The sequence below is a fragment of the Micromonospora sp. ATLC16 genome (genome assembly GCF_057196645.1).
In genome coordinates this window covers 112,758-159,272 of record NZ_JBXUOW010000003.1, presented here as the reverse complement: position 1 = coordinate 159,272, position 46,515 = coordinate 112,758, and the positions used below count along the sequence as shown (strand labels likewise).

At 70.5% G+C, this 46,515-nt stretch carries 35 protein-coding genes and 1 pseudogene (1 of these 36 cut by a window edge); 19 read left to right on the top strand and 17 right to left on the bottom strand.

The features are described 5' to 3' along the window. The 4 genes and pseudogenes from AC2CHE_RS02785 to AC2CHE_RS02770 all read right to left on the bottom strand — a co-directional run. A pseudogene (locus AC2CHE_RS02785) lies at window positions 1–480 on the bottom strand (CDP-glycerol glycerophosphotransferase family protein); the annotation flags it as partial. A gap of 36 nt (window positions 481–516) precedes the next feature. Beyond that, window positions 517–2,022 carry an SDR family NAD(P)-dependent oxidoreductase gene (locus tag AC2CHE_RS02780; protein WP_484503288.1) on the bottom strand — a complete coding sequence of 502 codons (1,506 nt, stop codon included), beginning with the start codon at window positions 2,020–2,022 and terminating at the stop codon, window positions 517–519. A gap of 171 nt (window positions 2,023–2,193) precedes the next feature. Next, window positions 2,194–2,994, bottom strand: a complete 801-nt coding sequence (locus AC2CHE_RS02775; RefSeq protein ID WP_484503287.1) for an ABC transporter ATP-binding protein — start codon at window positions 2,992–2,994, stop codon at window positions 2,194–2,196. Between the two features lie 7 nt (window positions 2,995–3,001). Further along, on the bottom strand, window positions 3,002–3,898 hold the full coding sequence (locus AC2CHE_RS02770; protein ID WP_484503286.1) for an ABC transporter permease: 897 nt from the start codon (window positions 3,896–3,898) through the stop codon (window positions 3,002–3,004). 180 nt (window positions 3,899–4,078) lie between these two features. On the opposite strand from AC2CHE_RS02770, the gene AC2CHE_RS02765 reads away from it, so the two are divergent. The 9 genes from AC2CHE_RS02765 to AC2CHE_RS02725 all read left to right on the top strand — a co-directional run bounded on the left by AC2CHE_RS02765 (window position 4,079) and on the right by AC2CHE_RS02725 (window position 14,032). Beyond that, window positions 4,079–4,705 carry a TetR/AcrR family transcriptional regulator gene (locus tag AC2CHE_RS02765; RefSeq protein ID WP_484503285.1) on the top strand — a complete coding sequence of 209 codons (627 nt, stop codon included), beginning with the start codon at window positions 4,079–4,081 and terminating at the stop codon, window positions 4,703–4,705. 281 nt (window positions 4,706–4,986) lie between these two features. After that, the gene (locus tag AC2CHE_RS02760) at window positions 4,987–7,248 is read left to right on the top strand and encodes a DUF6077 domain-containing protein (protein ID WP_484503284.1); all 2,262 of its coding nucleotides are present in this window, start codon (window positions 4,987–4,989) and stop codon (window positions 7,246–7,248) included. 119 nt (window positions 7,249–7,367) lie between these two features. Then, the gene (locus AC2CHE_RS02755; protein ID WP_484503283.1) at window positions 7,368–9,122 is read left to right on the top strand and encodes a CDP-glycerol glycerophosphotransferase family protein; all 1,755 of its coding nucleotides are present in this window, start codon (window positions 7,368–7,370) and stop codon (window positions 9,120–9,122) included. 88 nt (window positions 9,123–9,210) lie between these two features. Then, window positions 9,211–9,558 (top strand): hypothetical protein, encoded by a 348-nt coding sequence (locus AC2CHE_RS02750; protein ID WP_484503282.1) that lies wholly within the window; start codon window positions 9,211–9,213, stop codon window positions 9,556–9,558. A gap of 174 nt (window positions 9,559–9,732) precedes the next feature. Further along, window positions 9,733–10,389 (top strand): response regulator transcription factor, encoded by a 657-nt coding sequence (locus AC2CHE_RS02745; RefSeq protein ID WP_484503281.1) that lies wholly within the window; start codon window positions 9,733–9,735, stop codon window positions 10,387–10,389. A gap of 9 nt (window positions 10,390–10,398) precedes the next feature. After that, the gene (locus tag AC2CHE_RS02740; protein WP_484503280.1) at window positions 10,399–11,853 is read left to right on the top strand and encodes a sensor histidine kinase; all 1,455 of its coding nucleotides are present in this window, start codon (window positions 10,399–10,401) and stop codon (window positions 11,851–11,853) included. A 92-nt stretch (window positions 11,854–11,945) separates the two neighbouring features. Next, on the top strand, window positions 11,946–12,917 hold the full coding sequence (locus AC2CHE_RS02735; protein WP_484503279.1) for an ABC transporter ATP-binding protein: 972 nt from the start codon (window positions 11,946–11,948) through the stop codon (window positions 12,915–12,917). Beyond that, the gene (locus AC2CHE_RS02730) at window positions 12,914–13,765 is read left to right on the top strand and encodes an ABC transporter permease (protein WP_484503278.1); all 852 of its coding nucleotides are present in this window, start codon (window positions 12,914–12,916) and stop codon (window positions 13,763–13,765) included. Before AC2CHE_RS02735 ends, AC2CHE_RS02730 begins: the two co-directional genes overlap by 4 nt. 15 nt (window positions 13,766–13,780) lie before the next feature. Beyond that, the gene (locus tag AC2CHE_RS02725; RefSeq protein ID WP_210935337.1) at window positions 13,781–14,032 is read left to right on the top strand and encodes a helix-turn-helix transcriptional regulator; all 252 of its coding nucleotides are present in this window, start codon (window positions 13,781–13,783) and stop codon (window positions 14,030–14,032) included. 9 nt (window positions 14,033–14,041) lie between these two features. Here the strand turns inward: AC2CHE_RS02725 and AC2CHE_RS02720 are convergent, their stop codons facing one another. From AC2CHE_RS02720 to AC2CHE_RS02705, 4 genes are all read right to left on the bottom strand, one after another. Further along, window positions 14,042–15,004: a TAXI family TRAP transporter solute-binding subunit gene (locus AC2CHE_RS02720; RefSeq protein ID WP_484503277.1), complete on the bottom strand. Its 963-nt coding sequence runs from the start codon at window positions 15,002–15,004 to the stop codon at window positions 14,042–14,044. 84 nt (window positions 15,005–15,088) lie between these two features. After that, complete coding sequence (locus AC2CHE_RS02715) at window positions 15,089–15,808, bottom strand: hypothetical protein (RefSeq protein WP_484503276.1); 720 nt, start codon at window positions 15,806–15,808, stop codon at window positions 15,089–15,091. 98 nt (window positions 15,809–15,906) lie between these two features. Continuing rightward, window positions 15,907–16,701 carry a peroxide stress protein YaaA gene (gene yaaA / locus AC2CHE_RS02710; RefSeq protein WP_484503275.1) on the bottom strand — a complete coding sequence of 265 codons (795 nt, stop codon included), beginning with the start codon at window positions 16,699–16,701 and terminating at the stop codon, window positions 15,907–15,909. An 8-nt stretch (window positions 16,702–16,709) separates the two neighbouring features. Next, entirely contained in the window at window positions 16,710–18,335 is a 1,626-nt protein-coding gene (locus AC2CHE_RS02705; RefSeq protein ID WP_484503274.1) for an ArnT family glycosyltransferase, read from the bottom strand. A gap of 114 nt (window positions 18,336–18,449) precedes the next feature. Between AC2CHE_RS02705 and AC2CHE_RS02700 the strand changes: the two genes are divergently transcribed. Then, window positions 18,450–19,490 carry an App1 family protein phosphatidate phosphatase gene (locus tag AC2CHE_RS02700; protein WP_484503273.1) on the top strand — a complete coding sequence of 347 codons (1,041 nt, stop codon included), beginning with the start codon at window positions 18,450–18,452 and terminating at the stop codon, window positions 19,488–19,490. Between the two features lie 53 nt (window positions 19,491–19,543). Here the strand turns inward: AC2CHE_RS02700 and AC2CHE_RS02695 are convergent, their stop codons facing one another. Further along, window positions 19,544–20,824, bottom strand: coding sequence for a hypothetical protein (locus tag AC2CHE_RS02695; protein ID WP_484503272.1), 1,281 nt, complete (start codon window positions 20,822–20,824; stop codon window positions 19,544–19,546). 402 nt (window positions 20,825–21,226) lie between these two features. Here AC2CHE_RS02695 and AC2CHE_RS02690 point away from each other — a divergent pair, with 402 nt between their 5' ends. From AC2CHE_RS02690 to AC2CHE_RS02675, 4 genes are read left to right on the top strand one after another with little or no spacing between them, the layout of a single operon-like run. Continuing rightward, a complete protein-coding gene (locus AC2CHE_RS02690; RefSeq protein WP_484503271.1) occupies window positions 21,227–22,264 on the top strand; it encodes a polysaccharide biosynthesis protein in 1,038 nt (345 codons plus the stop codon). Continuing rightward, a complete protein-coding gene (locus AC2CHE_RS02685; RefSeq protein ID WP_484503270.1) occupies window positions 22,261–23,394 on the top strand; it encodes a polysaccharide biosynthesis C-terminal domain-containing protein in 1,134 nt (377 codons plus the stop codon). The genes AC2CHE_RS02690 and AC2CHE_RS02685 overlap by 4 nt, the downstream gene beginning before the upstream one ends. Beyond that, window positions 23,391–24,521 (top strand): non-hydrolyzing UDP-N-acetylglucosamine 2-epimerase, encoded by a 1,131-nt coding sequence (gene wecB / locus AC2CHE_RS02680; RefSeq protein ID WP_484503294.1) that lies wholly within the window; start codon window positions 23,391–23,393, stop codon window positions 24,519–24,521. The genes AC2CHE_RS02685 and wecB overlap by 4 nt, the downstream gene beginning before the upstream one ends. Before the next feature lie 19 nt (window positions 24,522–24,540). Beyond that, the gene (locus AC2CHE_RS02675; RefSeq protein WP_484503269.1) at window positions 24,541–25,515 is read left to right on the top strand and encodes an LCP family protein; all 975 of its coding nucleotides are present in this window, start codon (window positions 24,541–24,543) and stop codon (window positions 25,513–25,515) included. Window positions 25,516–25,570: 55 nt separating this feature from the next. Here the strand turns inward: AC2CHE_RS02675 and AC2CHE_RS02670 are convergent, their stop codons facing one another. From AC2CHE_RS02670 to glgA, 6 genes are all read right to left on the bottom strand, one after another. Beyond that, entirely contained in the window at window positions 25,571–26,764 is a 1,194-nt protein-coding gene (locus AC2CHE_RS02670) for a glycosyltransferase family 4 protein (protein ID WP_484503268.1), read from the bottom strand. Then, window positions 26,761–28,131 (bottom strand): glycosyltransferase, encoded by a 1,371-nt coding sequence (locus AC2CHE_RS02665; protein ID WP_484503267.1) that lies wholly within the window; start codon window positions 28,129–28,131, stop codon window positions 26,761–26,763. The genes AC2CHE_RS02670 and AC2CHE_RS02665 overlap by 4 nt, the downstream gene beginning before the upstream one ends. Next, entirely contained in the window at window positions 28,128–29,417 is a 1,290-nt protein-coding gene (locus AC2CHE_RS02660) for a lipopolysaccharide biosynthesis protein (RefSeq protein WP_484503266.1), read from the bottom strand. Before AC2CHE_RS02660 ends, AC2CHE_RS02665 begins: the two co-directional genes overlap by 4 nt. Before the next feature lie 412 nt (window positions 29,418–29,829). After that, window positions 29,830–31,932, bottom strand: a complete 2,103-nt coding sequence (glgB, locus tag AC2CHE_RS02655) for a 1,4-alpha-glucan branching protein GlgB (RefSeq protein ID WP_484503265.1) — start codon at window positions 31,930–31,932, stop codon at window positions 29,830–29,832. Beyond that, window positions 31,920–34,055, bottom strand: coding sequence for an alpha-1,4-glucan--maltose-1-phosphate maltosyltransferase (locus tag AC2CHE_RS02650; RefSeq protein WP_484503264.1), 2,136 nt, complete (start codon window positions 34,053–34,055; stop codon window positions 31,920–31,922). Before AC2CHE_RS02650 ends, glgB begins: the two co-directional genes overlap by 13 nt. A 242-nt stretch (window positions 34,056–34,297) precedes the next feature. Then, entirely contained in the window at window positions 34,298–35,515 is a 1,218-nt protein-coding gene (glgA, locus tag AC2CHE_RS02645) for a glycogen synthase (RefSeq protein ID WP_484503263.1), read from the bottom strand. Between the two features lie 96 nt (window positions 35,516–35,611). On the opposite strand from glgA, the gene glgC reads away from it, so the two are divergent. After that, window positions 35,612–36,844: a glucose-1-phosphate adenylyltransferase gene (glgC, locus tag AC2CHE_RS02640; RefSeq protein ID WP_484503262.1), complete on the top strand. Its 1,233-nt coding sequence runs from the start codon at window positions 35,612–35,614 to the stop codon at window positions 36,842–36,844. A gap of 109 nt (window positions 36,845–36,953) precedes the next feature. Further along, complete coding sequence (gene pgm, locus AC2CHE_RS02635) at window positions 36,954–38,600, top strand: phosphoglucomutase (alpha-D-glucose-1,6-bisphosphate-dependent) (protein WP_484503261.1); 1,647 nt, start codon at window positions 36,954–36,956, stop codon at window positions 38,598–38,600. 44 nt (window positions 38,601–38,644) lie between these two features. Here pgm and AC2CHE_RS02630 read toward each other — a convergent pair whose 3' ends face one another. Together AC2CHE_RS02630 and AC2CHE_RS02625 are read right to left on the bottom strand one after the other, a co-directional pair. Next, window positions 38,645–39,574, bottom strand: a complete 930-nt coding sequence (locus AC2CHE_RS02630) for an NAD(+)/NADH kinase (protein ID WP_484503260.1) — start codon at window positions 39,572–39,574, stop codon at window positions 38,645–38,647. 94 nt (window positions 39,575–39,668) lie between these two features. Beyond that, window positions 39,669–42,773, bottom strand: a complete 3,105-nt coding sequence (locus AC2CHE_RS02625; protein WP_484503259.1) for a M14 family metallopeptidase — start codon at window positions 42,771–42,773, stop codon at window positions 39,669–39,671. A 215-nt stretch (window positions 42,774–42,988) separates the two neighbouring features. Between AC2CHE_RS02625 and AC2CHE_RS02620 the strand changes: the two genes are divergently transcribed. The 3 genes from AC2CHE_RS02620 to AC2CHE_RS02610 all read left to right on the top strand — a co-directional run. Next, window positions 42,989–44,272: a glycosyltransferase family 4 protein gene (locus AC2CHE_RS02620; RefSeq protein ID WP_484503258.1), complete on the top strand. Its 1,284-nt coding sequence runs from the start codon at window positions 42,989–42,991 to the stop codon at window positions 44,270–44,272. A gap of 125 nt (window positions 44,273–44,397) precedes the next feature. After that, window positions 44,398–45,564, top strand: coding sequence for a hypothetical protein (locus AC2CHE_RS02615; protein WP_484503257.1), 1,167 nt, complete (start codon window positions 44,398–44,400; stop codon window positions 45,562–45,564). A gap of 47 nt (window positions 45,565–45,611) precedes the next feature. Continuing rightward, on the top strand, window positions 45,612–46,515 hold the 5' portion of the coding sequence (locus AC2CHE_RS02610) for an MATE family efflux transporter (RefSeq protein ID WP_484503256.1). It continues 341 nt past the right edge of the window; 904 of the gene's 1,245 nt are visible here — the first part of the coding sequence; its start codon is at window positions 45,612–45,614; its stop codon lies off the right edge, out of view.

The window sequence follows — 46,515 nt, the reverse complement described above, 5'->3', positions numbered from 1 at the left end:
GCCCACCAGCAGCGTCGCCGCCAGGGCCACGCCCGCGGGCAGCCCCGCCAGCGCGGCCAGGGCCAGCAGACCGAGCAGTACGGCCACCGCGTCGCCGAGCACCGCCGCGACCTGCGGCGCCCCGGCGCGTACCGGAAGATTGGCGGCGCGGATCTCCAGGTTCCCGGCCTGGCGCAGCGGACCGGTGAGCAGTACCAGGCCCAGCAGGACCAGGGCCGTCGCGGCCAGGGCCGGGTCGAAACCGGCGTCGAGTCGGCGGGCGTAGCCGACCAGCACCCCGGCCGCGATCAGCGCGGTCTCCGCGACGTTGTCGGCGCCGGGTCGCACCCGGCGCTCCCAGACCGTGGCGGCGAGCGCCACCACGGCCAGGCAGAGCCCCCAGGCGGTCGCTCCGGTGAGGGTGACCACCAGGAACGCCAGGACCGCCCCACCGGTGGCCAGGCCCCGTGCGGTCAGCTTCCTGACCAGCTCACCACGCATCTCGGTGTCGCTTCCGCGGTCGTGTGGTCGGACAGGTCAGCCGACGGCGGCGGCGCTGGCCGCCCGGTCGGTCTGGGCGGGTACGGCGACAGCGACCGGCGCCTCACCCGGCGGCCGGCGGACGTCGATCACCTGGCCGGTGAGCTCCGAGATCAGCACGTCCAGCGACGACTGGGCGACGGTCTCGGCGGCGAGCAGCGTGTGCTCCGGTTCCGCGCCGAACGCCTTCGTCCGCATCGGGGTGGCGGTCCGCTCCGGGTTGATGACGTTGACCCGTACGCCGAACTCCGCCCACTCGTCCGAGAGCGCCTGGGTCAGGTTGACCAGGGCGGCCTTGGTGGCCGAGTAGAGCGCGTAGTCGGCCCGACCTCGGGTGTACGAGCTGGAGGTGTAGAGCAACAGCTGGCCCTTGGTCTGCTGGAGGTAGGGCAGGGCCTGCCGGGCGACGGTGACCGGGCCGACGAAGTTGACCTGGAGCACCCGGTCGATGGTCTCCTGGTCCATCTCGGCCAGCGCGCCCTTCTCCAGGATCCCGGCGGTGACCACGACGTGGTCGATCCGCCCGGTGGCCTCGAAGGCGGTCCGCAGCGCGGACTCGACGTCCTCGGGGCGCTCCACGTGGGTACCGGTGCTGGAACGGCTGAACGGGAAGACCTGTGCGCCGTAGCGGCGGGCCAGCTCGGCCAGGTCGTGACCGATGCCGTAGCTGCCGCCGAAGATGACGATCGTGCGGCCGGAGACCTCCTCGCTGTACGCGCGGTGGTCGGTCAGCCGCGGCACCTTGGCGGCGGCCAGCTGGAACAGCTTGTCGGCCAGGTGCACGTCGACCGGGTGGGTGACCTTGATGTTCTCGTCGGAGCCGTCGATCACCTTGATCGGGGTCTCCGGTAGGTAGCGCAGCACCACTCCGCAGTCGTCGGTGGCGGCGAAGTTGGGGTCGCCCGCGGCCCGGCGGTACGCCTCCCGAATGGTGCCGGAGCGGAACGCCTGCGGGGTCTGACCCCGGCGCAGCGTGGCGCGCACGGGGATGTCGGTGATGCACTCGTTCTCGTCGACCTGGATGATCGTGTCGGCCGACGGGATGGCCACGTCCACGGCCGAGTAGGTCCACAGCGCGTTCACACACTCCCGGACGATCCGGCCGCTGAGCAGCGGGCGCACCGCGTCGTGGAAGAGGATGTTGCAGTCGCCCTCACCGACCGCGTCCAGCGCGACGCGGGTGGTGGCGTTGCGGGTGTCGCCACCCTCGATGACCTTGGTGACCTTGCGGAAGCCCGCCTTGTCGACGATCTTCTGCGCCTCGGCGACGTGCCCGGTGGCCATCAGCACGATGATCTCGTCGATCTCGGGCGCGGCGTCGAAGACGGCCAGCGTGTGCTCGATGATCGGCTTACCGGCGATCTTGAGTAGCTGCTTGGGAATGCCCAGACCCAGCCGGATGCCGGTGCCGCCGGCCAGCACGACCGCCACCGTCCGTGAGGGTCGCCACGGAGTCCGGTCCTCCGACGTGGTACCCGGATCGGTGGTTTGGTCCTGCGTCATTGCCGGTCCTCGCTCTCGGGGGTGCATGACTGTGGTGGGTAGGTGAACGGAAGATTCCGCCGACGCGGCGACGGAGTGAACCATAACGCGCGGGCCGCGTCGTCCCAACGGGACAACGCGGCCCAAGATCCTGGGCACGCTCGGCGACATCGCCGCTCGTTCACCCAGACTCTACTTGCCGTTCGTAAATGCCTCGTAAGCCGCCAGCACCTCGCGAGTCGGGCCGTCCATCCGGATCTCGCCGGATTCCAGCCAGATGGTTCGTTCGCAGGTGTCCCGTACGGAGGAGAGCTGGTGGCTGACCAGGAACACCGTGCCGGCGCTCTCCCGCAGCTCCCGTACCCGCTGCTCGCTGCGCTTGCGGAACGCCTTGTCCCCGGTGGCGAGGGCCTCGTCGATCAGCAGCACGTCGTGCTGCTTCGCGGCGGCGATGGAGAAGCGCAGCCGGGCCGACATGCCGGAGGAGTAGGTGCGCATCGGCAGCGAGGCGAAGTCGCCCCGCTGGTTGATCCCGGAGAACTCGATGATATCCGGGAGCTTGCGTCGTACGTCGGCCGGTGACATGCCCATGGCCAGGCAGCCGAGCGTGACGTTGCGTTCGCCCGGCAGGTCGTTGAGCAGGGCGGCGTTCACGCCCAGCAGCGAGGGCTGCCCCTGGGTGTACACGGCCCCCCGCTCCACCGGCAGCAGTCCGGCGATGGCCCGCAGCAGGGTCGACTTGCCGGAGCCGTTGGTGCCGATCAGCCCGATGGCCTCGCCCTGGTACGCGGTGAACGAGACCCCGCGGATCGCGTGCACCTCGCGGACGTTGGGCGCGGACCTGCGGGTGACCATCCGCTTGAGGGCGGCGACCGCGCTGAGGTTGTTGGTGCTGCCCCCGTGGACCCGGTAGACGACGTGCGCGTCGTCCACCACCACGGTGGGGATCCGTTCCTGGATCCGGGGGAGGGTCACCGTCACATCATTGGACATTTCAAGGTTAACCACGGCCGTACTCCTGTTCGCCACGCCAGAAGTAGAGGTATCCGCCGAAGCCTGCGACGAGCGCCCAGCCGAGCGCGATCAGCCAGGTCAGGAGCAGCGAGTCGGTGAGCAGGTGGGTGTTCTCCAGCAGGGAGATCCGGGCCAGCTCGATGTAGACCAGCATGGGGTTGAACTGCACGACGGTGGTGGCCCAGCTCGGCAGGTTCTCGGCGAACAGGGTGACGCTGTAGAGCACTCCGGAGCCGTACATCCAGGCCCGTAGGACGAAGGGCATGACCTGTTTCAGATCGGTTGCCTTCGCGCCCAGCCGGGCCATCACCATGGTGAGCCCGGCGGTGAAGACCGTCTGCACCAGCAACGCCGGCACCAGCATCAGCCAACTCAGGGTGATCGGCTCACCGGTGGCGACCACGATGCCGATCAGCACCACCATCGAGCCGAGCATCTGCTGGAGCTGGGTGGCGGTGATGGCCAGCGGCAGGGACGCCCGGGGGAAGTGCAGGGCGCGGATCAGGCCGAGGTTGCCGCTGATCGCCTGGGTGCCGTGCATCAGGCTGGTCTGGGTGAAGTTGAAGATGAACAACCCGGTGGTCAGGTAGGCGATGAAGTTGTCCATGCCCCGGGTCTGTTCGAGCACCAGACCGAAGATCAGGAAGTAGACCGCCGCGTTGGTCAGTGGGGTGAGCACCTGCCACAGTTGCCCGAGGCGGGCGTTGCTGAAGGAGGCGGTCAGCTTGGCGTGGGAGTACGCGGAGATGAAGTGCCGGTAGCGCCACAGTTGGCCGCTGTAACGACCGAACGAGGGCCGCTCGCCGGCCACCCGTAGCCCGTGTCGGGCGGCCAGCTGGGCTGGGGTGAGGCCGGAGTCGGGGTCGGCCAGCAGGTTGGCCATGGGGATGGGGACTCCGATCTGTCGGGCCGGCGTTACGTCTCGCGGTGAGTGAATCTAGCGTGGGCCAGTGCGGGAGCGCCGCCTCCGGTCGCTGGCTGGACAGTAGTCCGAAATGCGTCGGGACGCAACCGTAGCGTCGTTGCGCTACGCTGGCCCGGTGACAGTCGAGAAGAGTCCCAGGTGACGGCCGAGAAGAGGCGCGTGCCGGCCGGTGCGGCGGTGCTCCGGGGTGAGATCACCTCGGCCATCCGTCGGGCCCTCATGCAGGAACTCGCCGCGGTCGGCTACGGCCGGCTCTCCATCGAGGCGGTGGCCCGCCGGGCGGGGGTCAGCAAGACCGCGATCTACCGCCGCTGGAACTCGAAGCTCGACCTGGTGCTGGACGTGGTCTCGGCCGTCGCGAGCCGGAAGCTGCCGATGCTGGACACCGGCACCCTCGACGGTGACGTCCGGCTGCTGCTGCTGGTGGTGAGCGGGGCGCTGGGCCACCCGGTGGCGTCGCAGATCATCCCCGACCTACTCGCCGAGGCGGCGCGCAACCCGCAGATCGCCGGGACGCTGCAGAGCGCGTTGAAGGACTACCAGGACCGGATCGGCAAGATCGTTATCGGGCGGGCGGTGGAGCGTGGTGAGCTGCCCAGCGGCGCCGACCCGCGGACCGCGGCCGACCTGATCGTCGGGCCGATCTACTGGCGGATGGCCATTGCCCGGTCGCCGCTGGACCCAGCCGAACTGGACCGGATGGCGCGGGCCGCCGTGGCCGCCCTGCGGGTGGCCTGTGCCGTGCCGGAGGACGATCGGGTCTGAGGATCTCGGGCGTTCCCGTTGGGGCGACGTCGGCACCAACAACCGCTACGTGCATCAGGCCATCTACGCCAGCACTGAGGAATAGGTCGACCTGTTCTCAGATCCCGTCGGGTGTGCACGGTCTGGCGGAACTCGGCGCAGCATACCGGGCCGTGTGATGACCGGTTCCGCGCCCGACTCCGATTACGCTGCTTGCTGATCCGTCACCGTGATCGGCCGAGCACACACCGCGAACCTGCCGAGCCGGACCCGCCCGCACGACGACAAGGACGCCCGTGTCGATGACCGACCAGGCTGCCGCACCCTCGGCGGCGATCGACGAACCGACCGCTCCCGCGCCCGGCCGGTCGTGGCTCGCCGTGGGCCGGGTCGGGGCGGTCATCGCCGGGCTGCCCGCAGCACTTACCGACGGCGCCGTCCTGGTGTTCGCGCTCTGGACGGTGCTGTACCACGCCGCGCTCCCGCTCGGCCTCGCCCCGTCGTGGACGTTCCGGGTCTGGTTGGCGACCAGCCTGGCGCTGGTCCTGCTCATCGCGCTGACCCGATGGCGTCGCCGACGCGGCACGCCGGACACCACGCGCGGCACGCCGGCCGCAGCAGGCGGCTCATCGGGCACCGCGGGCAGTCCGGCGGACACCGAAGGCAGTGAGCCTGACACGGCGGGCGGTACGCCGGACAGCGCAGACGGTGACCCGGATGCGGTGGGCGCGGGTCCGGCATCCGACGCCGACCCGGCGGCGGGACGCGCCGACCCGGCGGCGGTCGTCCGGCGCAGCTGGACGGCACTGGTCCTGGCCTTCGGCACCGTCGCGGCGATCACCGCCGGGCTGGCCGGTACGCCGGCCGGCGCAGACCTGTCCTGGTGGGTGCCGGCCTCGGCCGGGATCGTGGCGGCCACGGGTCTGGTGCTGCTGATCCGGCGGACCTGGCGGACCTGGCGGGACACCCCGGCGATCCGGCCGCCGGCACCGACCGGCTGGCAGTCGGCGTACGCGATGCTGATCGCCGGTGGTGCCGCCGCCGCCTCGCTCATCCTGGCCCGCAACACCCCGGACGACATCTATTACGTCGGTCGGTCGGTGTGGGTCGCGGAACGTGACAACGTCCCGCTCAACGACTTCCTGTTCAGCGAGAACGTGCTGCCGGCGATGGTGTCCCAACCACCGATCGCCAGCATCGAGGTGCTGGCCGGCGCGCTCGCCCGGTTCCTCGGCATCTCCGCCGCCTCGGCGACCTGGTACCTGCTGCTGCCGATCATGGCGGTGCTCGCCGTGCTGGCGCTCTGGCGGCTGGTGCAGCGCTGGGCGCCCCGGCGTCCGGTGCTCGCCTTCACCGTCGCCATCGCCTTCCTCGCGCTGGTCTGCGGCCCGGACGCCGCCCTGGGCAACTTCCACCTGCCCCGGCTCTACCAGGGCAAGGGCATGTTCGTCTCCGCGGTCGTGCCGCTGATGTGGCTCTATCTCACCCGCTGGTTCGACGACCGGTCCCGGCTGGGGTTGCTGCTGATCGCCGCGCTGTCGATCACCGCGACCGGGCTCACCACCTCGGCGGCGATCGTCCTGCCGCTGCTGGTGGGTGGGGCGGCGCTGATGATGTTGCTGGTGGGCCGGTGGAGGTCGGCGCTCGCCGTCGGTGCGGTCGCGCTGACCTATCCGATCGGGGCGGTGGTGATCAGCCAGCTGATCCTCGGTTCGGCCAACGAGGCCGCCGCCGACGTCAACTTCTACGACGCCGCGCACACCTACCGTCGGACGTTCGAGGTCGGCATCGTCGGCGTGATCGGCGGACTCGCGTTGTGGTGCGGCCCGCTGCTGGCCCGCCGCCGCAGCCCGGCGCTGCTGGCGGCCGGCGGCACGGTCACCCTGAGCGTGCTGCTGGTGCCCGGGGTGCTGGAGTGGCTCAGCGCGCTCACCGGCATCTCCGTGGTGCTGTGGCGGGTGTCGTGGCTGCTGGCCCTGCCGGCGCTGATCGGTCTGCTGTGCACCGTCTGGTTGCCGACCCGGCTGCCTGCCGTGCGGGCGCTGGCCGGTGTGGTGCTGGCCGCCGCGATGGTGGCCTCGTTCGCCGGCTACGCGGTGCCGATGTGGGACGAGCGCAGCGGGGTGCTGGTGCACGACGAGCCGACCTGGAAGATCCGCCCGAAACAGCTGGCCATCGGAAGGTTCATCGTGGGCCTCGACCGACCCGACGGCCTGGTGCTGGCCCCGGAGAGCATCATGCGGACCATTCCGCTGCTCACCACCGAGGCGCGGGTGGTCCTGCCGCGTGACTTCTTCCTGATCGAGTACGACATCGACTCGCAGTTCTCCCAGGACCGGTTGTTGCTGACCCGGTTCGCCAACGGCGGCCCGGCCGCCCAGCGGCCCTCCGCCGAGGAGGTGGGCGCCGCGTTGGAGCGGCTGGACGTGGGCACGATCTGCGTCTACAGCCAGAATCGGTATGCCCGGCAGACCGGTGAAGGGTTCGGCTACACCACGTTCGCCAGGCGGAAGGCCGATCCGCCGGTGCATCCGAACGCCGTCACCTGCCTGCGTCGCGGGTAGCCACCCGGGCGTCGCCGCGTCGATGTCTCGCGTTAAGGTCGCAGCTGCGCTGACGCCCGGACGTGGCGTTCGGTGCCGCCGGGCTGCCGGCCGTCGATCGCGGTAGGGAGAGCCAGCCCTTGTTGAGCAAGTTGACTGTGCGCGTCGGTGTGGCGGCGCGCGGGGCCCTGCTGGTGGGGGCGTACCTGCTCCTGCTCGTCGGCGGCGCGTTCGGCCAGGTCGCCGGGTTCGTGGTCGCCGCCCTGGCAGCGGTGCTCGGCGAGGTCGCCGTGCAGCGGTGGTCACCGGCCACCGCGACCCTGATGGAGAAGGCCGGCCTCGGCCTGGGCTACCGGCAGCTGGCCCGCGACGTGTCGGTCGTGCTGCTGGTCGTCGCCCAGGTGGCGCCGGCCGGCGGCGCACTGACCCTGCTGCTCCTGCTGCCCGCCCTGGTGTGGGTGATCGCCGTGTTCGCTGGAGCGTTCGAGCGCATCATCGACCGGCGCAGCCCCGGTGGTTCGATGGTCCGCAACATCGATCTGGGCCGGCTCGGCGGGCCGCCGCTGCCCCGGTGGGCCGTCGCCCTCGGCGGGGACCGGCTGCCCTGGGTGAACGTGTTGCTCGTGCCGGCGGCGGTGGCCGCGGCGCTGGCTGACACGGTGACGCCCGTCCACCTGGCCGGCGTGATCGCCGTCGGGCTGGCCGCGGTGGTCGGCGCGACGGTCGCGTCGATCTGGCTGCGGGGACGGGGCGCCGGGCACGGCGCCCGGCTGTCGGCGGTGCAGCGGTGGCTCGACAGCCACCGCCCGGAGGTCGCGCTCTACTTCGCCGGACCGGGTAAGGACGTCTACCAGGCGAACATGTGGCTCGCTCCGGTCGAGGCGCTCGACCGGCCGACGGTGGTCTTCCTGCGTAACCGGGAAGCCCTGGCGGAGCTGGCCGACACCCGACTGCCGGTGGTCTGCGTCCCGCCCGGTGCGGATTTCATGAATCTCGGCAAGACCAGCGTCCGGGTGGCGCTGTATCCCGCCAACGCCGGGGAGAACATCCACATGCTGCGGGAGCCCGGGACGAAGCACGTCTTCGTCGGGCACGGCGACAGCGACAAGGCCGCCAGCGTCAACCCGTTCTGCAAGGTCTACGACGAGGTGTGGGTCGCCGGCCCGGCCGGCCGGGAACGCCTCGCGCGCGCAGGGACCGGCGTACGTGACGGGAACGTGGTGGAGATCGGTCGGCCGCAACTGGCCGGGCTGCCTACCGCCGGTGGGGGGCCGGTCGAACGCCCCTTCACCGTGCTCTACGCGCCCACCTGGGAGGGTTGGCTCGCCGACGACCCCTTCCACACCTCGGTGCTGCTGATGGGGGAGCGGATCGTCGGCGGGCTGCTGGCCGTCCGGCCGGGGGTCCGACTGATCTACAAGCCGCACCCGCTGACCGGGAGCCGGTCGGGGCGGGTCCGGGCGGCACACGAGCGGATCGTGCAACGCATCCGGGCGGCCGGTGGCGAGGTCGATGCGAGCACCCTGGACGGACCGGAGCACCGGGTCGTCACCGGGCGGGTGCCCGCGCTCTTCGACTGTTTCGACCAGACCGATCTGCTGATCAGCGATGTGTCCAGCGTGGTGTCCGACTTCGTGCAGACCCGACGGGCTTACGTGGTGACCAATCCCGCCGGGCTGCCCGAGGACGAGTTCCGGCGCATCTTCCCGACCGCCAGGGCGGCGTACCTGCTGGCCGCCGAATGCGGGGAGTTGGGAAAGATCGTGGCGGTTACCCGGGCGGGCGACGACCCGATGACCGAGGCCCGCCGGGAGCTGAGGACCTACCTGCTCGGCCCGGGCGACGCCAACCCGATGGACCGGTTCGCCGAGGAGGTCGGCCGGCTCTGCCGCTGACGCCCGCGAGGTGCCGGCGCAGGTTCCTGCCCCGCGCCGTTGCGCCCGGGTTTGTCCGGTACCGGCCCGGTCCGCCACCCCGGCGGGCATGCTCGAAGGGCAGGCCGCCGGCGAGGGGATGGGCATGGAGAGCTACCACGAGGACTGGACCGACAGCCAGCGCGCGCTCTACGACGAGTGCTACCGCGCCGGTGCCGACTGGGCCGAGGACCCCGACACGCCCTCGGAGGACGTGCAGCACATGATCAATCTGGCCGAGGCAGACGACGACACCCTCGCCGACGCCGAGATCGACTTTCCGCCGCTGATCGACGCGGTCACCGAGGCCACCGGAGAGGTCGTCGCCACCGTGCCGGCAAGCCACGAGGACCCCGGATTCAAGGGGTTCGTGGACGGGGTGCGCGACGGCACCTCCGACGAGACCTTCGGCCTCTGACCGGCTGAGCCGCCCGAGGCTCCGGGCCTGTGCACCCGGCCGCTCGTCTGCGACCATTTGGTGCGGTGTCCTGAAACGCTCACCGGATCGTCGTCGCCTGGACCTCGCCGCGACACCGCCAACGTTCCTGGACACCGCACTGGTGCGGGCTAGCAGACCGAACGGGGAGGCCGGGTGCGCATCCTGCTGGTCGAGGACGACCGACGGGTGGCCGGGGCACTGTCGTCGGCGCTGACCCGACGTGGGTACGAGGTGGAGCATGCCGCCACCGTCGCCGCCGCGCTCTCCGCCGCCCCCTGTGACCTGGTGCTGCTCGATCTCACCCTGCCCGACGGCGACGGCACCGACCTGTGCCGGCAGTTGCGGCGGCGCAGCAGCCAGCTCGGCATCATCGCGGTGACCGCGCGCGGTGAGGAGCGCGACCGGGTGCTCGGCCTGCGGCTCGGCGCGGACGACTACGTCGTCAAGCCCTTCTCGATGGTGGAACTCCAGGCCCGCATCGAGGCGGTGCTGCGGCGGGCCTCGCACGCGGTGCCGGAACGCAACCTGATCGAGGTCGGGCCGGTCTACATCGATGTGGCGGCCCGCACTGTCGCGGTGGCCGGGCGGCCGGTGTCGCTGACCCGCAAGGAGTTCGACGTCCTGCTCTCGCTGGCCCGGCAACCCGGCGTCGCGGTGCCCCGCGACCGGATCCTGCTGGACGCCTGGGGCACCACCTTCACCGATCGGCACACCGTCGAGGTGCACGTCGGTTCGTTGCGTGGCAAGCTCGGTGACCCGCGCCTGGTGGAGACCGTGCGGGGAGTCGGTTACCGGCTCCGGGGCGAGTGAGGAGCCCAGGTGCGACGGCGGCTGGTGATCAGCTATCTGCTGCTGATGGTGCTGGTGGTGGTGGCGCTGGGTACGCCGCTGGCGGTGACGCTGACCACCCGGGAGACCGACCGGGTACGGGCCGACCGGCTCGCCGACGCCACCCGCTTCGCGTCGCTGGCCGGGCCGGCGTTACGCGACGGCACGCCCGGTCCACTCGATCACGAGCTGAGCAGCTACGACGAGCTGTACGGCATCGGCGCCGCGGTGGTGGACCGGGACCGGCGGGAGGTGGTGGCCTCGACGAGCTGGCGACCGGCCCCGGGCACCCGGGAGGCGTTGGATGTCGCGCTCTCCGGGCAGCAGGCGAGTGGACCCGAATCGGTGTGGCCGTGGGTCGACGGGCCGATCGTGGTCGCGGTGCCGATCAACGACGGCGGCGAGGTTCTCGGCGCGGTGGTCACCGCCACCCCGGCCGACGGGGTCCGGCGTACCGTCGCCACCTGGTGGACGCTTGTCGCCGCGCTGGGTCTGCTCGCCGTGCTGGCCTGCGTGCTCACCGCGTTCGGGCTGGCCGGCTGGGTGCTGCGTCCGGTCACCGAGCTGGACGCGGTCACCCACGAGATCGCCGAGGGTGATCGTGGTGCCCGCGTGCAGCACCGGCTGGGGCCGCCGGAACTGCGCCGGTTGGCGAGGAGCTTCAACCACATGGCGGACGTCGTCTCCGACGTGATGGACCGGCAGCGTGCGTTCGTCGCGCACGCCAGCCACCAGCTCCGTAACCCGTTGACCGCGCTGCGGCTGCGGGTGGAGGAGCTGGGGCCGAGCGTCATCGACGAGCGGGGCCGCGCCGAGCACCGGCTGGCCTTGGAGGAGACCGACCGGCTCGCTCTGCTCCTGGACGCGTTGCTCACCCTTGCCCGCGCGGAACGCCGGGAGAACCAGCGGGTCACCGTCGATGCGACGGCCGCGGCCGGGTCCCGGGTCGCGGCCTGGGAGCCGTTGGCCCGCCACCGGTCGGTCACCCTGCGGCTGGCGGCCGACCCCGGTCCGGTGTATGCCAGTACCGTGCCGACCGCCATCGACCAGGCCCTCGATGCCCTGATCGACAACGCGGTGAAGTTCAGCGGTGCGGGCGGCGAGGTGACGGTGACCGTCGCGGCCCGCGACGGCGGGACGACCCTCGAGGTACGCGACACCGGCCCGGGGATGACCCGCAGCCAACTCGGCCGGGCCACCGAACGGTTCTGGCGGGCCCCGGAGGTGCAGAACGTCGACGGCGCCGGGCTCGGCCTGACCATCGCCGCCGTGCTGGTCGACGCCTCCGACGGCCGGCTCACCATGCACCCGAACGCACCGCGCGGCCTGGTCGCCGGGTTGTGGTTCCCGCAGCCGGCGGAGCCGGCCGAACCCACCGGCCCGGACCCCGAGGCCGATCCACCGGCACCCACCGATCCGGCGTCGTCCGCACCCGCGGTGGCCTGAGCAGGGCGGTACGACGGGGCAGCCGAGTATTGCTCCGAGCCGTAGTATGAGTGCTATCTTCTGGTGCACAAATCATACGGAGGTGGTGGTCCATGGTGGTAAGCGCCGGGGCGGAGACCCCGACCAGTACCGCGTCGCCGGCCGACCGGGGCCTCACCCTGGACGTGCACGACCTGCGCATGCGGTACGGCTCGACCGACGTGCTCACCGGGGTGTCGTTCAGCGCGCGACGCGGCGAGGTGCTGGCTCTGTTGGGCCCGAACGGCGCCGGCAAGACGACCACCATCGAGATCCTGGAAGGCTTCCGGATGCGGTCCGGCGGCCGGGTCGTCGTGCTGGGGACCGACCCGGCGCGCGGCGACGAGCGGTGGCGGTCCCGACTCGGCGTGGTGCTCCAGTCCTGGCGCGACCACAGCCGGTGGCGGGTGCGGGAGCTGCTGGCTCACCTCGGCTCCTACTACGCGCCCTACTCGACCGAGCGGACCAGCCGGCCGTGGGACATCGACGAGCTGATCCAGGTGGTCGGGCTGACCGAGCACGCGCACAAGAAGGTCGGTCAGCTCTCCGGTGGCCAACGTCGCCGGGTGGACGTGGCGATCGGCATCGTCGGCCGGCCGGAGGTGCTCTTCCTCGACGAGCCGACCGCCGGATTCGACCCGGCCGCCCGCCGCGAGTTCCACGACCTGGTGCACCGGCTCACCGACATCGACGACACCACCATCCTGCTCACCACCCACGACCTGGACGAGGCGGAGAAACTGGCCGACCGGATTCTCATCCTGGCCGGTGGTCGCATCATCGCCAGCGGGTCCGCCGACGAGCTGTCCCGCCGCATCTCCGCCGACGCCGAGGTGCGCTGGAGCCAGGGCGGGGCACGATTCGTGCACTCCACCGCCGACGCGACCGGCTTCGTGCGGGAGTTGTTCGCCCAGCACTGCGAGGACATCGCCGACCTTGAGGTGCGCCGGGCCAGCCTGGAGGACACCTACATGACACTGGTACGCGATCACGAGTCCGGCCGCGCCGACGGCGCGAACCGCGCGTTCGAGGAGGTGGCTCGATGAGCCCGCTGGTCGTGGCCGCCCGGGCCGGTCTGTCCCGGGGCCGGATCGAGCTGCGGCAGAGCTTCACCAACGCGGAGACCCTCTGGGGGTACCTCTTCCCGACGGTCATCCTGCTGGTGGTGATGTTCTTCCTGCGGGGCGCCAAGGTGCCGGGCACCGAGTTCTCGCTCGGCGCGCAGACGCTGCCCAGCACCCTCGGCATGACCGTGGCGTTCGGCGGGCTGGTCAACGTGGCGTCGATCCTCACCTTGGAACGCGAGGACGGCACCCTGCTGCGGGCCAAGGCCACCCCGAACGGCATGTTCGGCTACCTCATCAGCAAGATCACTCTGGTGGCGGGGATGACGCTGGTCAGCGTCACCCTCCTGCTCGTACCGGGTCTTCTCCTCTTCGACGCCCTGGCGCTCGACAGCGTGGCGGCCTGGCTGACCCTGGCCTGGGTGATGCTGGTCGGCATGGTGGCGACGATGCCGGTCGGTGCGGTCTTCGGCTCGCTGCTGTCCAACCCCCGCAACATGGGGCTGATCTTTCTGCCGATGATGGGACTCATCGCGACGTCGGGCATTTTCTACCCGATCACCGCGATGCCCGGCTGGTTGCAGGCGGTCGCGCAGGTCTTCCCCATCTACTGGCTCGGTCTCGGCATGCGGTCGGCGCTGCTGCCCGAGGCCATGGCCGCCGTCGAGCTCGGCGAGTCGTGGCGGCACCTGGAGACGCTGCTGGTGCTCGGCGGCTGGGCGGTCGCCGGGCTGGTGCTGGCGCCGGTGGTGCTGCGCCGGATGGCCCGCCGCGAGTCCGGGTCCAGCGTGGCGGCCCGCCGCGAGAAGGCCATGCAGCGGGTGACCTGAGGATGGGCCGTCGAGATGAGTGAGCACGTCCACAACCGCATCGCGATGCTCCGGGCCGAGCGGGGCATCTCCCGCCGTCAGCTGGCCGAGGCGTTGGGCGTCCACTACCAGACCATCGGCTACCTGGAACGCGGCGAGTTCAGCCCGAGCCTGCACCTGGCGCTGCGCATCGCCCGGCACTTCGAGGTGCCGGTGGAGGTGGTCTTCTCCACCGAACCGTTCCCCCGCCTGGGCGACCCCACGCCCCCCGCCGCGCGGTCCGCCTGACCCGCCCGGTCACGGTTTGCTGGCCCGGTAGTAGTCGACGGCGCCGGGGTGCAGAGGCAACGGTGAGGTGGCGATGGCCGAGCGGGGGCTCATCCGGCCGGCCGCCGGGTGCGCCTCGGCCAGCTCGGAGCGGCGTTCCATCAGCAGCCGGGTCACCTCGCGCACCAGCGACTCCGGCAGGTTGGCCCGCACCACCAGGTAGTTCGGGTTGGCCACCGTGGTCACCGGGTCCACGCCGTACACCGAGCGCGGGATGTCCCGCGGCACGTACACCTCGGGGTTACCCCGGCGTAGCCGTGCGGTCCACTCGCCGAGGTCGACGATGCGGGTGGGAGTGTCCTGGGCGAACTGGGCGACCGCGCGTACCGGCAGCCCGCCGGAGAAGAAGAAAGCATCGATCCGGCCGGCGCGCAGCGCGTCCACCGAATCGTCCAGGCCGAGCCGTTCCTGCCGCACCTGGGTGCCGTCGAGGCCGGCGGCGGTGAGCAGCCGGTCCACTGTGATCTTGGTCCCGGAGCCGGCTGCGCCCACCGAGACCCGCCGGCCGTGCAGGTCGGTCAGGGTCCGCACCGGGCTGTCGGCGGTGGTGACCAGATGCAGCAGGTCGTCGTAGACCCGGGCGACCGCCACCACCGGCGGATCCGGACCCGGGTCTGCCTGCAACACGTCGGCCTGGGTGAAACCGAGTTCGGCCGCACCGGCGTTGAGCAGTTGCACGTTCTCCGCGGAGGCCGCGGTGACCAACACCTCCGCCCGCACCTGCGGCAGTTCCCGGTTGAGGATGGCCGCCAGCGACGAGCCGAAAGCGTGGTAGACGGCGGTGGGACTGCCGGTGGCGATCCGGATGACCACCGGCTCACCCGGATCGTCGCGGCAACCGCCGGGGCCGGGCAGGGTCAGCAGCACGGTCAGCGCCACCGCCACGCGGGCGCCGCGCCACCGGGCTCGGGCGGGGGGCCGGGTACGGGTCACGGGCAGCACTGTGCGCCGCCGGACCCCGATGGCGCAACCCCGGGGGCGGGCGCAGCGTGGTGCGGCCGTGGGACGACCACCGGGTCAGGACACCGGCCGCTGCACCGCCTCCTCCGCCGCATACCGCAGGATCCGGTCCCGATCCCGACCGTGCGCCACACTGACCAGGAAGCAGCCGGTGCTCGGACGCAGCAGCGCCGGCACGTCCAGCAGGGCGGCGCCGCGTACCAGCACCGCGCCGAGTTCCCGGTCGGTGATCCGCACCCCGAGGATGTGCCGCCGGACATGCCGGCCGCCGGCCAGCAGCGCGGCCCGCCAGGCGGCGGCGGCCAACCGGGTGCGCCACAACCGCCGCGCCGTCGAGGCGCCCGGCACCGGTCCACCGAGCAGTTCCCGCCGGCCCCGCCGCCAGCCGTTCTCCACGATCGCCGCGTACGTAGGCCGGTGCTCCCGCCCGACGTGCAGCCGGTGCAGCTCGTACCGCCGGCGCAGCCCACCGACCGTCACCTCGTGCCGGACCGGGATGTCGAGGCGGTCGAGCAACTGCCGGGTCCGCCGCGCCGCCTCCTCCCGGTTGAACTCGATCGTGCTCGGTCGAACGGGCTGCTGTCCGGGGTGCCGGTGCCCGGGGGTAGCCGGTGGCGGCATGCAGCGCAGCAGGCAAGCCGTCTCGAAGGCGTCGGCCAACGTCGTCCAGTCCAGCGGGGGCGGCGCCGACGGGGACCGAGGCGACGGCGGCGTGGTGGACCCCGGCAGGGCCGATGACGGACGGGACCGGTCGAGCAGGATCGGTTCGGCAACCACCGGAGGGCCTCCTCGTCGCGTCGAGTCCTCTTACGGTGACCCGGGACAACGACCGGTGGTACCGATCCGGCCCAGCCTTGAGGAAATCTTGCGCCTGGTTACAGCTCCGAAACGATCACGTCGACCTGACGCGGCCGGCCGGGCGCGGTGGCCTGCTCGCACACCGTGTACTTCAGCTCCCGCAGCGTCGTCAGCAGCGCGGCCACGGAACGCGGCCGGGCACCGGCGAGCAGCAGGTCCCGGACCATCCGCCCCTTGGTGGCCTTGTTGAAGTGGCTGACCACCGAGCGCACCGGCACCCCGTCGACCTCCCGTTCGTGCAGCACCCGCACGGTGAGGGTGCGCTCGGCCAGCCCGCCGCGCGGGGTCCAGGCCGCCGCGTACGCCCCGGAACGCAGGTCCAGCACCGGGCCGCGACCGGCCGCCCTGGTCAGCGCGGCACCCAGGTCCTGCCGCCACAGCGCCGGCAGCGCACCGACGCCGGGAAGTCGGGCCCCGATCGGGCAGCGGTACGGCGGAATCCGGTCGGTCAGCCGCACCGCGCCCCACAGACCGGAACCGATCAGCACCTGCCGTCCGGCGGCCCGCTGCGCCGTCGCCGGCAGGCCGGCCAGGTCGAGGGCCTCGTAGAGCACGCCGGTGTAGATCCGGCTGGCGGGCGCGGTGGCGGCCTGCCACAGCCGGGCGTTGCGCCGCAACTCGCCGTGTTGCCCGGCGCCGAGGCCGAGCGCGGTCAGCGCCGCCGCCGGCGGCCCGGCGCTGAGGGCGATCAGGGCGGACAGCACCTCCTCCCGCCGTGGGTTCAGCTCCGGCAGGGAGAGGCGGTCCAGGTCCAGTCGGCGGCCCGAGCCGGCCTCGGCCTTGCCCTCCGAGGGCGGCAGCAGGATGAGCATGGGTGACTCTAACGCCACGGCCGCAGCGGCTCCGGCGGGTGGTACACCCGGAAGCCACCGACCTCGGCGAGCAGCGCCGCGCCGGCCCGGTCGCCGAGCAGTTCCCGCAGCCGCCGATCCGCCGGGGCGTCGGCCGCCAGCACGTACCCGGGCCGCTGCGCCCGCGCCAACCGCCACCAGTACGCCGGGTAGCGGTTCTGCCCCGGGTGCAGCCTGCCGTCGACCACCCCGCAGACCACCTCCTCGGCGGTGTTGAAGATCAGCCGGTTGCAGGTCCAGTACTCGCCGTACACCTCGTGCAGCCCAGCCGCGCGGACCGTGTCGGCCAGCTCCCGGGCCTGTCGTTCCTCGGTGCGCCCCGGAGCCGCGCCGGTGGTGGCGAAGAGCACGGTCACCACCAGCGAACCGGCGGCGAGGGCAGCCAGCACGGCGGTGGCTGCCACACCCGCCACCCGGCGCGGCACGCCGGCGGTGCCCCGTCGGGCGGCGACCGCCGCCACCCACAGCGGCCAGAGCACCGCCGGCAGCGACAGTTGCAGCACCGACAGGTAGCGGGCGTTGCCCAGCGGATCCGTGGCCGCCAGCGGACTGCGCACGTACGCCAGCAGGGTCAGCGCCGCGCCCACGAGCAGCGCGAGGTGCACGACCGGGCCGACCCGCTCGCCGCGCCCGGCCCCCCGCCGGTACGCGAGCCCGGCGAGCGTCGCCGCCGCCACCAGCAGCAGCGGGTAGAGCAGGCCGAACCACGCCTGCCACCGGGCGCAACCGTCGACCGGGCAGAGCCCGGCGGCCAGCGGCACGCCCTCCAGCAGCCCCCCGCCGAGCCGCTGCGGCCACGGCGGCACCGGCCCGTCCTCGCCGCTGATGCCACGCAGCACCGACAGGGAGTCCTGCCCGGGTGGGGCCACCAGGTTGTCCCGGATCATCGGGGCGAGCCCGACGGCGAAGCCGACGACCAGCAGCAGCCCCGCCCAGCCGAACAGCTCCCGGCGCAGGGTCCACGCCAATGCCAGCGCGGCCACCGCCAGGTACGGCACGATCAACCAGTCCGACCAGAGCGCCACCCCGGCGAGCAGCCCGACGCCGCCCACGGCCAGCGCCCGGCGCCGCACCGCGCCTCGGGCCAGCGCCACCACGACCAGCAGCATCGCCAGCACCGCCACCTTGACCTCCGGCCGCCCGCCGACCGCGGTCACCTGGTCCCGGACGACCCGCTCGGAGCCCAGCGCGAGCAACCCGACGACCACGGTGGCGAACCACGGCGAGCCGATCCGCCGGGTCAGCCGGTGGATCAGCCAGAGGAACAGCGCGTAGAGCGCGAGCACCGGCAACCGCAGCACCGGCCAGCTCGGCCCGGTCACCGCGAGCAGCGGTGCGGCCAGGTACGACTCCAGGGTGCCCATGTACCGCTGGCCGTACAGGAAGATCGGCTGCTCGCGGCCCTGCGCGATGTGCAGCGCGGCCAGCCCGAAGGTTGCCTCGTCGCTGTTGGAGACGGGCACGGTGGTCAGCACCAGGACCAGCCGGTAACCGACCCCGACCAGCCCGAGCAGCAGGGCGACCAGCGCCGGCCGGTCGAGGTGTGGCCGCAACCGCCTGCGCTGTCGCCCTGGTTCCGCCGCTGCTCGTGGCACGACCTCGCCCCCGTCGCCGTTCCGACCGGAGTGTGTCACGGCGGCGACGCCGGGCGTGGCGGTTCGGCTCAGCTTGCGTGGCCGAGGTGGCCGGTCTGTGGCAGGGTTGCTTGCGTGCCACCCACTCCCGCAGGCCAGCTGGCCAGACCGAACCTGCACCGGGCCGCGCGGATCGAGGACGCCGTGCACGCCCTGGTGGAACGCCGGCTGCGGCGGACCGGCTGGCGGACCAACATCATCGCGTACACCGGTTACGGCGGGCCCGGTTGGGTGCGGGTGATGTGCCGGGTGTTGTTGGGGCGGCCGGACACCCGTCAACCCGGCCGGCTGGAGAAGGTCCGGGGCTGGCGCAGCTTCACCACCCTGCCGGCCAAGCACGTCACGGTGACCATCGAGACCGGCGGGGTGGTGCACGAGGCGCGGGCCGACCGCAGCGGGTTCATCGACACGGTGCTCGACGCGACCCTGCCACCCGGCTGGGGTTCGGTGCGGCTGAGCATGCCCGACGCGGAGCCGGTCGAGGCGCCGGTGCGCATCCTCGACCCGGAGGTGCGGTTCGGCATCATCTCCGACATCGACGACACGGTCATGGTGACCGCGCTGCCCCGGCCGCTGCTCGCCGCGTGGAACACGTTCGTTCTCGACGAGCACGCCCGCGCGGCGGTGCCCGGCATGGCAGTGCTCTACGAACGGCTGGTCACCGCCCATCCCGGTGCCCCGGTGTTCTACCTGTCCACCGGCGCGTGGAACGTCGCCCCGACGCTGACCCGGTTCCTGTCCCGGCATCTCTACCCGGCCGGGCCGCTGCTGCTGACCGACTGGGGGCCGACCCAGGACCGCTGGTTCCGCAGCGGCCGGGATCACAAGCGCGCCACCCTGGCCCGGCTGGCCAAGGAGTTCCCCGACGTACGCTGGCTGCTCGTCGGCGACGACGGCCAGCACGACCAGGAGATCTACCGCGAGTTCGCCGTCGCCCACCCGGACAACGTCGCCGGGGTGGCGATCCGCCGACTGTCACCCGCCCAGGCGATGCTCGCCGGTAGCCTGCCCGTTCCGCAGGAGAACCCGACCGAGGGGCCGGTGGGGCAGAAGTGGCTCTCTGCCCCCGACGGCGCCGGCCTGTGGACCCTGCTGCGCGGCGCAGGCCTGGTCTGAGTCGATCCTCGCCCTGCTGGCCGGGCCGCCGTGGAGACGTCGCAGCCCGGGATCTACAGCTGGGAGCGTGCCTCGGACAACGCGCGATGGGGTGCGGGACGAATCGGGTGGACCGGTGACCGTCGTCGAGGTCGGCACAGGTAGAGCGCCAACAGAGTGATCATTCCGATGACGGACTCCGGGGACATGCCGAGTTGGTTGTTGGCCGGCAGATAGGCGATGAGAATGGAGAGCTGAGCGAAGATCAGTAGTGGCAGCACGTGTCGGGCGAGGGCGGCCTCCAGCCACACCCGTGCGAAGAACCAGCCGACCAGGCCCATGAACAGGGCCGCCCCAGGAAAGGTGAGATCGGAGGCGAGCCAGGGGTAGATCGTCGCCCAGTACAACTCGGCGGGCCAGGCGGTCGCGTCCTGCGTGCGTTGCGGATAGTTGGGATGGGCGGATGGGTCCGCGCCGAACTGCTGCTCGGCGAGGACGGCTGCGGCTGGTGCGCTGCCCAGGCCGTGCGACCAGGCGAACGGCACCTGTAGGTTGTGCGCCAGCCCGAGGTAGCCGTGGGTCGGGTAGACCAGCATCGCGGCGATGCCGTTGGCCACGTGGGGGCCGGTCACGTTCGCCACGGCCGGGTTCGCCTTGACCAGGTCACTGGTGCCGAAGGCGGTACTCCGTGCCGCCTGACTGAAGACCATGTAGCCCGTGAAGGTGATGGCGATCATCGCAGCGACCGCGAGCACTTTTCCTCGTCGGGTACGCGTACGACGACGGGCTGTTGCCGCGACGACGAGTAGCCCCGCCCCTAGCATGACCGCGACGTCGCCGAGGCCCTTGAGCGTGCCGATGAAAAGGTAGTACGTCGCGTGGAAGGCGAGGCCCAGCAGGCCGACCGCCCGTAGCGGCCAGGACAGGCGTTGCCAGTACACCACCAGAAGCGGTGCCAGCATGGTGCCACAGACCCCGAGTAGCGCAGCCAGTGTCAGGACCCCGCTGCTCTGGCCGATGCCCTGCTCGTAGGTGTCCAGCTTGTGTAGGTAGGCAGTGGCCGGATCACGCACATTGGACCAGACGCTTGTCGAACCCGTCGCCCCCAGCGTGGCCATGGCGACGGTGCTCACGACGATGTAGTAGCCGGCTCCGACGACAAGTAGTTTTCGGGCCATGGTGAACTCGGTCGGCGTGCCGGAGAGGAATCTGTCTGGCGGGCGGCGCCAGACCTGTAGGGCGTATCCGAGAGCGAACAAACCCGTGGCACTGAACACGAAGACACAAAGCTGAATTCCGTTCGGCACCTGTTGGCTCAGCTCGCTGAGCCAGAAGAACGCGAATGTGCCGAGCATCCAACACAGGGCCAGGAACAGGGGAAGCCAGATCCGCAGTTGGTCGGGCTGCTTCCGCGGGCCGGACTTTGATGGATCGGTGTGCCGGGCAGGGCCGGTCCTACCGTCACGGTATAGTCGTCGGACCCCGTCGCGTTTCGCAGCTACAGATGCCACCTACAGCGCCTTCCGGGTCGGCCTCGCCCCGCTACACGGATCGTGCACGGTCGGTCGCGGCAGGCCGCCGCCGCGCGGGACCGGATAAGGACCTCTGCTGCGGTGCGACGCTACCAAGCCAGAGCGTAATCCACCTGTAAGTGCCTTTTTTGGCTGATTGTGCCTTTGGGGCCTCTACATCCGGTAAATCTCCTTTAGGAGGAGCGCCTCCGCTCTGGCGGTAGTGACGGCTGTAAGGGGATCTTGATGACACCATTTGAGCCCGACGCGACGGTTCTCGTCACCGGTGGCACCGGTTCGTTCGGCCAGACGATGGTCCGTCGACTGCTCGACAGGGACGTCGCCGAGGTGCGGGTTCTCAGCCGTGACGAGGCCAAGCAGGACGCGATGCGCCACGCGCTCGCGGATGATCGCGTGCGCTACCACCTCGGTGACGTCCGGGATTTCGAGACTGTCCTACGTGCCACTCGCGACATCGACCACATTTTCCACGCCGCCGCTCTCAAGCATGTTCCGGCCTGCGAGTTCTTCCCTATCGAGGCGGTGCGGACCAACGTGTCCGGCAGCGCCAACGTGGTGGAGGCGGCCGAGCGTAACGGGGTGCGCTCCGTCGTCCTGCTGAGCACCGACAAGGCGGTCCAGCCGGTCAACACCATGGGGATGACCAAGGCCATCATGGAGAAGTTGGCCCAGGCACACGCCCGCAATCATCCCGCCAGCGACACGACCGTCTCGTGTGTCCGCTACGGCAACGTCATGTACTCACGTGGCTCGGTCATTCCACTGTTCGTGAAGCAGATCCGGGCCGGACGGGCGCCAACCGTCACCGATCCCAACATGACACGCTTCCTCATGTCGCTGGCGGACTCGGTGCGACTGGTCGAACACGCGTTCACGCACGCCCACCCCGGCGATGTCTTCATCCACAGGGCCAGCGCCTGCCGGGTGGGGGACTTGGCCACCGCCATGTGCCAGCTCTTCGACGTCCCGGAGAAGCTCGACGTGGTCGGCATCCGTCTCGGCGAGAAGCTGCACGAGTGCCTGGCCAGCGCGGAAGAGGTGGCGCGGGCTGACGACTTCGGTGACTTCCTGCGGGTGCCGATGGAGGGCCGCAACCTGCACTCCTTGCCGCGCAGTCTCGCCATCGCGGGAACCGCCGTGGTTCAGGAACTCAATTCGGCGAACGCACCACGCCTGGACGTGCCGAGGATCAGGGACGTGCTGCTCAACCTCCCGGAGATTCGAGCAGAACGGGCCCTGCGCGAGCCGGTGCTGGTGTCATGAAGGTCGCGCTGACCGGTGCCAGCGGATTTCTCGGCTGGCATGTCCGGGTACTGCTCCGGGCGGTGGGCTGGCCCGCACCGACAGTACTGACCCAAGCGGAGTTGGCTGTCCCGGCGGTCGCCGCCAACCGGATCGCCGGCGCGGATCTGCTCCTGCATCTCGCGGGTGTCAATCGGGGTAGTCCGGCCGACGTGGTCGCCGGCAACGTGAACTCGGCGCGGTCCTTGGCCGATGCCCTGCGGCGGTGTCCCGCCCCGCCGAAACGGGTGGTGTTCGCCAATTCGGTGCAAGCCGGCAACACGACACCGTACGGCGAGAGCAAGGCGGTAGCGGCCACGACACTCGCCGCTGCCTCGGGCATCGGCTACGACTTCGACGACGTCCCGTTGCCGAACCTCTACGGAGAACACGGTCGGCCCTTCTACAACTCGGTGGTGGCGACCTTCTGCCGGATTCTCGCCGACGGCGGCCGGCCGGAGGTGAGCGGAGACCATGGACTGGCACTGGTGCATGTGCAGGATGCCGCGGCCCGGCTCATCGGTCTGCCGCCCGGGCACACCTGGGACTCGACCATGCCGGCGCTACGGATCGACGTGCCACGCCTCGCTGAATGGTTGACGGATCTGGCAAACATCTACCGCTCCGGGGAGTTCCCGGCGCTGCCCGACCGGCACGCCGTGCGGATGTTCAACACGTACCGATCGCACTGCTTCCCCGCTGACATGCCGCTACCGTTGACCGGCCGCAGCGACAACCGGGGGAGCCTGACGGAGGTCGTCAGGGCCCGAGGTGGTGGTGGGCAGACCTTTGTGTCGACGACCCGGCCCGGAGTCAGTCGCGGGAACCACTTCCACCTGGCGAAGGTCGAACGCTTCGCGGTTGTTCGCGGCACCGCCGAGATCCGGCTGCGCCGGGTCGGGTGCCGAGATGTCGTCAGCTTCCCGGTCAGCGGAGAGTTCCCGGTGGTGGTGGACATGCCGACCATATGGGTCCACGAGATCGTCAACACCGGTGACGATGATCTGCTCACGCTGTTCTGGACCAACGAGTTGTTCGACCCGGCGCGCCCGGACACCTACCCGGAGTCGGTGTGCAAGCCGCCGGCACAGACGAGGGGGGCGTGGGGATGACCCGGGTCATGACCGTGGTGGGCACCCGCCCCGAGATCATCCGTCTTTCCCGCGTGATCGACCGGCTCGACCGCACGGTCGATCACGTTCTGGTCCACACCGGGCAGAACTGGGACCGGGCGCTGTCCGAGGTCTTCTTCGCCGAGTTGCGGCTGCGCCAACCCGATCGGTTCCTGCGGGTCGACACGTCCTCCCTGGCCAGGGTCTTCGCCGGGGTGCTCACGGGTGTCGAGCAGGCGATAGATGAGTTGCGGCCGGACGCGTTACTCGTCCTCGGTGACACCAACAGTTGCATCGCCGCGCTGATGGCACGGCGGATGCAGGTGCCCGTTTACCACATGGAGGCCGGTAACCGCTGCTTCGATCTGAACGTTCCCGAGGAGACCAACCGTCGCCTGGTCGATCACGTCGCCGACTTCAACTTGGTCTACACCGAACACGCCCGGCGTAATCTCCTTGCCGAAGGACTGCATCCGCGCCGCATCCTGCTCACGGGCTCGCCCATGCGTGAGGTGCTCGATCACTGTGCCGAGGACATCCAGCGTTCACGCATCCTGGACCAGCTCGACCTGGCGCCGGATGGGTACTTCGTGGTCAGCGCGCATCGGGAGGAAAATGTCGACCATCCGGCGCGACTGACGAGGTTGCTCGACTGCCTGCGTGCGGTCCGAGACGAGTGGCGACTACCAGTGCTGGTCTCCACCCATCCGCGGACCCGCAAGCGGCTGGAGGCGCTCGCGGCGGACCCGACTGGCCTGGACGGGATCGAGTTCCACGAACCCTTCGGTCTCCTCGACTACGTGCAGTTGCAACGGAACGCCCGCTGCACCTTGTCGGACAGCGGCACGATCAGCGAAGAGAGCGCCATCCTCGGCTTCGCGGCCGTCACACTGCGCGAGTCGATCGAGCGCCCGGAGGCGTTGGACGCCGGCGGGATGATCATGACTGGCCTGGAGCCGTGGGGTGTGATCGAGGCAATCGGGGCGACGCTCGACCAGGTCTCCGCAGATGGGGTGCCCTGCCCGGCCGACTACCGGATTCCAGACACCTCACGCCGGGTGGTCGACTTCATCCTGTCCACGGTCCGGCGGCACCACGACTGGGCGGGAATTCGGCGTCGGAAGTGAGGTGACGATGGAACTGCGGATGCCCAATTCATTACGCAACCGCTGGACCCGGGCGCTGGCACTGGTTGCCGTTCTGTCCCTGCTGGTGATCGCCGGCGCCGGTGTCGGCGGTTGGCTCTACCTTCGGTCGTTCGATTCCGAGATCCGGCGCGTCGACGCCTTCGAGCGCATCCCCGCCGAGCAGCGACCGGCGCCGGATGAGGCTGTCAACTTCCTCGTGATCGGCACGGACCAGGCCGAACAGCCTGGTGCGGCGCAACGTAGCGACAGCATTCTTCTCGTGCACGTCCCGCCGAGCCAGGACCGGGCGTACGTCATCTCCATCCCCCGTGACACGTGGGTCGACGTCCCCACGGCCAGCGCGGGGGACCAACCCAGGAGCGCCAAGATCAACGCCGCCTACGCCTGGGGTGGCGCACCGCTGCTCGTACGAACCGTCGAGGGATTCACCGGTGTCCGGATCGACCACGTCGCAGTTGTGGACTTCGCCGGGTTCGCCGAGATCATCGACGGGCTCGGCGGGATCGAGGTCGTCGTCGACGCGCCGTTCACGTCCATCGCCGCGGGCGGTACCGTCCTTCCTCCAGGTACGCACCGGATGAACGGCGCGGTCGCCCTCGAGTACGCCCGTGAGCGCCATCAGTTCGCCGACGGCGATTTCAGTCGGATCCGTCACCAACAGGCGATCTTCACCGCCGTGCTACAGGAGGTGACCCGCGTGGGCATCCTGGTCGAACCGGTTCGTCTCAACACCTTTGTGCGAGGACTCGCAGGCGCCGTGCAGATCGACGCGGAGCTGGCCGTCGGGGACACCGCCTGGCGTCTCCGCAGGATCAGGGCCGACCGGGTGACGACGCTGACCAGTCCCACCGACGGAGTGGGGATGATCGGTGACCAGAGCGTCGTACTACCGGACCGGCCTGCCGCCGCCGAGCTGTACCAGGCGGTCAAGAACGACGAGTTGGACCACTGGTTGATGGAGAATCCGCAGTAGTCACCGCACCAGCCGCTGCTGCGGTTCGTGGCCCGGCCGCTGCCCACGCGGAAGGTCAGACGCGTAGGCCATCGAAGAATTCGCCGAGGGCGACGGCGTGGACGCGGTAGTCGAGAGATTTCAGCGCCCGCTCCCGCGCCGACACCCGAAGCTGTGCCCGGTCCCAATCGCTGAGCCGCGCCGCAGCGCGGAGGGTCTGCGTCACGCTTTCCACGGAGTGATCGGGACAGACCAGCCCCTCTACCCCGTGGTGGAGATACTCAGCCATGTCGCCGGTGAGATTCGCGATCACCGGTACCCCATTGGCGAGACTTTCGCAGAACTTCGTGGAGAATCCCGCGTTGGCGGCCCGCTCCGGCCGGCGCAGCAGCACCGTGAAGTCGGCCTGCTGTACCGCGAACGGAACCTCGTGCTGTGCCAGCCGTCCCAGTGCGCGCACGTTGTCGGGCAGCGCCCCACCGATCAGCGCACGCACCTCTTCGGGGGACGGGCCGAGGATGCGCAGCTCGACCGGTGCCTGTGCGCAGTGGGCCCGCTGCGCGGCGAGCACCACGTGGGAGAGCAGGTCCTTGTTGTTCCGGCCGGGATTCCCCGCGTAGGCGAGGACGAGTGCGTTGCCGCGTCGACCCTTCGGGGCGAGGAGAGGGAGATTCGCGACGTCCACCGTCGACGGTGCCCGCACCACCGCCCGGACACGCGCCTCGTAGTACTCGGTGAGCAGGGCGCTGATGGCGATGATGCCGTCGCAGCGCGGGTAGTGATACCGCAGCGCCAGTTTCATGCTCGCGTTCAACGGACCGAACCTGCCGCCCCGGACGTGACGTCCGTTGTACCAGTCCACCACGTCGGCCACCAGCGGCACCCGGTGCCGGGTGCACCAGCGGATGAGTTGGTGGGCGTACTGCGCTTGCCCGCCGTGCAGGAGCACGTGCGACGGTTTCGTCGGCTGCTCCTCCAGCCAACGCACCGTGCGTCGGCCCCACGTGACGAAGGCCCGCACCGAGACGCGGAGCAGGCCGGCACCGGCCGCTGGTGCCTCGCCGAGGCCCACGTGGGACACGGTGCCCGGCCCGTCGAAGCCGGGCACCGGCGTCGGTACGCGTGGCTGCGAATCGCCACTGGCCACCACCACCTGCTGACCGGCGGACGCCAACGAACCGACGAGGCCGAAGACCCGGCGGGAACTCGCGTCGCCCCAGGGAAACAGGAACGGGCCGACGCAGGCGATCCACTCTCCTGAGCGTTTCACGACCGTCCCCTCGTCCCGGTCGGTGTGGGGCTCGACCGCGCGGCCCGTCGGAGTACCTCGGCGAACCGTTCCGCCACCCGTTCCCGGCGGTGATGACGCTCGGCGTGCGCCCGACCGTTGCGTCCGTACTCGTGCCAGGAGGACGAGTCGAGACACAGCTTCCACAACTGCTCGGTCACCACCTCCGGCTCCGGTGTCCCGACCACGATCCCGGCGCCGGCCGCCTGGATGTACGCCATCGAGGCGAGTTCGTGCGGTCCGTGCCCGAAGATGGGTCGGCCGGCGGCGAGGTACTGGGGGATCTTGGTGGACACCGAATGGCGCGTGTAGCGTCGGGTGTCCTCGGCGAAGCTCTCGACGTGCACCAGAATGTCCGCTGCCGCGAGCACGGCGGGCACCTCGTGACTGGCCAGTGACCGCCCGAAGTGCACGCCGGGATACCCGGCGAACTCGCGACCGTAGCGCTCGGCGTCCTCGGTCGGACAGTGCACGGTGAGCCGGACCGGAGTGGCCGCGGTGCTGATCGATGCCGCACTGGCCGCGATGCTGAGCAGCGACCGCCAGCGACCCAGATGCAGCGCTCCGACATAGACGAGGCTCGTCGGTCGGTCGGGTTCCGGCGTCACCGGCGGCTGCGGGGTGGAGAAGAACTCCGCGTCCACCGAGTTCGTGAAGATGTCGAACGGAATACCGTACCGGCGCTGGTACTCCTCGGCCATCGGCTCGCTGATCGCCATGCCGGAGGGGGCGAGCCCGATGAGGTCGCGGACCGCGGCGCGCATCCGTGCCGCCGCGACGCCTCCCAACTCGCGGCGGCCGTACAGGGTCGCCGGCCAGTCGTCGGTGAAGTGCGGGACCATCGGCACCCCGCAGAGCCGGGCGGCGCGGGCGGCCAACCGGGTCAGTCGGACACTGCCGAGCATCGAGTAGACCACGTCGGGCCGGTACTGCCGCACCCAGCGTTCGACCCGCGGTGGAAGGTTCAGCGGGCTGAGGTCGCCAAGCGCAACGAGATGCGAGTACCAGGTCGCGACCGTGGTCCGGTGGTCGGCGACGTCGCGGACTGCGGTGAGCGCCGGCATGCTCTGCACCGGGCCGGTGCCGTTCCAGCCAAGCATCCGCAGCGCGAGATACTGCGGACGCGGGTAGTGCTCACGGGGCGGAAAGTGCAGGAAGTCCTCACATACCTCCGTCGACGGCTCGGTGCCGGAGGTGTAGATCTGCGCCAGCCGGTCTTTCGGCCATCCGTGGAACAGGTTGGACAAGGTGATCGTCGTGCCGGTGGAGCGGTCGAACGGCATGTGCCCGACGACCAGTACCTTGGGAAACCTGTCCAGTTGTGACGAGTCGTCACGAGGCTGCGTCAACACAGATCACCTTTCGAGTGTTCGGGCAGTGCCCGGGACGCCAGCGCGCGGCGGTAGCCGTGTATCGCCGCCGGGACGACCGTCAGCAGGTAGCAGGCCGCGCCGACGTACGGCACGGCGGAAATGCCAAGCCACTTCGCGCCGTACCACTTGCCGACGAGCGACAGGCCGAGGTAGGCGGCGTAGCCGATCAGTTGCGGGCGGACGACCCCGGCGGCGTTCTGCACCATGAACATCGGCGAGGTGGCTGCCACGATCAGCCACCACAGGGCCAGGCCCGGCAACAGCCACCGATCGCCCACCAGCGGCACCGACAGCCACGTGGCGAACAGCCACTCACCCCACAGGACCAGAGCGGCGGCGGGCAGCAGCACGATGACCGTGGACACCACGGTCATCCGCCGCGAAGTCCGGCGGACCCAGCTCAACCGGCCGGCGGCGAGCGCCTCGCCGTGTGCCGGCCAGAACGGCTGATTCACCAGCATCACGATCACGCCGAGTTGGATGAACAGCCGGGCCGGGACCGCGTACGCGGTGACCTCGGCGAGACCTTGCGCGTGCGCGATGATCAGGCTGTCCGCGTTGTCGGCGACGGTCATCAGGATCGTGACGACGCCGAACAATCCGCTGATCTTCAGCAGTTGTCGGCCGATGGTCGGGTCCAGGGCCTGCCGTGTCGGGGCGAGCTCGGGCAGCTTGCGGCTGAAGGTCCAGCCGGTGCTCACGACGTTGACCAGCACCGGGCCGGTGACGGCGGCGGCGACGACCACGACAGCGGGGCTGTCGATGTGCACCGCTCCGAGGGCCAGCGGCAGCGACGATGCCGCTCCGGCAGCCTGCCACAGGTTGCTTGTTGCTCCCAGCCGGTAGGCGAACTGGATCCGGTTGACCAGTGACAGGGGCATGTTCAGCAGGAAGGCGGTCAGACAGGTCAGGGTCAACGCCCGGGCGTCGGCGGCTGCGATCGATGTCGGCGCGTTGAAGACGGTTCGCCAGGGAATCAGTCCCGACGTGAGCCACAGCACGGCGCAGCCGCTCAGGGCGATGCCCGTCACCATCGCGTACGCGCTGGTGATGTAGCGGCGGGCCAGCCGGCTGTCACCACTGGCGCAACACGGCGCCAGCCGGGTGAGCAGGCCGTTACCGAGCCCCAGGTCGGCGAAGGCAGCCATGCCGGTCAGCGCGATCACGGCCATCCACAGCCCGTACAGATCAGGGCCGAGATACGACAGCGTCACCGGGATCAACGCCAGCGGCACGATGGCGCTGACCACGCGTCCGATCACGGCGGTGGCTATCCATGAAGCGAACGCCGGAGCCTGTGGTCGGCCGGTCGAAGGCCCGGGGGTATTCGAGTGCCCTGAGGTGTCCGGGGCGAGGGACACGCCGACCGCATCGGCGGCTGGAGTGGCCGGCGGCCCGCCAGGCGCGAGGTCGGGCCTAGCCAAGGCGGTCACCCGACAGCGGGGCAAGGCGCAGGGCAGGGCAGGGTGCCACGCCTCCGAAACGTGGCGCTCCCGGCGTTACCCCGATAACTCCCATATCGGATAAAGCGTACTATTAGTCACGCAAGGGATGCGGTCGATACGGATCCGTGGTCGGGAAGGCTCGACCCATCGATCCCGCCCGTCGCAGTGGCGCCAGTCTCGGCTGTCCTCGACCGCGCCGGTCGTCCGACCGGTCGTTGCGCGCCGCCGATCAGGCCGCGCGGAGCCAGAGGGCGCCCAGCGGCGGCACGCGCAACGCCACCGAGGCCGGTTGGCCGTGCCAGGGCACGTTCTCGGCGTGCACGGTGCCGAGGTTGCCGACCCCGGAGCCGCCGTAGTGGTGGGCGTCGGTGTTGAGCACCTCCGCCCAGGCACCGGCGGCCGGCAACCCGATCCGGTAGTCCTCAAGCGGCAGCGCCGAGAAGTTGGCTACGCAGACGAGTGTCGCCCCGTCGGGCGCGATCCGGACGAACGAGATGGTGTTGTTGGCGACGTCGTCACCGGCGAGCCAGCGGAAACCGGCGGGGGAGGTGTCCTGCGCCCACAGCGCCGGGGTGTCCCGGTATACCCGGTTCAGATCGCCCACCAGGCGTTGCACGCCGGCCCGCGCCGGATCGTGCAGCAGGTACCAGTCGAGGCCGCGCTCCTCGCTCCACTCCCGGTCGTCGGCCAGCTCACACCCCATGAACAACAACTGCTTGCCCGGGTGCGCCCACATGTACGCCAGCAGCGCGCGGACGTTCGCCAGTCGCTGCCAGGTGTCGCCGGGCATCTTGCTCGCCAGCGAGCCCTTGCCGTGCACCACCTCGTCGTGGCTGATCGGCAGCGTGTAGTTCTCGCTCCAGGCGTACGCCAGGGAGAAGGTGAGCTGATGGTGGTGGTGCTGCCGGTAGATCGGGTCCTTCGAGGTGTAGAGCAGGGTGTCGTGCATCCAGCCCATGTTCCACTTGAACCCGAAGCCGAGCCCGCCGTCGCTGGTCGCCCGGGTCACCCCCGGCCAGGCGGTGGACTCCTCGGCGATCATCAGCACCCCGGCGTGGTGCTTGTAGACCGTCGCGGTGACCTCCTGCATGAACGCGATGGCTTCCAGGTTCTCCCGGCCGCCGTGCACGTTCGGCGCCCACTGCCCGTCCTGCCGGGAGTAGTCCAGGTAGAGCATCGAGGCGACCGCGTCCACCCGCAGCCCGTCGACGTGGAACTCGTCCAGCCAGTAGAGCGCGTTGGCGACCAGGAAGTTGCGCACCTCCCGGCGGCCGAAGTCGAAGACGTAGGTGCCCCAGTCGGGGTGCTCACCCCGGCGCGGGTCGGGATGCTCGTAGAGGGGGGTGCCGTCGAAACGGGCCAGGGCCCACTCGTCCTTCGGGAAGTGCGCCGGCACCCAGTCCAGGATCACCCCGATCCCGGCGGCGTGCAGCCGGTCCACCAGGTACCGGAAGTCGTCGGGGTCGCCGAACCGGGCGGTCGGCGCGAAGTAGCCGGTCACCTGGTAGCCCCACGAGCCGCCGAACGGGTGCTCCATCACCGGCAGGAACTCCACGTGGGTGAAGCCCAGCCCCACCACGTACGCGGTCAACTGCTCGGCCAGCTCCCGGTAACCCAGGCCCGGCCGCCACGACCCGAGGTGTACCTCGTACACGCTCATCGGCTCCTGGTGCGGCTGCCGCCGCGACCGCCGGCCCAGCCACGCCGCGTCGGACCACTCGAACGTCGACCGGTGCACCACCGACGCGGTGGCCGGCGGCACCTCCGCGTACGCCGCGAGGGGGTCGGCCTTGTCCCGCCAGCACCCGTCGGCGCCCAGCACGCGGTACTTGTACCGGCTGCCGGCGCTGGCACCGGGCACGAAGATCTCCCACACGCCGGTGGAGCCGAGCGAGCGCATCGGCCAGCCGTCGTCGGGTGCCCAGCCGGTGAGGTCGCCGACCAGCCGTACGCCCCGGGCGTTCGGCGCCCACACCGCGAACGCCACCCCGTCGTCGAGAACCCGGGCGCCGAGCGCCTCCCACAGCCGCTCGTGCCGGCCCTCACCGATCAGGTGCAGGTCCAGCTCGCCGAGGACCGGCGGGAAACGGTACGGATCGTCGTGGCGTACCCCGTCGACGTCGAGCCGGTAGTCGAGCACCTCGCCGGGCACGGTGGCCTCGAAGACCCCGACGTCGTGCACCCGCTTCATCGGGTGCCGCTCCTCACCGACCAGCACGCTCACGTCGTCCGCGCCCCGGCGCAGGGTACGGATCACCGTATACCCGTCGGCCGGGTGCGCGCCGAGCACGGCGTGCGGGTCGTGGATCTCCCCGGAGATCAGCTGGTCCATCGGGTGTCGTCCTTCTGGGCGGGAACGGTCGGTGCGGCGCCGCCCGACAGGTCGGTGGGCACGTCCTGAACGGTCAGGGAGAGCGGCTCGGTGCCGCCCTGACCCGGCGATCCGGCGGCCGGACCGCCCGCGGCCGGGCCGGTCGAGGGCGACGCCGCGACGACCGGACGCAGGGTGAGCACGTGCGCGGGTTGCAGGTACGGGTCGAGCCGGACCGCGTTGCGCTGCCCCCAGTCGTAGCGGGCACCGGTCAGCTCGTCGTGCACGGTGAACCGGTCGTGCCAGTCCAGGCCCAGCGCCGGCATGTCCAGGGTGGTGTTGCCCCACTGCACCGTGTGCGAGTCGAACGAGCAGACCACCAGCACCGTGTTGCCGGTCTCCGGATCGTGCTTCGACCAGCACAGCAGGGCCGGGTTGTCGATGTCGTGGAAGACCAGGTCGCGCAGCCGGCGCAGGGCCGGGTTCTCCCGGCGCACCCGGTTGAGGGTGGTGATGAACGGCGCCAACGACCGGCCCCGCGCCTCGGCACCGGCCCAGTCGCGGGGCCGCAGCTCGTACTTCTCGTTGTCGAGGTACTCCTCCGCGCCGGGACGCGCCACGTGCTCGAACAGCTCGTAGCCGGCGTACATGCCCCACGAGGGGGAGAGCAGCGCGGCCAGCACCGCCCGGATCTTGAACATCGGCGGCCCGCCGTGCTGCAACGAGGCGTGCAGGATGTCCGGCGTGTTGGGCCAGAAGTTCGGTCGCATGTAGTCGGCCGCCGCCACCAGCTCCGTGCAGTACTCGCGCATCTCGGCCGCGGAGGTCCGCCAGGTGAAGTACGTGTACGACTGGGTGAAGCCGACCTTGGCCAGCCCGTGCATCATCGCCGGCCGGGTGAACGCCTCGGCGAGGAAGAGCACGTCCGGGTCGACCCGCTTGACCTCCCAGATCAGCCAGTGCCAGAAGTCGACCGGCTTGGTGTGCGGGTTGTCCACCCGGAAGATCTTCACGCCCTCGCCGACCCAGTGCCGCACCACCCGCAGCACCTCGGCGCGGATGCCCTCCGGGTCGTTGTCGAAGTTCAGCGGGTAGATGTCCTGGTACTTCTTCGGCGGGTTCTCCGCGTACGCGATGCTGCCGTCGGCCCGGGTGGTGAACCACTCCGGATGCTCGGTCACCCACGGGTGATCCGGCGCGCACTGCAACGCCAGGTCCATCGCCACCTCCAGGCCGTGTTCCGCGGCGGCGGCGACGAAGTCCCGGAAGTCCTCCGGCGTACCCAGGTCGGGATGGATGGCGTCGTGCCCGCCCTCGCTCGCGCCGATCGCCCACGGCGAGCCCACGTCGTCCGGGCCGGCGAGCAGACTGTTGTTCGGGCCCTTGCGGTTGACCCGGCCGATCGGGTGGATCGGCGGCAGGTAGAGCACGTCGAAGCCCATCGCCGCCACGCCCGGCAGCCGCCCGGTGGCGGTGGCGAAGGTGCCGGAGCGGGCCGGCGCGTCGACGGTCGCCGGCATCGCCCCCTCGGAGCGGGGAAAGAACTCGTACCAGGCGGAGAAGAGGGCCCGCTCGCGGTCCACCCACAGGCGGTGCTCCTCGCCGGTGGTGACCAGCTCCCGCACCGGGTGCGCCCAGAGCAGGTCGGCCAGCTCCAACGCCGGACCCACCCGCTTCGGCAGCGGCCGGGCGGTGTCGGCCAGCGCCTTCGCGGCCGTCTTGATGCGGGTTCGCTCGGCCTTCGGCACCAACTTCGTGGCGGCGCTCAACACGCGTACGCCCTCGGCCAGGTCGTTGGCCAGCTCGGCCGGCCCCTGGCCGGCGGCGACCTTCTTGGTGACCGCGTTTTGCCAGGTCAGATAGGGATCGCTGAACGCCTCCACGGTGAACTTCCACTCGCCCACCGCGTCCGGCACGACGGTGGCGTGCCACCGGTCCTGGCCGGGTTCACCCGGACGCATCCGGGTGAACGGGCGGGCCGCCCCGTCCGGGCCGAGCCACACCACGTTGCAGCCGAGCGCGTCGTGCCCCTCGCGGTAGGCGCGCGCCGACACCGGCACCACCTCGCCGACCACCGCACGGGCCGGGTAGCGACCGCAGGAGACGACGGGGGAGACGTCTTCGATCGGGAACCGTCCACTCACCGCCCCAACCTACTGCCCGAGATCCCCTCGCGCTCGGCCGACCGCGCTCGGGACCGCAAGCCGGTGCGCGCAACTTCGGGGATGTTGCTGCCTCCGTCGCGCGTGAGGCAGCAACATCCCCGAAGTTGTTCCGCTCTCGCCATCGGCGACCAGGCCCTCCACCTCGCGGCGATCTCCGCGCGGCCAGGCACGCCAGGTGGTGCCCGGCGGGCCGCCGGGGCGATGAGCGACGCCTGGACTTGTCAGGCCGCGTGGTGGCCCGCGCCGACCGAGCGGTACACCTCCAGGGTCTGCCGGGCGACGGCGTCCCAGGAGAAGTGTTCGACGGCGCGGCGGCGGCCGGCCAGGCCCAAGCGCGCCGTGCGCTGCGGGTCGGCCAGCAACTCGTTGAGCCGGTCGGCCAGGTCGGCCACGAAGCGGTCCGGATCCAGGGGAGTGCCGGAGCCGTCGGTGGCCTGATCGATCGGGACCAGCAGGCCCGTCTCGCCGTCGGACACCACCTCGGGAATGCCGCCGGTCGCGGTCGCCACCACCGCCGTCTCGCAGGCCATGGCCTCCAGGTTGACGATGCCCATCGGCTCGTACACGGACGGGCAGGCGAACACCGTCGCGTGGGTGAGCACCTGGATCACCTCGGGCTTGGGCAGCATCTCGGCCACCCAGACCACCCCGGAGCGCTTGGCCCGCAACTCGGCGACCAACTCCTGGACCTCGGTGGCGATCTCCGCCGTGTCCGGCGCGCCGGCGAGCAGCACGAGCTGGGTGTCCGCCGGCAGCTCCCGGGCGGCGCGAAGCAGGTAGGGCAGCCCCTTCTGCCGGGTGATCCGCCCGACGTAGACCACGCTGGGCAGGGCCGGGTCGATGCCGAGTCGCGCCAACACGTCGGTGCCCGGATCCGGGGCGTACTGCGCGGTGTCGATGCCGTTGTAGATCACGTGCACCCGGTCCGGATCCACCGACGGGTACGCGGCCAACACGTCCCGACGCATCCCCGCGCTGACCGCCACGATCGCGTCGGCCGACTCGTACGCCGTGCGCTCACACCACGACGAGAGCGCGTAGCCGCCGCCGAGCTGCTCGGCCTTCCACGGTCGCAGCGGCTCCAGGCTGTGCGCGGTCGCCACGTGCGGCACCCCGTACAGCAACTTCGCGGTGTGCCCGGCCAGGTTCGCGTACCAGGTGTGACTGTGCACCACGTCGGTGCCGGCACACCCGGCGGCCATCTCCAGGTCCACCCCCATGGTGCGCAGCGCGGCGTTCGCGCCGGTCAGGGCCGCCGGCTCGGCGTACGCCCGAACCCCCGGCTCGGTACGCGGCGCGCCGAAGCAGTGCACCCGCACGTCGGTGATCCGGCGCAGCTCCCGGGCCAGGTACTCGACGTGCACCCCGGCGCCGCCGTAGACCTCCGGCGGGTACTCCCGGGTGAGCAGGTCCACGCGCAGCCGTGCGGAGTCGGTCATGTCCGGCACCCTAGTGCACGATCCAACGCCGCACTCGGTCGCAGAACTGTCCCCGTACGAGTGGTGAACCGGCAGCGGTATGGATAGCGTCTGTTCATGGCTGCCAAGGTGCTCGCGATCGTCCTGGCCGGCGGAGAGGGCAAGCGCCTGATGCCGTTGACCACGGACCGGGCCAAGCCGGCCGTCCCGTTCGGCGGGATGTACCGCATGGTCGACTTCGTCCTCTCCAACCTGGCCAACGCCGGCTATCTGAAGATCGTCGTGTTGACCCAGTACAAATCCCACTCCCTCGACCGACACATCACCAAGACGTGGCGGATGTCGACGCTGCTCGGCAACTACGTCACCCCGGTGCCCGCGCAGCAGCGCCGTGGCCCCTGGTGGTTCGCCGGCTCAGCCGACGCGATCTACCAGAGCTTCAACCTGATCTACGACGAGCAGCCCGACTACGTGATCGTCTTCGGTGCCGACCACATCTACCGGATGGACCCCCGGCAGATGGTGAAGGACCACATCGCCTCCGGTGCCGGAGTCACCGTCGCCGGCATCCGGCAGCCGCTGTCGATGGCCGACCAGTTCGGCGTCATCGAGGTCGGCGAGGACGGCCGGCGGATCCGGGCCTTCCGGGAGAAGCCCACCGACGCCGTCGGCCTGCCCGACGCGTCCGACCAGATCTACGCCTCGATGGGCAACTACGTCTTCACCACCCGGGCGCTCATCGACGCGGTCGAACGCGATGCCGACGACAAGACCAGCAAGCACGACATGGGCGGCAGCATCATCCCGATGCTCGTCGAGCGCGGCGAGGCAAACGTCTACGACTTCCGCGACAACGAGGTCCCCGGCAGCACCGACCGGGACCGAGGCTACTGGCGCGACGTCGGAACCCTCGACTCGTTCTACGACGCCCACATGGACCTGATCAACGTCCACCCGGTGTTCAACCTCTACAACTTCGATTGGCCGATCTACACCGAGCAGCCGCCGTTCCCGCCGGCCAAGTTCGTGCACCAGTGGGGGGAGCGGGTCGGCCGGGCGGTCGCCTCGATGGTCTCGCCCGGCGCAGTGATCTCCGGCTCGCTGGTGGAGAACTCGGTCGTCTCGCCGAAGGCGAAGGTTCACTCCTGGGCCCACGTGGACGGCTCGGTACTCCTGGAAGGTGTAGAGATCGGCCGGCACGCGGTGGTCCGCCGGGCCATCCTCGACAAGAACGTCTACGTGCCCGAGGGTGCCGAGATCGGTGTGGACCTGGAACGGGACCGGCAGCGCTACACGGTCTCCGACAACGGCATCGTGGTCATCGGCAAAGGACAGAAGGTGGAACCGTGAGCGCGAGGAGTGAGCTTGCGAGCCCCGCAGTCGCGAACGAAAGGCAGGCTCCGGTGAGCGCGAGGAGTGAGCTTGCGAGCCCCGCAGTCGCGAACGAAAGGCAGGCTCCGTGAGCAGTCATCCCCGTGCCGGCCAGCCCGCCGAGCCCGCCGACCTGGTCGACGTACCACGGCTGGTGACCGCCTACTACGCCGAGCATCCCGACCCGGCCGACCCGGCGCAGCAGGTCTCCTTCGGCACCTCCGGGCACCGCGGGTCGAGCCTGCGTAACGCCTTCAACTCCGACCACATCCTCGCCGTCACCCAGGCGCTCTGCGACTACCGACGGGAGCACGGCGTCGACGGCCCACTCTTTCTCGGCCGCGACACCCACGCGCTGTCCACCCCGGCCACCGTCGATGCCCTGGAGGTGCTCGCCGCCAACGGGATCACCGTGCTGCTGGACAGCCGGGACGGCTACACCCCCACCCCGGCGGTGTCGCATGCCATCCTCACCCACAACCGGGGACGCACCGCCGGCCTCGCCGACGGCATCGTGATCACCCCGTCGCACAATCCACCCGGCGACGGCGGATTCAAGTACAACCCCACCCACGGCGGCCCCGCCGACTCCGACGTCACGAAGTGGATCCAGGACCGCGCGAACGCGATCCTCGCCGCCGGGCTCAAGGAGGTGCGCCGGATCCCGTACGCGCGGGCCCGCGCCGCCGACACCACCGACACGTACGACTTTCTGGGTGCGTACGTCGACGACCTGCCGGCGGTGCTCGATCTCGACGCGATCCGCGCCGCCGGGGTCCGCATCGGCGCCGATCCGCTCGGCGGTGCCAGCGTCGACTACTGGGGTGAGATCGCCGACCGGCACCGGCTCGACCTGACCGTGGTCAACCCGAGCGTCGACCCGACCTGGCGGTTCATGACCCTCGACGGCGACGGCAAGATCCGGATGGACTGCTCGTCGCCGAACGCGATGGCCTCGCTGATCGCCATGCGCGCCGACTATCAGGTGGCCACCGGCAACGACGCCGACGCCGACCGGCACGGCATCGTCACCCCCGACGCCGGGCTGATGAACCCCAACCACTACCTCGCGGTCGCCATCGCCCACCTGTTCCGTACCCGGGACCAGTGGGTGCCCGACGCGGCGGTCGGCAAGACCCTGGTCTCCTCATCGATGATCGACCGGGTCGCCGCCGACCTCGGCCGCCCGCTGCTGGAGGTGCCGGTCGGCTTCAAGTGGTTCGTGCCCGGCCTGCTCGACGGCGCGGTCGGCTTCGGCGGCGAGGAGAGTGCCGGCGCGTCCTTCCTGCGCCGTGACGGCGGCACCTGGACCACCGACAAGGACGGCATCCTGCTCTGCCTGCTCGCCGCCGAGATCATCGGGGCGACCGGGCGCACGCCCAGCGAGCACTGGGCCGAGCTGGCCGACCGGTTCGGCGCACCCGCGTACGCCCGCATCGACGCACCCGCCACCCGGGAGCAGAAGGCCGTGCTCGGCAAGCTCTCCCCGGAGCAGGTCAAGGCGACCGAGCTGGCCGGCGAGTCGATCACCGCGACGCTGACCACGGCCCCCGGCAACGGTGCCCCGATCGGCGGCCTCAAGGTGACCACCGAGTCGGGCTGGTTCGCCGCCCGCCCGTCCGGCACCGAGGACGTCTACAAGATCTACGCCGAGTCCTTCCAGGGCCCCGACCACCTGACCCGCATCCAACAGGAAGCCCAGGAACTCGTCACCGACGTGCTCGGCAGCGCCTGAAGTGGTCGCGGAGACGCGGGCGGGCGACCGGCCCAAGCGCCGGATCAACGCGGAGGGGGCAGTTCGCGGCGGCCGAGTTGACGGCGCAGATTCTCGGGGAGCAGTTCGCGGAGCTGCTCCGGCAGCAGCGGAAGGTCCAGCAGGCTCAGCTTGAGCTGGCTGCGTTCCTGGTAGCGGCGCGGGTCGAGGCGGATTACCAGGCCCGCGTCGGTGCGGTAGCCGATGTCCACCGCACCGGAGGTCGAGCCGTCCCGGATGACCCGGCCGTCGACCTCGATCGCGACCGGCGCGGACCCGGGACGCAGCTCAAGCCGGACCCGTTCGTCGGAGGAGAGCACCACCGATCGGGAGATGCCGGACATCGGCGCGCTCGGGGTGACCACCACGGCGCGGGTCGCCGGGGAGACCAGCGGCCCGCCGGCGGCGTAACTGTAGGCGGTCGACCCGCCGGGGGTGCTCACCACCAGCGCGTCACAGCGGTAGTAGCCGTACTGCTGGCCGTCCACCGCCAGGGTGGCGGTGACGAAACCCTGCCCGGGGCGGCGGATCAGCGCGATGTCGTTGAACGCCACCACGTCGTCGCCGCACACGTCGCAGGCCAGGCAGCTGTGCGACTCGACGGTGTACTCGCCGGCCAGCAGCCGATCGAGCGCCGCCGGCAGCTCCGGCGGCTCCACCTCCACCAGAAACCCCAGCTTGCCCAGATGTACGCCGAGCACCGGCTTCGGATCCGGTACGGCCGCCCGCAGCGCGCCCAGCATGGTGCCGTCCCCGCCGATGCTGACCAGCATGTCCGCCCCGGCCGCGAGCTGGCCCTCCGGTACCGGGCGGACGGACTCGGGCACCCGCTGCCGGTCCTGCTCGCGTACCGTCAGGGCCACCTCGTGCCGCACGGCCCAGGCGGCGATGGTGTCCACCACCGGGGACACGTCCCGGGTGGGGTGCAACACCAGCCCGAGCCGGATGCGGTCCATACCGACAGCTCATCACAGTCCGGACGCCCCGCATGCCGGTACGCGGCAAGGCGCGCCGGCGGTGTCCCGACCGCCGACGCGCCCTGGACCGCCGCTACCGGCGCGGTCGGCCGGTCAGCTGGGTCAGCGAGCGGGCAACCAACTCGTCACGGGCCGCCGGAGCCAACCCCTCCAGCCCGAAGCCCAGGTAGACGGTGTCCCGGGTGATCACCGCCGCACCTTCCTCGAACGCCTGCTGACTGCGTGACCAGTCGTTGGCAGCCGGGGCGGAGCCCTCCGGCGGACCGGCCACCGTCCAGCCACCGAGGTCCGTCTCGAACGACGTCTCGGCGACGGTGGCCCCGTCGATCACGACCCGGGTGTCGTCGACGAACAGGCCGAGACCCTGGGTGGCCCAGTCGCTGGCATAGCTGATCGAGACCTCCACCTGCCGGCCCGCGTACCCGGACAGGTCGGCCACGAACTCCTTCCAGCCGTTGGAGGTGCCGGTCGCCGCGTGCCACTGGCCGGTGCTGCCGGTCGGTGAACAGTCCTCCCCCTGGTAGTGGGCGAGGAACGGGTGCAGTTGAGCCACCCAGCCGGAGGCGCAGCTGTCCCCGGTCTCCTGGGTGGTCAGGCCCCCGGCGTCCGGCAGCGTGGTCCAGTTGCCGGTGCCGACCTCACGCGCCTCGACGAACATGAAGTCCCAGTTCGTCTCGATGTCGAACGAGGTGTGGAAGCGCAGCTCGGCGCTGCTCGCTCCGGTCAGGTCCACCGTCCGGGTGAGCCGCTTGTACGACTCGTCGGACTGCCCGCTGAACAGGTACCACTCGCCGGTACGCGGGTCGAACGGCGCCCCGCCCGGACGCCCCCAGCCCACCGGAGCGGAGCTGGTGAACTGCGGGAACTGTGCCGGCGGCAGGAAACTCGACGTGGTCAGGAACGCCGCGGTGTGGTCCTGGTTGCCGGCCGAGCCGTCGGCGTTGAGCGTCCCGGCGAATCCGGCGAACGCCCCGTCGTCACCCCGGACCGGGTACGGCTGCCCGTCGGGCGAGGTGCCGCCGTCACTGACGTAGTTGTACGCCCCCAGCCAGTACTGCTGGAAGTCGTTCAGCAGTGGCAGGCAGGCCGGATCGTCCGCGTCGGTGCACTCCGGCGGGGCGCCCGGCAGGTAGCCGTACGAACCGTTGGCCGCCTGGGCGTAGAGCGCGTACTTGCCGCTGACCAGCAGCTTGCCGCCCTCGTTGAGGTAGTCCCGGACGGACAGCTCGGTGTCCACCGCCGCCTTCGCCACCGTGCCCGGCACCTGACCCGGCTCCCGCAGGATGATGTCGTCGCCGGTCTCCCAGACCACCGCGTCGTAGTGCGACAGCACCCCCAGATGGTGCGGGGCGGCACGCCCCATCACGTCGAAGTCGTACACGTCGCTGCTGCGCCCGGCCGCCTTCAGCGAGGCGGCGATCTCGTCGGCGTACTTCGCGGTGGTGGTGTCCTGGGCCGGGCTGAGACCGGTGACGTCCTCCACCGCCAGCACCAGCACGTCCCCACCGATGTCGTCGTGCACCCGGTAGGTGAAGCGCTCGCTGCTGACCTTGCCCCGGCCCGGTTTTCGCGCCGTGAACCAGACCCGCACCCGGTCGCCGGGTCGGGCGCCGGTGACCTTGCCGCGCAGTTCGGCGAAGTAGTCGTCGTGGGTGTCGCCGTAGCGTTCACCGCCGCGCCACTCGCGGACCCGGGTGGACTTCACCCGGCCCCCGTTGATCGACCAGTTCAGCTTGACGTTCTTCAGCGAGCGCCGGGTGATCGCGGCGACCTGCTGGGTCCGGCCGTACGACACGTCGAAGGCGTCCACCACGAAGTCCGGGGTGCTGCGGCCGACCACCGAGACCGGATCGTCCGGCTGGTGGGCCGACTTCGCCACCGACAGCGCGAACGGAATGTTCTTGGCCACCTCGGCGGCGATCAGCTTCTCGTCGTCGGGGAAGATGAAGCCGCTGACGCAGTCCTCCGGCAGCCACTGGTCGTCCGGGTCCGACTCGGCCGCCGCCTGGCAGGTGGACATCTCCGGGGTGAAGCCCAGCGTGCCGTAGCGCACCGTGGCGTGGCTGTCCGTGTCGCCGTTGGTGGTGTACAGCTCGGCGGAGATGTCCGGGTCGTAGCCGGGCACCGCCGGGTTGGCGTCGTCGCCGACCATCGCCTCGTAGATCACGTCGTCCGGGGTCGGCGTGGCCACCTGCCAACCGACGCCGTAGAGCAGCAACTGCGCGGCAGAGTGGTAGTTGACGAAGAACTCGAACCTGAGCCGCTTGAACAACGCGTCCAGCGCGTTCGTCTCCGGCTCCGAGTTGGGGTTCGGCCCCCGGTAGGTTTCGCTGGCCGGGTCCGGCGAGGAACCCTCGTTGTCGTAGCCCCACTTGTAGCTGAAGTTGCGGTTCAGGTCGACGCCGTCGATCCCGGTGATCTGACCGTCGCCGTTGTTGTCGCGCAGGTTCTTGCGCCACAGCCGGTTGCCGGGTGTGAAGGTGTGGTCGTAGCCGTCCGGGTTGAGCACCGGAATGAACCACAGCTCGGTGGTGTCCAGCAGTCGGGTGATCTCCCGGTCGGAGCCGTAGCCGGTCAGTACGTGGTGCATCAACCGGCGGGTCATCTCCGGCGTGATCCACTCCCGGGCGTGCTGGGTGCCGCCGTAGAGCACCGCCGGCCGCTTGCCGTCCTTGATCTTCTTCGCGTTCTTCGTCACCTTGATCGCGAGGATCGGCTTTCCCTGGGCCGACCGACCGATGCTCTGCACCTTGGTCAGCTTCGGATAACGGGCCGCCGTCGCGGTGATCTCGTCGCGGATACCGCCGGGCTCGCTGTACGACCGGAAGGCCCGCCAACCCGCCACGCTCTGCTCCCGCAGCACCTGCGAGGCGTCCTTGCCGCGTACCTTCTTGACCTTCAGGTCGACGCCCTTGCGGGCCAGCCGGTCGGCCTGCGCCGGGCTGAGCACCGTCTCGATCTCCGTCTTGCCGGAATGGTCGGGCGTCGAGCCGTGCCCGACGTCGACACCGGCCTCCCGCAACTGGTGCAGCTGCGCGGGATCGACCGTGCCGACATACACCTCAAGACCGTCGCGACCGCCCGGATCGGACGGTGGCCGTGCGCTCGCCGGTGCGGTCAGCACCAGCGCACCGACCAGAGTGAACACGCCGGCGATCGCCAGCCGTGTGCGCCTCATCCTGCCCCCTTCGTCAGAGCCTCAGGTGAGCCTCGTCGGTGCCCGTGATCCATGTCAATCCGTGAATCGGACTCGGATACCCATGGAATGAAATGTCGCTGGAGCGGGAATCCATGAAGACTTCTCGTTATGGGTGAATTGTTCGCTAGTGATGATGTGCGGTGTTAGCTTGATTTGTCGTTTCCGGCGCTGATTCGGTCCAGGGGAGGGTTCCGATGGGAAATGAGTCCAGCCAGGCTCTCGTCCGAGAGACGTCTGGTCCAGTACCCACGGGGCGGCGGGCGGCAGGGACGAGGCGCATCGCACTGGTGACCCACGGTCTCCACCGCAACGGTGGAGTGGGAACGGTGGTCAACTGGCTGTACGAGGGGCTCACCGCGACGGGGTGCTACACCGTGGACGTCCATGACCTGGCGACGTCCGCACGCGACACGTCGAGCCGACGGATCCTCGCTCCGCGGTCGTGGTCACGCGCGAGCCTGCTCACCCGCTCGGGTGCCGCACCCCACGAGCGGTACTGGGGCGCCAACGCCGTCGAACTGGAGTTCATGCGTTACCGGCCGCGGAGCGAGTTGGCCGCAGCCCTGTCGGAATACGACTGCATCCAGGTCGTATGCGGAACGCCCGCCTGGGCGGCGCCGGTGCTCGGTGCCGGCCCACCTGTCGTGGTGCAGATGGCTACGCTCGCTCGATGGGAACGGGAATCCCATCCACGCGCGCAGGGGTGGGGGTCAGCTGCCTGGCGGGCCGGGATGACGCGGCTCACCTCGCGGATCGAGCGATCCGTGCTGCGCTCGGCGGACGCGGTCCTGGTGGAGAACCAGGCCATCTTCGGCTGGCTCAAGACGCACGACCAGTCAGACGTCGTACTTGCGCCGCCCGGCATCGACACCGACCGCTTCACGCCGCCGTCTGGCGGCTGGCGTGCCGATGGCTACCTGCTTTCGGTCTGCCGCCTGGGAGACCCCCGGAAGGGGCTGGACCGGATGGTCCACGCCTACGCCGAGGCCCTGCGGACTCGCCCAAGCCTGCCGCAGCTCATCATGGCAGGAAAAGGCCGGCCGGAGCCGTCCGTGACTGCCCTGATCGGGCGACTCGGGCTTGACGGGCGGGTGGTGATTCGTCCCGACGTGCCGGCCGAGCAACTGGTGGAGCTGTATCAAGGCGCCTCCGTCTTTCTACAGACCTCATACGAGGAAGGGCTGGGCCTTTCCGCCGTGGAGGCGATGGCATGCGGACTTCCGGTCGTGCTCACCGCCACCCACGGCGCGCGGGAGTGCGTGGCCGAGGGGCGAACCGGCTGGCTGGTCCCGCTGGAACCGGCCGGCGAGGTCGGCCGGGCGATCGCGGCGCGTCTCCTCGACGTCCACGACGGCTGCGGTGAGAGCATGGCGGTGGCGGCCAGGATTCGTTGTGAGCAACTCTTCTCGCGGCAGGTGGCGCTGCGGCGCTTCACCGACACATACGACCGCCTGATGTCCGGGGCGGGTGATCGGTGACGTCGGTGACCGCGGTTAGCGACGCCGGCCGCCGTAGCACGACACCCACTCGGTCAGTCACCCGCCTCCGACGGGGCAGACGACGACAGATCCCCCGACTGACGTGGATTCTGCAACTCTTTCCGGTGAGCATGGTGGTGCTGGCCCCGTACGCCGTGCTGGTCATCCCAATGGCTGTGGCGCACGACAATCCGCAGATCGGCTTCATCGCCATGCTGCTGGCGCTGGCGCTGGCCGGCACGGTGGCGGTGGAGTTGGCCTTCCTCGGCAAAGCGGGTCGGCGTGGCGAATGGCAGCGTGCTCTGGTCCGGTCCAACAGCGGCCATCCGCAACTCTTCAGGATCGCCCGCCTGGTCGCGCTGGTCAGTATCACCGCAGACCTCCTCGGCGCCTGGGCCGGCCGGGGAACAATCTTCACCCAGGTCTCCGGTGAGATCGCGGCATCTCCGGCAGCAACCATAAGCGCGCTGTTCTCAGGATGGCGCTACCTCGCGGTCGCTCTCCTGCTGGCCAGCCTGCTTGCTGGCCAGGCCGGGCGGTTAGCCTTTTTCGGCTGGACGGCGTGCCTCGTCGGCACCCAGCTGGTGCTGGTCATGATGACCGCAATGACCTCGCCACTGATTAGCTACCTGTCCTTTGTCGTCGCGGTGGCAGCCATCTGCGGAGTACTCCGGACCCGTGCGGTGGTCGTTTTGATTCTGGCATTGTTTCTGGTCTGGCCCACAATTTACACTCTGCGCAATCAGGTCAGGAGCGACGGCGGGGTGGCGGTCCAGGCGGATGTCGATTCAGCCGACCGCCTTCGTTTCGATCTCCAGGTGGCCCGTGCGAGCGAATTCGATGGTCTGGTCAGCATGGATGGCCCCGGCCTGCTGGAGATCGTCCGCTACGGGGTTGTGCCCCGGGTGCTGGATCAAGATCGACCAGCCCTGTCCACCGGCGTACGGATCAACGAGTTCATCGGCGGCAGTTCCAATTCGGCGTACACCTTCCTCGCCCTCGGCACGATCTATTTCCTGGAGGGCATCGGAGGTGTCGTCCTGTTCTATGCCGGCTGGGCGGTCGTGGCTCTCCTGCTGCTCCGGGCTCCCGGCGCGCCTGGCCCGGTCCGACTCTGTCTCTTCTGTCTCGCGGTGGCCAGTCCGTTGATGTGGTTGAGGGTGTATCCGGAAAGCCTCATCGGGTTCATCCAGTTCTCTGTTGCCGCGCTGCCGGTTCTGCTGCTCCTGCACCTGACCCGGCAGCGGGGAAGGCCGCGAGCAGAGCCCCGTGCTCCTCGGCCCGGGACGTGACCGCGCTGGTAAGGCGGACGCGTTTCCGCAGCGTCCCCACTGGCTTGTTGTCAAGTCTGGGGCGCCGTGGCGGCTTCGGCCGGCGGGCGGTCATGGCCCTGTCGGTGAACGGGCTGTCCAGCATGGGCAACCTGATGGTCTCGGTCACCATCGCCCGCGGCGAGTCCCTGGCGAGGCTGGGCCAGTTCGCCCTGGCCTTCTCGATCTATGTGCTGGCCGTCGGTCTGGTCCGTACGGCGATCACGGAGTCGGTCCTTGCCGGGCGGATGGAATCGGCAGCGCGGACGGCTGTCGACGGCGCACGCCGGGCGTGCATCGTAGCGGTCGGGATCGGTGCGCTGGCGGCAGTGGGCGGCATGCTGCTCGGATCCCCCTACCTCGCGATCATCGGCTTGGCCCTACCCGGCCTGGTGATCTACGACTACGTCAAGGCGATCAGCCTCGGTGTCGGCGTGACCAGGGTTGCCTTGGCGCAGGAGGCCCTATGGACCGGTTGCGTCGCGGCGGCTGTGGTCACCGCCCTGTGGGCGCCGGTCGCGCCCGTCCTGGTATTCGCCAGCTGGGCGGGGGCCGGGGCGAGCATCGGCCTGGCGGCCGCGCTGCGGCAGCGGTACGACGTCCTGCCCGGGTGGGGACTCGACCGTCACCAGACTCACGTCGCAGCCACCTTCGGAGCGCAGTTCCTGGTTACCAACGGTGCCGCCCAACTCGCCCTCACCGGGCTCGCGTCGGCGGCCGGCATGGCCGTCGTCGGTGCCGTCGGTGCGGCCCGGACAGTCTTCGGACCGGTAGCGCTCCTGGTGACCACGCTTTCCTCGCTGATCGTCCCGTATCTGGCAAGAAGACGGCCGACCACGACGCGAGCCCGGATCCGTACCGCCGGCCCCGTGGTCGTGTTGATCTTTGGACTCGCCCTGCCACTGGTGCTCGCGGTGTGTCTGCTGCCGGACG

What these genes read in the sequence shown, in the direction of transcription:
- AC2CHE_RS02780 (WP_484503288.1), bottom strand. Translation starts at nt 2,022, where the DNA reads ATGACGCAGGACCAAACCACCGATCCGGGTACCACGTCGGAGGACCGG.
- AC2CHE_RS02775 (WP_484503287.1), bottom strand. Translation starts at nt 2,994, where the DNA reads ATGTCCAATGATGTGACGGTGACCCTCCCCCGGATCCAGGAACGGATC.
- AC2CHE_RS02770 (WP_484503286.1), bottom strand. Translation starts at nt 3,898, where the DNA reads ATGGCCAACCTGCTGGCCGACCCCGACTCCGGCCTCACCCCAGCCCAG.
- AC2CHE_RS02760 (WP_484503284.1), top strand. Translation starts at nt 4,987, where the DNA reads ATGACCGACCAGGCTGCCGCACCCTCGGCGGCGATCGACGAACCGACC.
- AC2CHE_RS02750 (WP_484503282.1), top strand. Translation starts at nt 9,211, where the DNA reads ATGCTCGAAGGGCAGGCCGCCGGCGAGGGGATGGGCATGGAGAGCTAC.
- AC2CHE_RS02735 (WP_484503279.1), top strand. Translation starts at nt 11,946, where the DNA reads ATGGTGGTAAGCGCCGGGGCGGAGACCCCGACCAGTACCGCGTCGCCG.
- AC2CHE_RS02730 (WP_484503278.1), top strand. Translation starts at nt 12,914, where the DNA reads ATGAGCCCGCTGGTCGTGGCCGCCCGGGCCGGTCTGTCCCGGGGCCGG.
- AC2CHE_RS02725 (WP_210935337.1), top strand. Translation starts at nt 13,781, where the DNA reads ATGAGTGAGCACGTCCACAACCGCATCGCGATGCTCCGGGCCGAGCGG.
- yaaA (WP_484503275.1), bottom strand. Translation starts at nt 16,701, where the DNA reads ATGCTCATCCTGCTGCCGCCCTCGGAGGGCAAGGCCGAGGCCGGCTCG.
- AC2CHE_RS02695 (WP_484503272.1), bottom strand. Translation starts at nt 20,824, where the DNA reads ATGCTCGGCACATTCGCGTTCTTCTGGCTCAGCGAGCTGAGCCAACAG.
- AC2CHE_RS02690 (WP_484503271.1), top strand. Translation starts at nt 21,227, where the DNA reads ATGACACCATTTGAGCCCGACGCGACGGTTCTCGTCACCGGTGGCACC.
- AC2CHE_RS02685 (WP_484503270.1), top strand. Translation starts at nt 22,261, where the DNA reads ATGAAGGTCGCGCTGACCGGTGCCAGCGGATTTCTCGGCTGGCATGTC.
- wecB (WP_484503294.1), top strand. Translation starts at nt 23,391, where the DNA reads ATGACCCGGGTCATGACCGTGGTGGGCACCCGCCCCGAGATCATCCGT.
- AC2CHE_RS02675 (WP_484503269.1), top strand. Translation starts at nt 24,541, where the DNA reads ATGCCCAATTCATTACGCAACCGCTGGACCCGGGCGCTGGCACTGGTT.
- glgB (WP_484503265.1), bottom strand. Translation starts at nt 31,932, where the DNA reads ATGGACCAGCTGATCTCCGGGGAGATCCACGACCCGCACGCCGTGCTC.
- glgA (WP_484503263.1), bottom strand. Translation starts at nt 35,515, where the DNA reads ATGACCGACTCCGCACGGCTGCGCGTGGACCTGCTCACCCGGGAGTAC.
- glgC (WP_484503262.1), top strand. Translation starts at nt 35,612, where the DNA reads ATGGCTGCCAAGGTGCTCGCGATCGTCCTGGCCGGCGGAGAGGGCAAG.
- AC2CHE_RS02630 (WP_484503260.1), bottom strand. Translation starts at nt 39,574, where the DNA reads ATGGACCGCATCCGGCTCGGGCTGGTGTTGCACCCCACCCGGGACGTG.
- AC2CHE_RS02625 (WP_484503259.1), bottom strand. Translation starts at nt 42,773, where the DNA reads ATGAGGCGCACACGGCTGGCGATCGCCGGCGTGTTCACTCTGGTCGGT.
- AC2CHE_RS02620 (WP_484503258.1), top strand. Translation starts at nt 42,989, where the DNA reads ATGGGAAATGAGTCCAGCCAGGCTCTCGTCCGAGAGACGTCTGGTCCA.